Source organism: Acidicapsa ligni (genome assembly GCF_025685655.1).
In the GTDB taxonomy this organism is placed as follows: domain Bacteria; phylum Acidobacteriota; class Terriglobia; order Terriglobales; family Acidobacteriaceae; genus Acidicapsa; species Acidicapsa ligni.
Window position 1 is genome coordinate 749,731 of record NZ_JAGSYG010000001.1, and the last position, 57,671, is coordinate 807,401.

At 57.7% G+C, this 57,671-nt stretch carries 47 protein-coding genes and 1 tRNA gene (3 of these 48 cut by a window edge); 27 read left to right on the forward strand and 21 right to left on the reverse strand.

Annotation, left to right across the window (positions count from 1 at the left end; genetic code table 11):
- Window positions 1-203: the 3' portion of a nuclear transport factor 2 family protein gene (locus OHL19_RS02920; RefSeq protein WP_263356089.1), read on the forward strand. Its footprint begins 181 nt before the window's first position; 203 of the gene's 384 nt are visible here — the last part of the coding sequence; its start codon lies beyond the left edge, outside the window; it ends in the stop codon at window positions 201-203.
- 104 nt (window positions 204-307) lie between these two features.
- On the forward strand, window positions 308-2,932 hold the full coding sequence (locus OHL19_RS02925; protein WP_263356090.1) for a non-lysosomal glucosylceramidase: 2,625 nt from the start codon (window positions 308-310) through the stop codon (window positions 2,930-2,932).
- A 90-nt stretch (window positions 2,933-3,022) separates the two neighbouring features.
- Here OHL19_RS02925 and OHL19_RS02930 read toward each other — a convergent pair.
- Window positions 3,023-3,115 (reverse strand) — tRNA-Ser (locus OHL19_RS02930).
- Window positions 3,116-3,249: 134 nt separating this feature from the next.
- On the opposite strand from OHL19_RS02930, the gene OHL19_RS02935 reads away from it, so the two are divergent.
- The 3 genes from OHL19_RS02935 (at window position 3,250) to OHL19_RS02945 (ending at window position 8,047) form a co-directional block, all read left to right on the forward strand.
- Window positions 3,250-4,599 carry an APC family permease gene (locus OHL19_RS02935; RefSeq protein WP_263356091.1) on the forward strand — a complete coding sequence of 450 codons (1,350 nt, stop codon included), beginning with the start codon at window positions 3,250-3,252 and terminating at the stop codon, window positions 4,597-4,599.
- Window positions 4,600-4,798: 199 nt separating this feature from the next.
- Window positions 4,799-7,051 carry a hypothetical protein gene (locus tag OHL19_RS02940; protein ID WP_263356092.1) on the forward strand — a complete coding sequence of 751 codons (2,253 nt, stop codon included), beginning with the start codon at window positions 4,799-4,801 and terminating at the stop codon, window positions 7,049-7,051.
- Window positions 7,052-7,126: 75 nt separating this feature from the next.
- On the forward strand, window positions 7,127-8,047 hold the full coding sequence (locus tag OHL19_RS02945) for an undecaprenyl-diphosphate phosphatase (protein ID WP_263356093.1): 921 nt from the start codon (window positions 7,127-7,129) through the stop codon (window positions 8,045-8,047).
- A 74-nt stretch (window positions 8,048-8,121) separates the two neighbouring features.
- Here OHL19_RS02945 and OHL19_RS02950 read toward each other — a convergent pair whose 3' ends face one another.
- Complete coding sequence (locus OHL19_RS02950; RefSeq protein ID WP_263356094.1) at window positions 8,122-8,661, reverse strand: inorganic diphosphatase; 540 nt, start codon at window positions 8,659-8,661, stop codon at window positions 8,122-8,124.
- A gap of 134 nt (window positions 8,662-8,795) precedes the next feature.
- Here OHL19_RS02950 and purS point away from each other — a divergent pair, with 134 nt between their 5' ends.
- From purS to glmS, 4 genes are all read left to right on the forward strand, one after another.
- A complete protein-coding gene (gene purS / locus OHL19_RS02955) occupies window positions 8,796-9,041 on the forward strand; it encodes a phosphoribosylformylglycinamidine synthase subunit PurS (protein WP_263356095.1) in 246 nt (81 codons plus the stop codon).
- A gap of 5 nt (window positions 9,042-9,046) precedes the next feature.
- Window positions 9,047-9,439 carry a hypothetical protein gene (locus OHL19_RS02960; protein WP_263356096.1) on the forward strand — a complete coding sequence of 131 codons (393 nt, stop codon included), beginning with the start codon at window positions 9,047-9,049 and terminating at the stop codon, window positions 9,437-9,439.
- Window positions 9,440-9,556: 117 nt separating this feature from the next.
- Complete coding sequence (locus OHL19_RS02965) at window positions 9,557-10,726, forward strand: GGDEF domain-containing protein (RefSeq protein WP_263356097.1); 1,170 nt, start codon at window positions 9,557-9,559, stop codon at window positions 10,724-10,726.
- A gap of 58 nt (window positions 10,727-10,784) precedes the next feature.
- Complete coding sequence (gene glmS / locus OHL19_RS02970) at window positions 10,785-12,683, forward strand: glutamine--fructose-6-phosphate transaminase (isomerizing) (protein WP_263356796.1); 1,899 nt, start codon at window positions 10,785-10,787, stop codon at window positions 12,681-12,683.
- A 255-nt stretch (window positions 12,684-12,938) separates the two neighbouring features.
- Here glmS and OHL19_RS02975 read toward each other — a convergent pair whose 3' ends face one another.
- A complete protein-coding gene (locus tag OHL19_RS02975) occupies window positions 12,939-13,820 on the reverse strand; it encodes a hypothetical protein (protein ID WP_263356098.1) in 882 nt (293 codons plus the stop codon).
- Window positions 13,821-13,994: 174 nt separating this feature from the next.
- Between OHL19_RS02975 and OHL19_RS02980 the strand changes: the two genes are divergently transcribed.
- The 5 genes from OHL19_RS02980 to OHL19_RS03000 all read left to right on the forward strand — a co-directional run bounded on the left by OHL19_RS02980 (window position 13,995) and on the right by OHL19_RS03000 (window position 19,555).
- Window positions 13,995-14,675: a YceH family protein gene (locus tag OHL19_RS02980; RefSeq protein ID WP_263356099.1), complete on the forward strand. Its 681-nt coding sequence runs from the start codon at window positions 13,995-13,997 to the stop codon at window positions 14,673-14,675.
- Window positions 14,676-14,887: 212 nt separating this feature from the next.
- Window positions 14,888-16,738, forward strand: coding sequence for a M28 family peptidase (locus OHL19_RS02985; RefSeq protein WP_263356100.1), 1,851 nt, complete (start codon window positions 14,888-14,890; stop codon window positions 16,736-16,738).
- A gap of 92 nt (window positions 16,739-16,830) precedes the next feature.
- Window positions 16,831-17,352, forward strand: a complete 522-nt coding sequence (locus OHL19_RS02990) for a Dps family protein (protein ID WP_263356101.1) — start codon at window positions 16,831-16,833, stop codon at window positions 17,350-17,352.
- Window positions 17,353-17,505: 153 nt separating this feature from the next.
- Window positions 17,506-18,594, forward strand: a complete 1,089-nt coding sequence (locus OHL19_RS02995) for an acyltransferase family protein (protein ID WP_263356102.1) — start codon at window positions 17,506-17,508, stop codon at window positions 18,592-18,594.
- Between the two features lie 130 nt (window positions 18,595-18,724).
- A complete protein-coding gene (locus OHL19_RS03000) occupies window positions 18,725-19,555 on the forward strand; it encodes a ferredoxin--NADP reductase (protein WP_263356103.1) in 831 nt (276 codons plus the stop codon).
- Between the two features lie 15 nt (window positions 19,556-19,570).
- Here OHL19_RS03000 and OHL19_RS03005 read toward each other — a convergent pair whose 3' ends face one another.
- From OHL19_RS03005 to OHL19_RS03025, 5 genes are all read right to left on the reverse strand, one after another.
- Window positions 19,571-19,741: a hypothetical protein gene (locus OHL19_RS03005; protein ID WP_263356104.1), complete on the reverse strand. Its 171-nt coding sequence runs from the start codon at window positions 19,739-19,741 to the stop codon at window positions 19,571-19,573.
- A 51-nt stretch (window positions 19,742-19,792) separates the two neighbouring features.
- The gene (locus tag OHL19_RS03010; protein ID WP_263356797.1) at window positions 19,793-20,617 is read right to left on the reverse strand and encodes a LytR/AlgR family response regulator transcription factor; all 825 of its coding nucleotides are present in this window, start codon (window positions 20,615-20,617) and stop codon (window positions 19,793-19,795) included.
- A 72-nt stretch (window positions 20,618-20,689) separates the two neighbouring features.
- Complete coding sequence (locus OHL19_RS03015; protein ID WP_263356105.1) at window positions 20,690-21,217, reverse strand: zinc ribbon domain-containing protein; 528 nt, start codon at window positions 21,215-21,217, stop codon at window positions 20,690-20,692.
- Between the two features lie 118 nt (window positions 21,218-21,335).
- Entirely contained in the window at window positions 21,336-21,728 is a 393-nt protein-coding gene (locus tag OHL19_RS03020) for a hypothetical protein (protein WP_263356106.1), read from the reverse strand.
- Between the two features lie 76 nt (window positions 21,729-21,804).
- On the reverse strand, window positions 21,805-22,431 hold the full coding sequence (locus tag OHL19_RS03025) for an RNA polymerase sigma factor (RefSeq protein WP_263356107.1): 627 nt from the start codon (window positions 22,429-22,431) through the stop codon (window positions 21,805-21,807).
- 152 nt (window positions 22,432-22,583) lie between these two features.
- On the opposite strand from OHL19_RS03025, the gene rlmB reads away from it, so the two are divergent.
- Together rlmB and OHL19_RS03035 are read left to right on the forward strand one after the other, a co-directional pair.
- Window positions 22,584-23,390, forward strand: a complete 807-nt coding sequence (gene rlmB / locus OHL19_RS03030) for a 23S rRNA (guanosine(2251)-2'-O)-methyltransferase RlmB (protein WP_263356108.1) — start codon at window positions 22,584-22,586, stop codon at window positions 23,388-23,390.
- 125 nt (window positions 23,391-23,515) lie between these two features.
- Window positions 23,516-25,528: a M1 aminopeptidase family protein gene (locus tag OHL19_RS03035; protein WP_263356109.1), complete on the forward strand. Its 2,013-nt coding sequence runs from the start codon at window positions 23,516-23,518 to the stop codon at window positions 25,526-25,528.
- A 154-nt stretch (window positions 25,529-25,682) separates the two neighbouring features.
- On the opposite strand, the gene OHL19_RS03040 is transcribed toward OHL19_RS03035, so the two are convergent.
- The 3 genes from OHL19_RS03040 to OHL19_RS03050 all read right to left on the reverse strand — a co-directional run bounded on the left by OHL19_RS03040 (window position 25,683) and on the right by OHL19_RS03050 (window position 28,152).
- On the reverse strand, window positions 25,683-26,537 hold the full coding sequence (locus OHL19_RS03040) for an SGNH/GDSL hydrolase family protein (RefSeq protein WP_263356110.1): 855 nt from the start codon (window positions 26,535-26,537) through the stop codon (window positions 25,683-25,685).
- A gap of 2 nt (window positions 26,538-26,539) precedes the next feature.
- Window positions 26,540-27,838: a phosphoribosylamine--glycine ligase gene (gene purD / locus OHL19_RS03045; RefSeq protein WP_263356111.1), complete on the reverse strand. Its 1,299-nt coding sequence runs from the start codon at window positions 27,836-27,838 to the stop codon at window positions 26,540-26,542.
- Between the two features lie 158 nt (window positions 27,839-27,996).
- Entirely contained in the window at window positions 27,997-28,152 is a 156-nt protein-coding gene (locus tag OHL19_RS03050; RefSeq protein ID WP_263356112.1) for a hypothetical protein, read from the reverse strand.
- A gap of 11 nt (window positions 28,153-28,163) precedes the next feature.
- On the opposite strand from OHL19_RS03050, the gene miaA reads away from it, so the two are divergent.
- The 3 genes from miaA (at window position 28,164) to OHL19_RS03065 (ending at window position 32,165) form a co-directional block, all read left to right on the forward strand.
- Window positions 28,164-29,138, forward strand: a complete 975-nt coding sequence (miaA, locus tag OHL19_RS03055) for a tRNA (adenosine(37)-N6)-dimethylallyltransferase MiaA (protein ID WP_263356113.1) — start codon at window positions 28,164-28,166, stop codon at window positions 29,136-29,138.
- 176 nt (window positions 29,139-29,314) lie between these two features.
- Window positions 29,315-30,751 carry a dihydrolipoyl dehydrogenase gene (gene lpdA, locus OHL19_RS03060; protein WP_263356114.1) on the forward strand — a complete coding sequence of 479 codons (1,437 nt, stop codon included), beginning with the start codon at window positions 29,315-29,317 and terminating at the stop codon, window positions 30,749-30,751.
- A gap of 268 nt (window positions 30,752-31,019) precedes the next feature.
- Window positions 31,020-32,165: an MFS transporter gene (locus OHL19_RS03065; protein WP_263356115.1), complete on the forward strand. Its 1,146-nt coding sequence runs from the start codon at window positions 31,020-31,022 to the stop codon at window positions 32,163-32,165.
- Window positions 32,166-32,175: 10 nt separating this feature from the next.
- On the opposite strand, the gene OHL19_RS03070 is transcribed toward OHL19_RS03065, so the two are convergent.
- On the reverse strand, window positions 32,176-33,093 hold the full coding sequence (locus tag OHL19_RS03070) for a hypothetical protein (protein WP_263356116.1): 918 nt from the start codon (window positions 33,091-33,093) through the stop codon (window positions 32,176-32,178).
- Between the two features lie 418 nt (window positions 33,094-33,511).
- Between OHL19_RS03070 and OHL19_RS03075 the strand changes: the two genes are divergently transcribed.
- The 6 genes from OHL19_RS03075 (at window position 33,512) to OHL19_RS03100 (ending at window position 44,665) form a co-directional block, all read left to right on the forward strand.
- Complete coding sequence (locus OHL19_RS03075; RefSeq protein ID WP_263356117.1) at window positions 33,512-35,515, forward strand: sensor histidine kinase; 2,004 nt, start codon at window positions 33,512-33,514, stop codon at window positions 35,513-35,515.
- A gap of 280 nt (window positions 35,516-35,795) precedes the next feature.
- Window positions 35,796-38,000, forward strand: a complete 2,205-nt coding sequence (locus OHL19_RS03080; RefSeq protein WP_263356118.1) for a dipeptidyl-peptidase 5 — start codon at window positions 35,796-35,798, stop codon at window positions 37,998-38,000.
- Between the two features lie 23 nt (window positions 38,001-38,023).
- On the forward strand, window positions 38,024-38,584 hold the full coding sequence (locus OHL19_RS03085) for a regulatory protein RecX (protein WP_263356119.1): 561 nt from the start codon (window positions 38,024-38,026) through the stop codon (window positions 38,582-38,584).
- 31 nt (window positions 38,585-38,615) lie between these two features.
- Complete coding sequence (gene alaS, locus OHL19_RS03090; RefSeq protein ID WP_263356120.1) at window positions 38,616-41,318, forward strand: alanine--tRNA ligase; 2,703 nt, start codon at window positions 38,616-38,618, stop codon at window positions 41,316-41,318.
- Between the two features lie 253 nt (window positions 41,319-41,571).
- Window positions 41,572-42,174 (forward strand): DUF4142 domain-containing protein, encoded by a 603-nt coding sequence (locus OHL19_RS03095; RefSeq protein ID WP_263356121.1) that lies wholly within the window; start codon window positions 41,572-41,574, stop codon window positions 42,172-42,174.
- 175 nt (window positions 42,175-42,349) lie between these two features.
- Entirely contained in the window at window positions 42,350-44,665 is a 2,316-nt protein-coding gene (locus OHL19_RS03100) for an N-acetylmuramoyl-L-alanine amidase (protein WP_263356798.1), read from the forward strand.
- A 344-nt stretch (window positions 44,666-45,009) separates the two neighbouring features.
- On the opposite strand, the gene glgP is transcribed toward OHL19_RS03100, so the two are convergent.
- From glgP to OHL19_RS03120, 4 genes are all read right to left on the reverse strand, one after another.
- On the reverse strand, window positions 45,010-46,779 hold the full coding sequence (glgP, locus tag OHL19_RS03105; RefSeq protein ID WP_263356122.1) for an alpha-glucan family phosphorylase: 1,770 nt from the start codon (window positions 46,777-46,779) through the stop codon (window positions 45,010-45,012).
- 468 nt (window positions 46,780-47,247) lie between these two features.
- Complete coding sequence (gene galK, locus OHL19_RS03110; protein WP_263356123.1) at window positions 47,248-48,402, reverse strand: galactokinase; 1,155 nt, start codon at window positions 48,400-48,402, stop codon at window positions 47,248-47,250.
- 50 nt (window positions 48,403-48,452) lie between these two features.
- Window positions 48,453-49,427 (reverse strand): aldose epimerase family protein, encoded by a 975-nt coding sequence (locus tag OHL19_RS03115; RefSeq protein WP_263356124.1) that lies wholly within the window; start codon window positions 49,425-49,427, stop codon window positions 48,453-48,455.
- 68 nt (window positions 49,428-49,495) lie between these two features.
- Window positions 49,496-50,926 carry a pyridoxal phosphate-dependent decarboxylase family protein gene (locus OHL19_RS03120; RefSeq protein ID WP_263356125.1) on the reverse strand — a complete coding sequence of 477 codons (1,431 nt, stop codon included), beginning with the start codon at window positions 50,924-50,926 and terminating at the stop codon, window positions 49,496-49,498.
- 225 nt (window positions 50,927-51,151) lie between these two features.
- Between OHL19_RS03120 and OHL19_RS03125 the strand changes: the two genes are divergently transcribed.
- Window positions 51,152-51,352 (forward strand): cold-shock protein, encoded by a 201-nt coding sequence (locus OHL19_RS03125; RefSeq protein WP_117300112.1) that lies wholly within the window; start codon window positions 51,152-51,154, stop codon window positions 51,350-51,352.
- Between the two features lie 132 nt (window positions 51,353-51,484).
- Here the strand turns inward: OHL19_RS03125 and OHL19_RS03130 are convergent, their stop codons facing one another.
- The 5 genes from OHL19_RS03130 to OHL19_RS03150 all read right to left on the reverse strand — a co-directional run.
- Window positions 51,485-52,798, reverse strand: a complete 1,314-nt coding sequence (locus OHL19_RS03130) for a glycosyltransferase (protein WP_263356126.1) — start codon at window positions 52,796-52,798, stop codon at window positions 51,485-51,487.
- 52 nt (window positions 52,799-52,850) lie between these two features.
- Window positions 52,851-53,822, reverse strand: a complete 972-nt coding sequence (locus OHL19_RS03135; RefSeq protein WP_263356127.1) for a hypothetical protein — start codon at window positions 53,820-53,822, stop codon at window positions 52,851-52,853.
- Entirely contained in the window at window positions 53,816-55,378 is a 1,563-nt protein-coding gene (locus tag OHL19_RS03140; protein ID WP_263356128.1) for an adenosine deaminase family protein, read from the reverse strand. Before OHL19_RS03140 ends, OHL19_RS03135 begins: the two co-directional genes overlap by 7 nt.
- Window positions 55,379-55,526: 148 nt before the next feature.
- A complete protein-coding gene (locus OHL19_RS03145) occupies window positions 55,527-56,516 on the reverse strand; it encodes a DMT family transporter (RefSeq protein ID WP_263356129.1) in 990 nt (329 codons plus the stop codon).
- Between the two features lie 105 nt (window positions 56,517-56,621).
- Window positions 56,622-57,671 carry the 3' portion of a hypothetical protein gene (locus OHL19_RS03150; RefSeq protein WP_263356130.1) on the reverse strand. 9 nt of this gene lie beyond the right edge of the window, so the window shows 1,050 of its 1,059 coding nt (coding positions 10-1,059); the start codon falls outside the window, past its right edge; it ends in the stop codon at window positions 56,622-56,624.
- On the forward strand, window positions 57,647-57,671 hold the beginning of the coding sequence (locus tag OHL19_RS03155; RefSeq protein ID WP_263356131.1) for a hypothetical protein. Its footprint extends 896 nt past the window's final position; 25 of the gene's 921 nt are visible here — the first part of the coding sequence; it begins with the start codon at window positions 57,647-57,649; its stop codon lies beyond the right edge, outside the window. The two genes, OHL19_RS03150 and OHL19_RS03155, sit on opposite strands and share 34 nt — an antisense overlap.

Consider the following 57,671-nt stretch of genomic DNA (forward strand, 5'->3'; position numbering starts at 1 on the left):
CGTCAGGCTTCAGCGTCCGGCGAATTGTCGGAAAAGGGGATCTCTGGATCACGGAATACACGATCCTCTATCTGGAGCGGCCAGCATACACAGTAAGCATTATGGAGTTCCGTAACGGCAAGGTCGTGCACGAGACGCAGTATTTTGCAGACCCATTCGAAGCGCCGACATGGCGAAGTCAATGGGTTCAGCAGATACCGTGATGCCGCCTTCAATCGGCATCGATGAAGCGGCATGGATGAAGCTCTGCGGCAAGGTTGTCCGTCGCAATCGTTGAGAGTGTTAAAGCATTTCAGGAGTCTTGGCAATGAAGCAGACAGGTTGGAATCGCAGAGATTTCCTGAGGGCCGGTATCCAGGCCGCTAGTGTAGCCGGGGTTGTAACCAACGCGAATCTTCTGACGGCAACCGAAGCCATCGAACCCACTACCACTGCCACTGCCACTGCCACAGCATCAGCACCAGCATCGAAGAGTCCAGTTTCATTGGCTGGTGGGTTGACCAAATACGAAAACGAAGACCTGTCTCGCGTCACGTATCCGCTAGGCGGCATCGGCGCGGGCATGGTCTGTCTCGATGGCACCGGCGCACTCTCGAACGTCTCTATTCGCAACCATCCAGACCTGTTCAATGAGCCTTGCATCTTCGCCGCTGTCGCCATACGCGGAGCAAATGGACATGGAGAAGCCGCTCGCGTGCTTGAAGGGCCCGTACCCGGCTGGAAGATATTCGGCATGCCGAACAGCGGCCTGGGTGAGGGAGATCACGCCTACGGATTTCCTCGTTTCCAAAATGCAAGTTTTACCGCACGCTTTCCTTTCGGAACAGTATCGCTGAGCGATCCGGATATGCCTGTAACAGTGGAACTGACGGGCTGGAGTCCCTTCACACCGGGCGATGCAAACAATTCGAGCCTTCCAGTAATCGCCTTGGAGTATCGATTCACGAATCCAACCGACGAAGCCATCGATGCGGTTTTTTCCTTCAACGCCAAAAACTTTCTTCCGCCTGACTACGCTGCGCCTGAGGATCCTCATGCAGTTCGCAAGCTCGACGAAGGCTTTATTTTTTGGAGCGGAGGAACGCAGGAGAAGCCGTGGGATGAAGCTGCATTTGCCGTGACGGCAAGCGAACCCGACCTGAAGATTAACTACTCCTGGTTTCGCGGCGGCTGGTACGACGCTCTCACCATGGCCTGGAAGGATGTAGCGAGCGGCGCCGCTTTCGACCGCCCTCCGGTTTCGGCGAACGAACAGCCTTCACCCGGCGCAACCTTGTTTGTTCCCTTTAAACTCGCGCCGCGAGAGCATCGCACAATCGCTTTGCGCCTCTGTTGGTATTCGCCGCAAACCCATCTGCGCAGCGGAGCAGCGGGCGCACCCGATGAAAATGAGATCAAGCCGGGAGATGCCACATATCGGCCCTGGTACGCCGATCAGTTCCCCAATATCGAGGCAGTCGCAAAATACTGGAAGGATCATTACGCAGACCTGCGCACTCGCACAAAGACGTTTACTGAAACCTTCTACGACTCCACATTACCGCCAGAAGTGGTCAATGCTGTCGCATGCAATTTGTCCATCCTCAAATCTCCAACGGTGCTGCGACAAGCCGATGGAAAGTTCTGGGCATGGGAAGGCACAGCGGATGACGTAGGCAGTTGCCCTGGATCGTGTACGCACGTGTGGAACTACGCGCAAGCCGTGCCGCATTTGTTTCCCGAGCTTGAACGGACTCTGCGCGAAACCGAGTTTGGTCCTAATCAGGACGAGCAGGGACATCAACAATTTCGAGCTGCGCTTCCCATCCGGCCCATCGGCAACTACTTCCACGCCGCCGCCGATGGACAACCCGGCGGCATCATGAAGATCTACCGGGAGTGGCGCATCAGCGGTGACACAGAATGGCTGCGCGGTCTCTGGCCAAAAGTGAGAAAGAGTCTCGACTACTGCGTCGAGACCTGGGATCCCAAACACAAGGGATGGATCGAAGAGCCGCACCACAATACCTACGACATAGAGTTTTGGGGCCCGACCGGCATGTGCACCAGCATTTACCTGGGTGCGCTTCATGCCGCCGTCCTTATGGGAACAGCACTCGGCGATAACGTAACTCTCTACAACACTCTTTATGAGAGTGGCCGCAGGCGCATGGAGACTGAGCTTTTTAATGGCGAATACTTCATTCAGAAGATCGAATGGAAAAACCTGCGAGCGAAGAACCCCGTTGAGTTCCGGAGTTATGGCGGCAATTACTCTCCCGAAGCGCGCGAGTTACTCGAAAAAGAAGGCCCCAAATATCAGTATGGAACCGGCTGCCTTTCTGACGGTGCGATCGGCGCCTGGTTTGCAATGGCCTGCGGTTTAGAGCCGGTTCTGGACCAGGAGAAAGTCGCCAGCCATCTTCGCGCCGTGCATCGCTACAACCTGAAGAAAGATCTCTCGCACCATGCCGATCCGCAGCGGCCAGGTTACGCACTGGGAGCCGAAGGCGGACTCCTGCTATGCACCTGGCCCAAAGGCGGAGCTCTCTCTCTGCCTTTTGTCTACTCGAACGAAGTCTGGACGGGCATTGAATATCAGGCAGCTTCGCACATGATCGCAAGCGGACTGGTGGAAGAGGGCCTCGACGTTGTACGCACCTGCGCCGCCCGCTACGATGGCCGAATGCGCAACCCATTCGATCAATATGAGTGCGGACACTGGTACGCCCGTGCCATGTCTTCCTACGCCCTTCTGCAGGCATTCAGCGGAGCACGCTACGACGCAGTTTCAAAGACACTCTACTTGAAACCAGTCATCCCCGGGGATTTCCGCTCTTTCTTATCGACAGCAACAGGATTCGGAACAGTGGGCGTGAAAAATGGCAAACCCTTCCTCGAAGTCACGTCAGGCACCATCCCATTCAAGAAGATAGAGTACGCAACCGCCTAAGCGTTAAGCCACCCGCAACCAAATCTTGTTTTCAAAAAGTGGACAATCCAGAAGCTCACAACTTTTGTAAGTTAAAGATTCTAAGATAAATGGCGGAGAGAGGGGGATTCGAACCCCCGATAGAGCTTTTGACCCTATAACGGTTTAGCAAACCGCCGCCTTCAGCCACTCGGCCATCTCTCCGGCTTTTCGGATTATACCCGAAACCATGCACATCCCATCGCCGTCTTCGCGAATGCTACCGCATTCCGCATTCCCGGCCCTCGAAGCTCATTTTTCCCTTGGGGTGATGGAGCATCGTTGTTACATTCACATTTATGCGTCTCGCTGCCAAACCCGCCCGGCGAAAGCTCCGAATCATCCCGCTGATCGCTGCTACCTACTTCATGGTCTCGGGCGGCCCTTATGGCATTGAAGACATCCTCGGCGGTGCAGGGTTTGCCAAAGCCATCCTCATCCTCGTCCTGCTCCCTTTTCTATGGAGTCTCCCAACCACCCTCATGATCGGCGAACTGGCCAGCTCCATCCCTGCCGAAGGAGGCTTCTACGTCTGGGTCCGCCGCGCTCTCGGCCCGTTCTGGGGCTATCAGGAGGGCTGGCTATCCCTGGCCGCCAGCGTCTTCGACATGGCGATTTATCCCACCATCTTCGTCAGCTATCTAAGCCGATTTAATCCCGACCTGACCGCCGGTCCTCGCGCCTATCTCTGGTCGCTGCTCGTGGTCGTCGTCTGCTGCGCCTGGAACCTCCGTGGCGCGCCCGCAGTCGGTGAAGGAACCGTGGGCCTCTTCGTGCTCCTGCTCGCGCCATTTGCTGTGTTCATTGCCCTTGGCTTCTGGCATGGATTTACCGCCCACCCCACCATCCAGTGGCACGCAGCCTCCACCGAGACATCCCTGTCGACCGCCATACTTGTCGCCATGTGGAACTACATGGGCTGGGATAATGCCTCCACTGTCGCGCAGGAAGTCGAAAACCCACAGCGCAATTACCCCCGCGCCATGATCGCCGCCGCTATGCTTGTCGCGGTAACGTATATCCTGCCGCTGGCTGCGGTAGCCCTGATGGGCATCTCGGTTTCGAACTTCTCCACCGGCTCCTGGGCCGACGCAGCACGCATGATCGGCGGCCCCATGCTCGCCACCGCCGTCATCGCAGGCGGAGCCATCAACGGCTTTGGCATGTTCAACGTCCTCATGATGAGCTACACCCGCCTGCCCGTCGCCATGGCCGAGGACAGGATGCTGCCGCAGTTCGTCACCCGCCGCAACAGCCGCGGCGTTCCCTATGTTTCGGTTCTTCTGTGCGCCATCGCCTGGGCGCTCGCCCTCAAGCTGCCCTTTGAGCGCCTCATCTCCATCGACCTCAGTCTCTACGGAGCCAGCCTCATTCTCGAATTCGTAGCCCTCGTCGTGCTGCGCCTGCGCGAGCCAAATCTTGAGCGCCCCTTTAAAGTCGGCAACTTCGCCGCAGCCTGCGCGCTGGGTGTCGGCCCCACCGTGCTCATCTGTTACGCCCTCTACGCTTCTCGCGAGGAGCACGTCGGTCCACTCTCAGCCGTACTGTTCGCCTTCCTCGTCGCACTCGTCGGCCCCATTCTCTACTGGCTCACCTTCTGGACACGAAAGCAGCAGCGTCGCCGATTGGCCGCCACCGCAGCCGACTGATTGTTGAGCCGAACAATAGTTAGCCGTAATTGATAAATAGTCCTATCGAAATTTACTCGATAATCTGTCACGATTCCCCGAATCGCAACACTACTGATTGGCCATGCCCTCGCTGGCCCCTACCGCCCGGTCAATATGTATCCGGAGTGTGTATTGAAGTATGTGCCCGGCCAGATTCGACTTAGGAGAAGACCCCATCATGTCAGTGAATATCTTTGATAGCAACCACTCTCTGCGCAACAATCGCCATCGCCGCATCTCCTCCATAACGACTCATTCTGCCATGTCTCTTTGCCTGATATTTGCTGCGATTGGTGCAGTCCAGCCGGGCCTCTCACAGGATTTGACTCCAGCCTCCAGCCAGCAAGTTATCCCCTCCGATGCCTCCGCAGTTCTGCACAGCGTTGTTCGTTGGAATGGCTCCCTCGCACAAGCATCTGGACATGCTGTAGCTCTGCATTTTGCTATCTACGCCAATCAATCCGGAGGGCAGGCGCTATGGAGTGAAGTCCAAACGGTGCCAATCGGCAGCGATGGACATTACTCTGTTCTGCTCGGAGCAGCCACAGAGCAAGGTCTGCCCCAAAATCTCTTTCCCTCCGACCAGTTGCGCTGGATCGAGGTCAACATTGGAACCCCAGCCAACACCACCGGCCAGCCCTCTACCGAATCGCCGAGAAGCCTGCTCGCTGCCGTTCCATACGCCTTCCGCTCAGTAGACAGCGAAAGCCTCGCCGGGCGCGCAGCCACGGAATACGTCACTCGCGAAGATCTCCAGTCACTCGTCGCCAGTGCCATTCCCTCCACGATGCAGACAGCCGCAGATGGGCATTCAAACGCTCTCGGCATCACTCCCAACATCGCAGGAACAGGAACAACCGGCACCCTCGCACTCTGGACAGCCTCCGCCACTCTCGGAAGTTCAAACATTACTTACCTGGCCAACAAGATCGGCATCGGCACGACGGCTCCAATCGCAACACTCGATGTCAACGGAACGATAAATCTGCGCGGAACCGCAAGTCTCCCCGCCACATCTACCGCAACCACTGCGACAGGTACGAACTCATCCCTGTTCAAACTGGGTGCCAGCACTTACTCCAGCGCAGCGCATGCAGCCATCGCGCAGACATTCGCGTTTCAAGCTGTCTCCGTAGGCAATAACACCACCGCGCCCGCAGGCAAGTTACAGTTTTTATACGCATCCGGAACCAGCTCACCCGTAGCTACCGGCCTCTCGATCGCAAACAATGGCCGCATCACTTTCGCTCCGGGACAGACTTTCCCCGGAGTCGCCGGAGCCGGTACTTTGACCGCCGTGACCGCGAGCAGTCCTCTCTCTGGTGGAGGCACCGGTACAAACGGCGTTGTCACTCTGGGACTGAATCTCACCGCGCTTGAAACCAGCCTCAACACTGCCTATGCTCGGCTCACAGCCGCCAACAGCTTCACCTCCAGCGCAGCTTTCGCCGGACCAGTCACCGGCAACTCCGGCAGCACAATGTACGCCATTCAGGGCAATACAAGCTCTGGTTCAGGAGTGCAGGGCTATGCGACCGGCTCTGGCGGCTGGGGCGTGAACGGCTACTCCACCGGCAACGGAGGCATTGGCGTCTACGGCAACGCAACCGGCAATGCCAGCGGCGCCAACTATCCCATTGGCGTGCTTGGACACGCGTTCCAGGGCACGGCGATCAAAGGCGTGCTGGATGAACCCGCTGGAGGGCAATCCGCCATCCTCGGCCACACCAACGGAACCAGTGCCATCTACACCAACTTCCAGAGCGACAGCCTCGCCGCAGGCGTTTGGGGAGATGTCGCTTCAATCGCCGGACTAACCCCTATGGCCATCGCCGGCACCACCGATGACGGTTATGCAGGAGTATTCGAAAACAACAGCACAATATGGCCGACACTTTTCATCTACAACGGCGGCTCAGCAGGCAAAGGCTCCTTCAGCGCCATGATGGTTGGCAGCCCCGGCGGAACCTGCGGAATCGGTGGCTCCGGCGACTTCAGTTGCACCGGCCAGATCAAGTCGCTGGTAAGCACTCAGAATGGGGAGCGCACCGTCGAAACCTACTCCGTGCAGTCTGCCGAAAACTGGATGGAGGACTTCGGCTCCGGCTCACTGCATAGCGGATCGACCACCGTCACCATCGATCCCGCCTTCGCTGAAACGGTCAGCAGCACCGCCGACTACCGCATCTTCATTACTCCAAACGGCGACAGCAAAGGCCTCTTCGTCACCAACAAAACCGCAACCAGCTTCGAAGTTCGCGAGTCCAGCGGAGGCACCGCCTCCATCGCCTTCGACTATCGCATCGTTGCCAAACGCCGCGGCTTCGAAGCCCAGCGCCTGACCGATGTCACAGAGCGTTTCAAAGCTGAAACCAGCGCAGCCAAAGGCCCGCTCAAGTCCGCAAAGCTGCTCCCCGAACCAAAACCCTAAGCCGTTTTCAATGCATGCACAAAAATCTACGCGTGTTCATCATGCCTGTTCACAAACTCACTTTAGAATCACGCTATGTCGATTCTTAACGTCATACTTCTGGCCATTGTTCAGGGTCTCGCCGAACTATTGCCTGTCTCCAGCTCTGCCCATGTAGTCGTCGCAGAAAAACTCCTCCACCTCGACCCATCTGCTCCGGCCATGACGCTCCTGCTGGTCATGCTCCATACCGGAACCATGTTCGCCGTCATCGTCTATTTCTGGAAGTCCTGGCGCCGGACCTACTTCTCCTCCGTCGCTGCATTCAAGCGCTTCGCCTTCCTGCTCATCTGGGCCACACTGCTCACCGGCATCCTCGGTGAAGTCATCAAGAAGATCATCGAAAAGACCCTCTTCAAAGGGCAGCCCAAGGCCGAGCTTGAAAGCCTCTTCAGCCGCCTGGACCTCATCGCTCCCGCCCTCGCCGCCGCCGGAGTCATCATCCTGATCGCCGGTCTCTATGAGCGACGCCACCGCCTGCGCTCCGCCGTCTCCGGGGCAGTCTCCGGCGCAGCCGCCACGCTTTCCGGAGCAGACAGCAACCTCACCCTTCGCCAGTCCACCATCATGGGCCTCGTGCAGGGGCTCGCGCTGCCCTTCCGAGGCTTCTCCCGCTCCGGCACCACCATCTCCGCCGCCATGCTCGCGGACGCCCCCAGAGAGCGCGCCGAGCGTTTCAGCTTCGCGCTGGCCGTAGTTCTCACACCCGCAGTCGTAGGCGTGGAAGCCCTCCGCCTGCTCAAAGCAGCCCACGAAGCAAGTCTTGCCGGTTCGCCCATCGATCTTCACAGCTCCATCAGCGCCAGCCTCCTGGGCATGGTCTTTTCATTTCTCGCCGGACTAGCCGCCCTCAAGTGGCTCAGCGCATGGCTTGAGAGCGGCCGCTGGTACCTCTTCGGCATCTACTGCCTGCTGGCCTCCGCCGGAGTCTTCTACCTCTATAAAATCGGCTACTAGAGCGCGGATGAAACAAAAAAGGCAACGGCCAGCATCTGCTGGCCGTTGCCTTTTCACTTCCTATAGAGCCTTCGTTACGACTGCTTCTTCGCCTTGTTCTCTTCAAACTGCTTCATCGAGTGAATCACATGATCGCGCGCATACGACGCATCATGCCATCCCTTGATCTCTACGCGTTTGCCTTCCAGATCCTTGTAGATGGCAAAGAAATGCGTGATCTCCTTGATCATGTGCGGATAGACATCCGAGTAGTTCCACACATTGGAGTAGCGTGGATTGTTCTTGCCCACCGCCAGCACCTTCTCATCCAGCACGCCCTGATCCAGCATCTCCAGCAAGCCGATCGGCCGCACTTCATGCACGCAGCCCGAGAAGCTTCCTCCCGGCACCAGCACCAGCACGTCCAGCGGATCGCCATCATCGCTCAGCGTAGATGGAATAAATCCATAATCGCCGGGGTAATGAACCGGGGAGTGCAGGTTGCGATCCAGCTTGAAGACATGTAGCTCTTTGTCATACTCATACTTGTTCGTGCCGTCTTTTGGAATTTCGATAACAGCGCGAAAAACCTCTGGCGCTTTATCGCCAATCGGTAGTTCCAGGTAGTTGACCATCTCGTCTGTTTCTCCTGTCGTTCTAGGGGTTAGGGGGAATTTCTATAGCTTGGAGCAGGCCTGGTTCAACTCTGGACCAGTTCATAATCTGGGATCCCGACATTTTCTACTCCGGGACTACTATAATCACGGAAATGAAGGCCTATGTCTACGTCACGTTAAAGACCTCCGTCCTGGACCCCCAGGGACAAACCATCCAAAATGCACTGCGCAAGATGCAATTCACCGGCGTCGAGAGCGTCCGCCAGGGCAAATTCTTCACCCTGTCGCTCGCCCCAGGCCTCTCTGCAGAGGCAGCCCGCGCCGAAGTTGAGCGAGTGGCCAAACAAGTACTGACCAATCCCGTAATTGAGGACTACACTTACCGCATCGAGGAGTAATCCCCATGCCGGTAGCCGCCAGCTCCAAGCGCTTCGCATACGGAACGACAGGACGATGTTTAGCCGGTTGGTTTCTCGGCTATCTGATATCACTTGTATCCTCCATCGCGCTCTTTCTGCTGGCTAGAATTCCCCCGGAAGAACCGACCACAACCGGAGTCTTCACCCTCATAGCCCTCTACGGCATAGGTTTTGCCGTGCTGGCTGGCTGGGTAGGCGCCGGATTCTCCCGTGAGAATGCCAGCGGTATCGGTATCGCCATCGCGTTCACGATCCTGATCGTAGCGGTCTGGTCCTGGACGGCCACCCCGCTGCACGTGCATTGGTCGCAGTCGATCGCCATCCTGCTCATGGCTCCGTCAGCCTTCGCTGGCGGCTGGCTTCGCAGCGTCCGCTAAGCGCCAGCCCGCCAGGTGGTATTGGCATTTTTTTAATTCACTTTTGGTTAGCTTGTCATACCATGATCTGCTGAGTGGGTAACTGTATTTAATGTTCCCACGAAGGCTAGCTGGATATTGCTCGATCTACCCACACTCGTTGCCGGGCAAGTGATTCTTGCGGTAATTTTTGCTGGAGTCTTTTATGGCATACACCGCCTTTATCCCGAACTAAAGGGAATTCGCTATGTAGTGGGCGGTTTCATCGTCACCGCTGTAGCGCGCCGCTTTTTTATGGTGCATGTCGGGCATGCCCAGGGCATTGCTATCCTTCTCGCTCTTGCGGCATCTGCAATCATGTACACCGCAACGTTGCGGCATCTCGGCAGCTCCAGATCGTCTAAATTGGCCTGGTTCATCCTCGCCTTATTTGGCCTTGCAATTGTGCAGTATAAGGAGTTGCGGCCAGATCCGACGCTAAGTTTCGTCCTGGAAAGCGCTGCATTTCTATTCATCCGGGCCATATGGGCGAGAGAGCTGTTTCGCCACGCCGCAGGCCGAAGGCTGTTGCGGTCCTTCGCCTTATTCCTGGTCATCTATGCCGTTTATGCCACGAATATTCTTATTGTTCGCCTGCCTTACTTATCCGCTCCAGCCTCACGATACGTCGATCTGCAACCCCTTGAAGCCTTTCTTTTAATCGTGAATGTGGCCTTGTCCGCCATTGAAGATCTCTTTATGTTGCTCATGGTCGGAAGCTCAATAATCGAGCAGTTAAAGCAGCAATCGCTTACCGACCCAATGACAGGTCGACTCAATCGGCGCGGAATCGAACAGAAAATCGCCGAAGAAGTGGCACAATCGGCCCGCGGCAGCCACATTTGTTCGATCGCGATGATCGACCTCGATTACTTCAAATCCATCAACGACCAATTCGGCCATTCTGTTGGCGACGATGCTCTGCGCCATACTGCGGAGGTGATTCTTGCCGCCGTTCGTCCCTATGATTGTCTCGGCCGGGTTGGTGGCGATGAGTTCGTCTTGATTCTGCCGTCCACCGACGGAGCATGTGCCTTGAAGATTGCGGAGCGCGTCTGCGCCGCGATTCGCAACACGGATTCAGATGGCCGTTTCCATCTTTCCGTGAGCATTGGCGTAGCGCAATACGAGTTCACGGATACTGCCACATCGATTTTTGAAAGAGCGGATACAGCCCTCTATCAGGCCAAGGAAGCCGGGCGTGGATGCGCACGGTATCTACCCCTGTCTCTGGGCAATCCGCATCCCAATCCAATTCCAATCGCCTAGCCGTCCGTCTTTGAGCCCTGCAGCTCCCCAACTCGCATCCGGGCTCTACAATCCACCTATGTGTGGAATCGTCGGTTACGTTGGCCCGAAAGAAGTCGTCCCCGTCATCCTCGAAGGTCTGCGCCGCCTAGAATACCGCGGCTATGACTCTGCCGGCATCGCCGTCGGTACGCCCGGTCAGGAGAAGCTCGAAATCCGCCGCGCGCCCGGCAAGCTTCGTAATATCGAAGAAGTCCTGCGCCAGCACCCGCTCCACGGCACCTACGGCATCGGTCACACCCGCTGGGCCACCCACGGACGCCCCACCGAAGAGAACGCCCATCCCCACCGCGACTGCACCGGTCGAATTGTGGTTGTTCACAACGGCATCGTCGAAAACTACATCGAGCTCAAACGTGAACTCACCGCCCAGGGCCACCTCTTCGTCACCCAGACCGACACCGAAATCATCGCCCACCTCATCGAAGAGGTCCAAAAGCAGGCCGAAGCCGCCGGAACACCCATCCCCCTCGAAGTCGCCGTTCGTCAGGCCGTCAAACGCCTCACCGGAGCCTTCGCCCTCGGCGTTCTCTCATCCCTTGAACCCGACAAGATCGTCGCCGCCCGTTTCGGCCCACCCGTCGTCATCGGCCTCGGCAAAGACGAGCACGGCCAGGGCGAATACTTCGTAGCCTCCGACGTCCCCGGCATCCTGCACCACACCCGCAACATCATCTTCCTCAACGACGGCGACATGGCCATCCTCACCTTGAACGGCATCGCCTTCACCGACTTCGAAGGCAACCCGCTTGAACGCAAGACGCAGCGCGTCACCTGGGACCCCATCCAGGCGGAAAAAGGTGGCTACAAACACTTCATGCTCAAAGAAATCTGGGAGCAGCCACGCGCCATCCGCGACACCACTTTGGGCCGCATCTCGCTGGAAACCGGCCAGGTCTTCCTCAATGAAATGGCCATCGCGCCTGAGGAGTTAGCCAAAGTTACCAGCATCAACATCGCTGCCTGCGGCACAAGCTGGCACGCCGCCACCGCGGGCAAATACATGATCGAGCGCCTCGCCCGTATCCCCGTCGAAGTCGATTACGCCAGCGAATACCGCTACCGCGACCCCATCGCCGACCCCAACGCACTCGGGATGCTCATCACCCAGTCCGGCGAAACCGCCGACACCCTCGCCGCTCAGCGAGAGATGATCGCCCTCGGCTCTAAAACCGTCGCCATCTGCAACGTCGTCGGAGCCATGATCACCCGCGACGCCAACGGCACCATCTACACCCACGCCGGTCCAGAGATTGGAGTAGCCTCCACCAAAGCCTTCAGCAGCCAGATCACCGCGCTCTTTCTCTTCGCCCTGCACCTCGCGCAAGTACGCGGCACTCTCACCCCCGCCGAATCCCTCAGCCTGGTGGACGAGCTAAGCCGCATTCCCGCCAAAATTCAGGACATGCTCCAGAACGTCTCGCTCCAGTGCGAAGAGCTGGCCAAAAGCTTCTCCACCGTCCGCGACTTCCTCTATCTGGGCCGCGGAATCCATTTCCCTATCGCCCTCGAAGGCGCTCTCAAGCTCAAGGAAATCAGCTACATCCACGCCGAAGGCTACCCCGCCGGAGAGATGAAGCACGGCCCCAACGCCCTGATCGACGAAACCCTCCCCGTAGTCGTCCTCGCCACCCAGGACCCCAATGACCCCGGCTCCAGACTCCGCTACGAAAAAACCTTGTCCAACGTTCAGGAAGTCACAGCCCGCTCCGGCCGTGTAATCGCCATCGCCGTGGACGGCCAGCAGGATCTGGTCCAACTGGTTGAGCACGTAATCTCCATCCCCCCAGCCCCGGAACTACTGCTCCCCCTGCTTGAAATCATCCCTCTTCAATTACTCGCCTACTACATCGCCGTAAGAAGAGGCTGCGACGTAGACCAGCCAAGAAACCTGGCCAAATCCGTCACCGTAGAGTAGCCACCTCAAACAAATTCTGCCGCAAACGAGGGCAGCAGGTCAGCCTGCATCCAGTACCGAAGTTCGAAACCTTGCTCCAGCCCTGAGCCTTTGCCTTTGCTTCTGCCCTTGCCTTTCTGCCTATCATTCCCGAAGAGAATCTCCTTCTCCACTCCAAACAAAAAAACAACGACCCCAAACGAGAGCGAGGCAGGACGATTACTCGCCCTACCCCGCCTTTCCCTTCAGTTTTAGTAAAGCTCAGCCAGCGTAAAGTTAGCGGCGACCACCACCGCCGCCACCGCGAACTCCACCACCCATACCGCCGCCATAACCACCACGGCCAACGTAACCGCCACGGCCGCCATAAAATCCTCGACCGTAGATCCCGCCACCATAGAATCCCCATCCAAAAGGACTCCAGAAAGGATTCAGGCCGACAAAAGTGTATCCGTAGCCGTATGGATCCCAATACCACCCAGGAGCAAAGCCGGCATACGAATACTGCCCCGCAATCTGTGTGTTGGCTTCAGCCAGATATTGCGACCGCAGGCTGCTCCATTTGTAGAGATCGTCCTCGGCGCTGTGACTGTCAAAGCCGTGGGGCTTCAGGTTAACTCCATCCCCAATCGCGAGTTCGCGATTGCCCTTCACGGTAATCCACTTGTTTTCGTGATCGAGAACCGCCGCTTTGCCCTGAAAAACCCGCACACTGCCATGCATGGCATCGAACGCGTAAAAACCCGGCTTCAGCACCTGTGTCGGATTTCCGTTTTGAACAATCTGCACGTTATTTTGTGGAAATATCTCATCGACCTCGACCGTAGCGTGGCCGCTTTCCAGGTCAACAACAGTCTTGGTCAAGTCCGGCGAAACCAGCCTTGCCGAACTGTTATCTCCAAGGCGGAAAACGATCCCCGGGGTGAGAAGCATTTCAACCTTCCCCTGACCGGTAGAGAGAACCTGCCCGGCATCGAGCCCCGCAGAGCCAATAGATCGTGGTGAAATATGCCGCCCGTCAATTGATGCCGATCCTTCTACATAATTGATAGTTCCCGGAAGAACCGGCTCCTCGTTTTGAGCCAGCACCGTGGAAGCGCATATACCTGACAGTAAAGTAATGGAAAGGAAACTAGTAAGCACCGTTGATTTCAACATAATCCCAAACCCTCAGTTGATATAGATGTCAATAGAGGAAAAATGTTGCGGTCAGCCCGCGAAATGGTTCAGGACGTGCAATTTTGCACGAGATATTCATCTCCATTCGCCTCCAACTGCCACCAAAACCCCCTCGGAAATCTGCGAAGATGTTTCGAGGAGAAGTCCACCAACATGCATCTCACTCCCACGGAAGCCCGCGTCCTCGGCGCGCTGGTCGAAAAGGAAATCACCACCCCCGAGTACTATCCCCTCTCGCTCAACGCGCTCGTCAACGCCTGCAACCAGAAGAACAATCGCGAACCCGTAACCTCACTCGACGACGTTGAAGTTCGTCAGGCCCTCCACGGCCTTGAAGACGACCGCCTCGCCGCTCCCGTCCGTGGCGACGGACGCGTTCCCAAATTCGAGCATCACATGCAGGAAGTCTTCAACTTCACCCGTGGCGAAATCGCTGTAATCTGCGTCCTCCTCCTGCGCGGTCCGCAAACCCCCGGCGAACTCCGCGGCCGCACCGAGCGGATGCATCGATTCGACGAGCTCAGCGACGTTCAGTCCGTCCTCCAGCGCCTGATCTCCCGCGAACCCGCCCTGGTCAAGGTGCTGCCCCGCCAACCCGGCACCAAAGAGGCCCGCTACGCCCACCTGCTCTCCGGCGATGTCGAAAGCTTCGAACCACCCTCATCCAGCGCCACGTCCTACGCATCGGCATCATCCCAGGCAAGCTCCTATCAGGAACCAGATCCGGAACTATCCGAACGCATGGCCCAACTCGAAGCCGAAGTAGCCATCCTCACCCGCGAACTAAACGAAGTCCGCGAACAAGTAGAACGCCTGACCAAACTGATCGAGTAACCCAGCCTCATCCGCTGCCTTGCCGTTGCCCTTGCAGTTGTAGTTGCCCTTGCTTTTCTGTCTGTCATTCCCGAAGGGAATCTGCTGTTAGCTTTTGCTGTTGCCATCCCGTCTGTCATGCCATCACCAAAGAATCCTCCCCATACCTGCCCCAGCGCCTTATCCTCAAACCAGACAGACATGACAGCAACAAAGAGTCGAGGAGCATCAGCATGAAAGCCAAAGCATCAAGTCGATTCCTTTCTCTTGCCCTGGCCGCAGCCCTCGCCAGCATCGTATCGCCAGCCCTCGCGCAGGATCCCGGCATCGCCGCAGCCAACGCCGCGATGCAAGCCAACATGATGGCAACCCAGGCCGCCATGCAGGCGCAATCCGACGCCCAGGCCGCCGCAGCTACCTTTCAAATGCAAATGAATATGGCCAATACTTCCAGTGCATCCTACGCCCGCGCCGCCACCAAATCGGTCAAGAGCTACGAAGCCGGCATCGATCCCGAAAAGATCCGCGCCCACGTCCAGTTTCTCTCCGACGATCTCCTCGAAGGCCGCTATCCCGGCCTCCGCGGTGGCGAACTCGCCGCCAAATACATCGCCACCCAGTTCGCCATCTACGGCCTCAAACCCGCTGGCGACAACGGCACCTATTTCCAGAACATCAACTTCGTCGGCATGAAAGTACGTCCGTCCGAAACCACCGCCAGCCTCATCCCAAAATCAGGCGCACCCATCGTCCTCAAATTCGCCGACGACTACACGGTGATGAACGAGACCCTCACCCCCACATCCGATATCGACGCCCCCATCGTCTTCGTCGGCTACGGTGCAGACGCCCCTGAATTCAACTGGAACGACTACGCGGGCATCGATGTCAAAGGCAAAATAATCCTCTGCATCGTCGGCGATCCACCCTCCAGCGATCCCAAATTCTTCGGCGGCGACGCCATGACCTACTACGGCCGCTGGACCTACAAATTCGAGCAGGCCGCCCGCATGGGTGCCGTCGGAGCACTCATCATCCACCGCACAGACCTCGCCAGCTACGGTTGGGACGTGGTCAAAAACTCCAACACCAGCGAAAAAACCTTCCTTCGCGACGACAAAAATCCCCAGCTCAAAGCCGCCAGTTGGATTCAGCTCGACGTAGCCCAGAAGATCTTCGCCGCCTCCGGTCTTGACTTCGATCAGGAGTTTGCCGCCGCCGGTAAACCCGGCTTCAAAGCCGTCGAACTCCCCATCCGCCTGCAGGCGCACGTCTCCAGCGACGTCCGCTCATTCCAGTCGCCCAACGTAGTCGGCATTTTCCCCGCATATCAAGAGCCTCTGAAAAAAGGGAAAACTCCGCCATCCTTTACCGACCAGGCCGTCCTCTACACCGCCCACTACGACCATCTCGGATTTAAGGCCGGTATGCCCGGCGACAACATCTACAACGGTGCCGCCGATAACGCAACCGGCGTCGGCATGATCCTCGAACTGGCCCGTTCCTGGAGCCACATGCGCTCCGTTCTTCCTCACTCCGTCCTCTTCGCCGCCGTCACCGCAGAAGAGCAGGGTCTGCTCGGATCGCAGTATCTCGGCCAGAACCCGCCCATCCCCGCCAGCCAGATCGCGCTCGACATCAACTACGACATGGTCCTGCCCATCGGCACACCCATGGAAATCAACGTCAACGGAGCCCAGCGCACCAGCTTCTACCCCGCCGTCGAAAAGACCGCGAAAGCCTTCCGCCTGGACATCGTTCCCGACCCGCGCCCATCCGCCGGCAGCTATTACCGCTCCGATCACTTCTCGCTCTCGCGCGTAGGCATCCCCGCCTTTTCCATCGAGCCTGGAACCCTCTTCGAAGGCTACGACCGCGCCTGGGGAGTCGCCCAATTCAAAAACTTCGAGGATCACGACTACCACAACTTCTCAGACAACTACCACTCCGACTGGGACTTCTCAGGCAACGCCAAACTCATCCGCTTCGGCATGGACCTGGGCTGGCAGGTCATCAGCAGCAAGAAGCCCATTACCTGGAATAAAGGCGATGAATTCGAGGCAGCCCGCCTCGCCAGCCGCTAACCTCAAGCTATTTTCACAGCGGATATTCACACATTCGTTGCGTCCGCAAACCCACTCGGGCATCCAAGAATTGAGCTAAGGAGAAGAACGAAATGACAACGACAGCAACCCATTCCGATAAGAAAGAAAGCAACGATCTGCTCACGCCAACCGATCTTGACCGCAAAGGTACCGCCCAGGTTGGAGAAGAGCTTCGTTATCTGCTGGCCGACGTATTCGCGCTATATCTCAAGACCAAGAACTTCCACTGGCACATGAGCGGGCCGCATTTCCGCGACTATCATCTTCTTCTCGATGAGCAGGCGGACCAGATCTTCGCCATCTCCGACGACATCGCAGAGCGCGCCCGCAAAATCGGCGAAACCACCTTGCACTCCATCTCTGAGATCGCAAAATTCCAGCGCCTCAAGGACAACTCAGCACCCTTCGTCGCTCCCAAACTCATGCTCGCCGAGCTGCATCACGACAATCTCCAGCTCGTCGAATACATGCGCAACACCCATGAAATCACCTCCAGGGTGAACGACGTAGCCACCACCAGCCTGCTTGAGAACTGGATCGACGAGGCCGAGCGCCGCGCCTGGTTCCTCTTCGAAACCATCCGCACCCTGTAACAGAAACAACCTGTCATATAAATAAGGGACCTGTAGCGCATTGCGTCACGCTACAGGTCCCTTATTGTCAGGCACTTTATATAAGAACTTTGCCGGTCTTAAACTCTTCAGCTTTAGCTGGTACAAAGCTAACAAGAGGAATTTACGCTGACAATGACAATTGCAGGCAACGTAGAGCCTAGTCTCACGGCTACGAGGCGACATTTCAAGGCTCTCGATGGCTTGAGAGGCGTGGCGGCTCTGGCAGTAGTCACCTTCCACTTCATGGAAATGGCGATTTACAACTACAGCAAGCTCTTCATCGGACATGGCTTTCTAGCTGTAGATTTCTTCTTCTGTCTGTCCGGATTTGTGATCGGCTACGCCTACGATGATCGCGTCGGCACGATGGGTCTCTGGGCATTCTTTAAAGCCAGGCTGATACGCCTGCACCCAATGGTAATTCTGGGGTCAATGCTTGGCTTGATCGCCTTGCTCTTCGACCCATTTGCGAAAGACCCTCTGGCCTATAGCGCAAGCCGCATCGCGCTCATGTTTCTGGCTTCGATTTTTCTCATTCCCTACCCCGCGATGCAGGAGCGCGCGTTCAATCTGTTTAGCCTGAACGCTCCGTCCTGGTCGCTGTTCTGGGAGTACGTAGCGAATATCTTCTACGCCGTCATCGTGTTCCGGTTCAGCCAGCGCTGGTTAGTCTTTCTTACCGTATGCGCCGCGATTGCACTTTGTGTCGTGGGCTACCAGGCCGGTGCGCTCTCCGGCGGCTGGAGCGGACATACCTTCTGGCATGGCGGCGTACGGGTAGCGTATTCATTCCTGGCTGGCCTGCTTGTGTACCGCTCCAAATGGATCATCCGCTCAAAGCTCGGCTTCAGCGTTCTATCCGTATTGCTGTTGCTGGCGTTCGTCATGCCGTATGCCAACGGAGGCTGGGTACGGGAAGCGGTCGTGGTTCTCTTTTACTTTCCACTCCTGATCGTGCTGGGTGCCGGGGCCACACTGACGCCATTTTCAGAAAAGCTCTGCACCTTCGCAGGCAACCTGTCCTACCCGCTCTACATGACGCACTACGCAGTGATCTGGATCTTTGGAAACTACTACAGCACCTACAAGCCCGACTCGGCACACCTGGCATTAGTCGTTACCAGCGGAGTCCTTGGAATGGTCGGCTTTGCTTACCTGGTAATGGTGCTTTACGACATTCCAGTGCGAAAATACCTCAGCTTGAAAAATCGGGGTGCTTGAGGCGGTTCATCCACAAACTGTCCCACTTTTATAGCTAATTGCTCGATCTGAAACGTTTTATAATGGAATCGATCGTGGCACCGCTCAGGCTCGCAACTGGCCTTACTTCTTCTTTAAGCGAGAACCTCAATTGGCCCGTCCCACATACACCGCCCGTCTTCTGAGTAAAGTCTGCATCTCCGAATCAGCCCAGTGCTTTCACCTGGAATTCGTGATCGACGAACTGCCTGACTTCGATCTGGCGCCTGGCCAGTTTCTGTCTGCGGTAGCGCCCGATCCAAACGGCAAGGTTCAGACTCGCGCCTACTCGATCGCCTCTGCAGCCAACGGAAATCAATTCGACCTCTGCGTCAATCGCGTCGAGGGCGGCTTCTTTTCCAATTACCTTATCGATCTGAACATAGGCGACACCGTTCAGGTGCATGGACCGCACGGCCACTTCGTGCTCAAGTCCCCGGTCACCGACTCCATCTTCGTCGCCACCGGCACCGGCATCGCGCCCATGCGCGGCTTTACGCAATGGCTCTTTCCCGACCAAGGCCCCGATGCAGGATTGGACCGAAGCGAAGGCAAGCAGATCTGGCTCGTCTACGGCACCCGCTACGAAAGCGAAATCTACTACCGCGAGTATTTCGAAAGCATCGCCGCGCGCCACTCGAACTTTCACTACATCGCCACCCTGAGCCGCGCTCATGAAGAGTGGTCAGGACCACGCGGTTACGTGCAGGAGCATCTCGACGCGATCATAGAAAAGCGCAGCCCGTCCGGTGGAGAATCGCCCATCGCACTCGCTTCTGTAGTGCAGGACGTAGTCGCAGCCGAAGCCTCCATCCCGCAGGCTCAGGTCTTCGATATTCACACCTATATCTGCGGTCTGAATAACATGGTCGCCGGGGTTCGTGAGCGCCTCACCAGCTTCGGCTGGCACAAAAAACAAATCATCTTCGAGCGCTACGACTAAGCCTTCGATCGGGCTCTATCGTCCAACCACCATCACGATCAGACCAAACACCAGCGCTGCGACCACGATAATCAAAACCAGCAGTCCACAGATAAACCACGCCGCCTGTCGCTCTTGTTTTGGTGTCGGATGGGTAATCCCAAAGAAGTCGATAAATCCGCGCGTAATAAAATTTACAAGTCCCACAAGGTCAACCTCGGTCTCTTATCTTAGAGAAACGCCAAGGCTTTCAGGATCCTAAAGATTAAATAGTTCGCGTAATCTCTTCGTTTGCGCCCGGCTCACCGGAATCTCCGTCTGCTTGCGATCATCCATGCGCAACTGGTAGCTCGACTTGAACCACGGCACCACTTCGCGAATGTGATTGATATTCACCACAAATCCCCGGTGCGCTCTCCAGAACAAATTCGGGTCAAGCAGCTCCAGCAGATCTTCCAGCGTCCTGCACTTGGAGTGGCCCTCCACCGAAGGCGTCACCACGCGAATCGTTCCATCCTCAATTGCTGCAAAACAAATCTCCGCCTGGTCCACCAGCAGCAATCGGCTCTGCACCTGCACAATCAGCTTGCTCGGCGCACTGGCACGCGTTGAATTTTGCTGTCGGTTCAGCAACTGCAGCAGCGCATCCATCTCCGTCTCGCGGCGATCCGTCTCGGCCTTTGAGGGTGGTTCATCCTGGCTGTTCTCCAGGATGCGCGCCCGCGCCCGATCCACTGTCTGCAAGATTCTGTTGCGATCGAACGGTTTCAGTAGGTAATCCACCGCGTTCACATCAAAGGCGCGAACCGCGTACTGATCGTAAGCAGTGGCAAAGACGATCTGCGGCAACCGCTCCATCGCCCGTTGATCGACCAGTTGCTTCAGGACGGCAAAACCGTCCAGCCCCGGCATCTGCACATCCAGAAAAACCAGGTCCGGCTGGTGCTCCTCAATCAAGTCCACAGCCTCGATCCCGTTCGTGCCTTCAGCCAGAATCTCAACGCTGCCAATGGAATCCAGCAGGTACTTCAGCTCTTCCCGAGCCAGTTGCTCGTCATCCACTATGACCGCAGTAATGGGCATGGGGATTTGAGCATCGTACTCCGTACTTGGTTGCAAGGAATCGTCTTTGGGAATGTCATTGGGCACTGGGGCCTAATCTACCATGACACGCAAACGCGAAGGCATCTGATCTTCCGCCAGCTCATGTCCGCACCCGGTGCAGTACAAATCAGTGATGCGCACCGATCGGAAGCAGTTTCCACAACTCGCCGTAAGCTGATAATTGCACTGCGGGCAAAAGTGAAAATCATTCAGCACATGCGTTCCGCAAGCCGCGCATTTCGAAATGATCGGCAGCCGCAGTAGAAAGTAGAGCACCGCGCCGATACCACCCGGCAACACAAAGCAGATCAGCATCCAGAACCGCATGCTCATCGACCTTCGTGGCGCATCCTTACTTACATATCCCACCATCAGAAAGTAAAGCGAAGCCAGAATCCCCCAGGACAAATTGATATAAGTTCTAAGTCCCAGTGGGGCCGGCGGATGATGGCGCTGCAACGGCAGAACATACCAGAAATAGTACTCCACCACGATAAACGCGATTCCAGCCACAATCATTGACCAGAGCGGAATCAACTGGGCGTCTTCGTTAATCGGTATGGATTGTGGATCGCGCATAAGTGATCTGGACAGCATAACTCAGATTTAAGATACAAATCTACTGTTTGAGACGACACAGATCGAAAAGAAGTTGCGACTAATTTCAACTAAGAGACATCGTTGAATTTTTAATGACTCAGGATCGCTTTTTCCACCATCCGGCAACCAGTACCGCGCCAAGAATCGTAGGGCAAACGATGCACGCCCACAGGCTCAGCTGGCTTCCAGGATCGGCCAGATGCTCACCCGCAATCAGGCTGTCCGTAACTTCCCATATCAGTGGCGCAATGAGAACAAGGACCAGCAGCGCAAACCCCAGGGCGACAGCCCGGTTGCGGCTTCCTCCCTGCTGTTGTTCTCGTCGAACACCCAGAGAACTCCTCACCACTCGTCGCGTACGATTGGCTACGGTTCGCTCCCGGTTTGCATCCAGCCCATGCAGCGCATTCAGCAAATCCGCAGACGGACTGGTGTCCACCACGTGGGAAGTGTCCTGCCCCGTGCTTCGAATTTGCTTGGCTGCGCTCAACCTGCCGTCTCCGCTATTGATTGTGGCCTTTATCTGGATAGGACGGGCTGACCCAGTGCGGCCTTGGAATTCGGATCTAATCTGCCAGCTTAGGCTTCATAAAAGCCAATCCACGATACAGTCGCGATTTTACCGTGGAAAGCGGGGCGTGGGTAACTTTTGCAATTTCTTCTAAAGAAAGATCTTCATGGAACCGTAGCACCAGCACTTCCCGGTACAAAGGCTCCATTTGCAAAAGCGCCGTCGTGAGTCTGTCACGATCCTCGCCACTCGAACACTGATCGAAAGGCGTCGGTCCATCCGCCGCAATTTCGATGCCCATCGGCCTGTCTTCATCACCGGCCGTCTCGAACATTTCATCCAGGCTCGACATCGTGCGCTTGCGCCGCAGGTCGATCACCAGGTTGCGTGCAACCGTAAACAGCCACGTGTCAAACCGCGCCTTGCCATTGAACTGACCACCGCGCAGCAGAACCCGCATCCAGACTTCCTGGAATAAATCCTCAGCCTGCTCGCGATTGCTCGTCAGGTACAGCAGGTAGCGCAACAATCGGTGCTGATAGCGAACAATCAGCTCGTCAAGCAGTCCCACATCCTGCCGTTTCAGACCCTCGGCAATCGCCAGGCTCTCCTGGCGAACCAGTTCTTGAGCGGCCCGGGCGCTGACGGAATCGACGATAGCTGCTGAGGCGAACGATGTCATCACATCAAGTAGACGCGGAATCCGGCTCCCAGGACGAAGTTTTTTCTCAAAAAGTGGATATTTTTTTAAAGATAATTTCAGGAACAGTATTTTGTTCGACTCTATCCACTATCACCAGCCCATAGAAATCGCACACGATCTACACTAAAGATATGCAAATTCTCTACGGACTGCACCCTGTCGAAGAGGCGCTCAAAGCGGGCAAACGCCGCTTCGATCACGTGCTGGTAGCCCGCGAACGCCGCGATGACCGCCTCGAAGCCATCGTCTCCCTCTGCCGCGACCTCAAAATCCGCCTCCGCACCGAGCCCCGCGAAACCCTCACCGACATGGCCCACACCCCGGCTCACCAGGGAGTCGTCGCCATCGTTCGCGCCCAGCAGTTCCTCACCATCGAGGACATTCTGGAACCCATCGCCACCCCGCGCCTCGTCCTCGCCCTCGACGGCGTTGAAGATCCCCAGAACCTCGGCGCACTCCTTCGCTCCGCCGACGGAGCCGGAGTCGACGCAGTGGTCATGACCGAGCGCCGCGCCGCGCCCCTGAGCGCCGTAGCCGCCAAGGCCGCCGCCGGAGCCCAGGAGCATCTCCGCATCGCCCGCGTCGTCAACCTCGTCCGCTCCCTCGAAGAGCTCAAGCGTAAGAACATCTGGATCATCGGTCTCGACGAGCGCGGCACTATGGACTACGACCAGTTCGACTTCACCGGCGACTGCGCCCTGGTCATGGGCCGCGAAGGCGACGGTCTCCACGAACTCGTCCGCCGCACCTGCGATCATCTCCTGCGCATCCCCATGGCTGGCGGCGTCAGTTCCCTCAACGTCTCCGCCGCCGGAGCCGTGGTGCTCTTTGAAGCCTTCCGCCAGCGCCGCAGTAAACAAAAGGCAGCCACCGGCGTTCCAGACAAATCTCCCACTGCCGCGTCCAAGCCTAAGAAACAGAAAGGCCTGGGTTCGTAAGTATCGAATCGGATCTGCCAGGCACCCGAGGTCATGGAACATGACCTCGGGTGGGATCTAACAAACATCCAAACTCCATTGATGGCCAGATTCACAGCTCAGGGGATAGGCCGGAGAACAGAATCATGAAAGCAAGCATTTTCCCGGCAGCAGTCTCCACCATGCTTCTCGCCGTAGCAGTGGCCATAATCAGTTCAGCCCATCCATCCCAGGCACAAACCTCCACCGGAACACCTCCCGTTTCCTCGCAGACCATCCAGCAGACCGATCAGGACGCGGCGAAAAAAGGCAAAGTCCTCTTTTCCCGTTCCATCGACTCCAACGGCCAGACCGTTGACAACGTCAATGACCCTGCGAACCCGCAAACCACCCCTGCCCCGCAGAATTCCGACGCTCTGAAAGCCTCCGGCAATCTCTCAGCAGGGCAGGCAGCAGTAAAGATCGCTCCTCAGCCCACCGCCGAGGACGCCGAGCGAGCAGCCCTCACCTACACCGATTTCGACCTCGACGCCCGCCTCCGCCCCGCTGAAGGCCACCTCGCCGTGCGCGCCCTGGTCACCGTGCGCAACGACGGCAAAACGCCGCTCCTCCACATCCCTCTGCAGCTTTCTTCCACGCTCGATTGGGAGATCATCCGCCTCAACGGACGTCAGATGCCCTTCACCCAGGCCGTTCTGAACTCCGACGCGGACCACACCGGCCAGCTTCACGAGGCAGCCATCACCCCGTCCGCCCCGCTCGCCCCCGGTGCCAGCCTGCAATTGGACGTAACCTACTCCGGCATCATTGCCCAGTCCGCCAAGCGTCTTCTCGCCATCGGAACCCCCGACGATGTCGCTGCTCACTCCGACTGGGATCGCATCGGCATCGACTTCACCGGCCTCCGCGGCTTCGGCAACGTCGTTTGGTATCCCGTCTCATCCGTCCCCGTCATCCTCGGCGATGGCGCGCGCCTCTTCGATGAAATCGGCACTCACAAACTCCGCAGCGCCGGAGCCCATTTCCGCCTGGCGCTCACCGTCGAAACACCCCCGGGCCAGGCTCCCAACGTCGCCCTGATCAATGGCCGTCCAGCCGCTTTGTCCCAGACCCTTGGAGCCGACGCCTCAGTTGCCACCGTTTCAACCGCCCATGTCGACGACGCAATTCTCGGCTTCGAAGCTCCCAGCCTATTCCTCGCCAGCCGCAGCAGTAGCGAAGGCCCAAACATCACCCTCTGGACGCGCCCGGAATCCACACCCAACATCGCCGCCTGGAATGAAGCAGCCACCGAAGTCATCCCGTTTCTCCAGGGCTGGCTCGGTCAGCGCCCGCGCTCGCAGCTCACCATCCTCGACCTTCCCGATCCAGCCGACGTCCCCTTTGAAACCGGAGCCATGCTCGCCACCCCGATCCGAGCCGCCACTCCTGAAGTTCTCGACGGTCTCATGGCCCATGCCCTCACCCACGCCTGGGTGCTCTCGCCGCGAGCCTGGCTCAGCGAAGGCGTAGCCCACTTCATGGGCACTCTCTGGATTGAAAAACAGCAGGGCCGGGAACGCGCCCTCGCCACACTCGACGGCTCCCGCGCCGCTCTCACCCTCGCCGAACCCGCCAGTCCCGGCGAAGGCGACGGTCAGCCGCTCACCGCCTGCATCTCGCCCGTCTACTACCGCACCAAGGCCGCTTACGTCTTCTGGATGCTTCGCGATCTGGTCAGCGACGCAACCCTGTCGGCAGCCCTGCGCGCCTACGACCCCGCAGCCGACACCAAACCGGAGTATTTCGAAACACTCATCGAACAAGCCGGCCAACGCCGCAACCTCGGATGGTTCTTCGCCGACTGGGTCTACGCCGACAAAGGTCTGCCTGACCTCTCCATCGAGAGTGTCTTCTCCAGTGCCGCCTCTGTTCCCGGTTCGTATCTGGTCGCAGTCAACGTTGCCAACAACGGTTACGTCGCCGTCGAAGCCCCCATTCAGGTCATCAGCGACACCGCCAGCGTCACCCAGCGCGTAGTCCTCCAGGCCCGCTCTAAAACAGTGCAGCGCATCCTGCTCCAGGGCATCCCCTCGGAAGTCCGCCTCAACGACGGCGCCATCCCCGAAACCCAGGCCACCATCCACAGCAAACTAATCGAAGCCGCCACGCCGAACTAACACGCCCAACTAAAGCATTTCTCCTGGCGGGGTATTCTGCTATCGCAATATTTGCGCAACGACTGACGGCGTAGCTTTTCATGATGAAAAGCTACGCCGTCGCCAGTCCAGTCTGATTCATAGCAATAGTAGAAACACTCGAATCGATGCGGACTTATTCCCTGCCCAGCGCCTTGGCGATCCCCGCCTCCACCAGCGGATTCATAATGTCGTACCCAGCCTTATTCGGATGCACCCCATCACGGCTCAACGTGGCCGGAAGACCGCCCCGCGAATCCACCATTGCCGAATAAAAATCGACATACGTATAACCGTGACTGGCCGCATACGCCTTGATCCAGGCATTCAATGCAATCACCTTCGGAGCAGGCTCGCGCCCCGGCTTCCAGGGAAAATCAAAGGCCGGCAGAATCGAGCAAAGCACCACCTTGATGTCGTTGGCATGAGCCAGGTCGGCCATCGACGCAAAGTTGTCCTCCGTCTGCTCCGGAGTCATATCACCCGTATTCCCCGCAACATCGTTAATCCCCGCCAGAATCACCACCACGCGCGGCTTCAGTTCCACCACATCCTGGCGAAAACGCACCAGCATCTGCGGCGTAGTCTGCCCGCTGATGCCGCGATTCACGTACGGCTTTCCAGGAAAAAATCCAGGGTCCGTAGCCGCCGTCCGCTGTGCCTCTGGAATGCCACTGTGCAGCCACGACTCCGTGATGGAGTCGCCCATGAACACAACCCGCTCTTCACCCGCAGCTGCAGCAGGTAATGCTACATCCGCATCATGAAATCGCTTCATATTCGGCCAGTCCGTCGGCGGTTCAACCAGGTGAGGACGCTGTGGCGCAGCCGCCGCCGGTGCCTGCGAAACAGGCGGTGGAGTTTGCTGCGCAAGCCCTGACGTAGCAGTCAGCATCCCGGTAAAAACCGCAGCCGCCACAAACGCACCAAAACGAAATGGATGAACATACCGCCCGGATTCGTTCCCGCCCTCATTCAAAAACCAACGCATGGCTATCTCTCATTCTTGGATTTGTTCAAAGCCCTGTGCCCGATATCGTGCCGATAGTAGATTCCGTCAAAATGAATCTTACCCATCGCCTCATACGCCAGATCCAGCGCCTCGCGCAGCGATGGCGCAGCCGCAGTCACCCCCAGCACGCGGCCTCCGTTGGTGTATAACTTGCCTCCAGCCAGCGTCGTCCCAGAGTGAAACACCTGCACGCCCTTAACCTTCGCCGCCTGCTCCAGGCCCGTAATCTCCAGCCCCGTTTCATAGCTCCCCGGATACCCGCCCGAACTGGCAATCACGCAGGCGCTGGCACCCGGCTTCCACCGAAACTCCGTCTCCGAAAGCCGCCCATCGATGCAAGCCTCCATCGCGTCCACCAGGTGGCAACCCGTCTCGCAATCCAGCCGCATCAGAATCGCCTGTGTCTCCGGATCGCCAAACCGTGCATTGAACTCCAGCACCTGCGGTCCGCGAGCCGTCATCATCAGCCCGATATACAACACCCCCACAAAAGGAGTGTCCTCCGAAGCCATCCCCGCAATCGCAGGCCGGGCAATATGATGCATCACCCACTCCTGCATCTCCGGCTCCAGCAGCGTGTCCATCGAATACACACCCATACCGCCCGTATTCGGGCCCGTATCGCCTTCGCCCACGCGCTTGTGATCCTGAGCCGCCACCAGCGGAGCCACATGCTTGCCATCGGAGAGGCAAAGGAAACTCACTTCCTCACCCAGCAGAAACTCCTCGATCACCAGTTGCTGTTCCTTCGAGCCCAACAGCTTTCCGCTGAACAAACCCTGCGCCGCCTCAAGTGCCGCTCGCCGGGATTGGCAGATAATCACGCCCTTGCCCGCAGCCAGGCCATCCGCCTTCACCACAATCGGAGCATGAAAAAACTCGATCGCCTTCTCGACATCTTCCGCCGAAGTACAAACCGCATAGTTCGCCGTAGGAATCTGGTGTCTCTGCAAAAACCGCTTCGCAAACGACTTGCTCGACTCCAGCATCGCCGCAGCCTTTGTGGGGCCAAACACCCTCATCCCAAGCGCCTGCAAAGCATCCACCAGCCCCAGCGAAAGCGGCAACTCCGGCCCCACAACGATCAGATCCGGCCGCTCGGCAATCGCAACCTGCACCATGCCATCCAGATCGGAGAGCGATACCGGCACCAGCCGCGCAATCCCCGCAATCCCGCCATTCCCCGGCGCGCAAACAACCTCGGTCACGCGACCACTCTTCGCTATCGTCCACGCCAGAGCATGCTCCCGGCCGCCCGAACCAAAAATCAGAACCTTCATCGTTTCCTCTGCCTGGCGCCGCATTCGAGCGCCGCCAAGCCTAATCTTCCATCCCTAACAGGGTACCCGACCCGCCGCAGCCACGCGAGAATTCCACCCGTCACCTCCGCAAATTCTCTTCGGCTATACTGCCGATTGGCAACCTTGGCCAGGGAAGATCAGGCAACACCACCGTGGACTCCAGATACGACAGCATTCAGGTAGAGCAGCAGCGTAAAGCGCGGCGCGCAAATCAGCGCCAGAGCTTTCGCCGCAACCAGGCCCTCGGTCTCCTGTTCGCCGCCGGCGCCGTCCTCATCTACAGGCTGTTTCACACTCCATCGGGATGGCTCTTTCCCGCAGGCTGGTGGCGTTTGTGGTAGCACCGCGCGATCCACTGGCAGTCCTGATCCTCGGCCCCACCGGCAGCGGCAAAACCGCCCTCGCACTCTCCCTCGGCAAACACTTCAACGGCGAAATCATCAGTTGCGACTCCGTAGCCGTCTACCACGGCATGGACATAGGCTCCGCCAAGCCCACTCTCGATGAGCGGCGCCAACTCCCCCATCACCTGATCGATGTCGCCAACCCCGACCAGCCCTTCACCGCCGGAGACTACAGCCGCCAAGCCCGCGCCGCGCTCCATGAAATCGCCGCTCGCGGCCACCTGCCCATCGTCACCGGAGGCACCGGCCTCTACCTGCGCGCCATGACCCTGGGACTCTTCAACGGCCCCGCCCGCCGCGACGATCTGCGCGCCCGCCTGACCAGCTCTCACCAACGCCACGGAGCAAACTGGCTGCACCGCATCCTCACTCGCGTCGATCCCATCTCCGCCAGTCGCATCCACGCCAACGACATTCCAAAACTCATCCGCGCCATCGAGGTCTGTCTGGCCGCCAAACAGCCAATCTCCGCAGCCTTCACCGCAGGCGAACATCCCGGCAGAGATCCCCTCACCGGCTTCCGCCTCCTGCGAATAGGCCTCAACCCTCCGCGCCAGTCTTTATACGAGCGCCTCAACCGCCGCGCCGCGCAGATGTTTCAGGACGGCCTGGTCGAAGAAACCCGGCAGTTACTCCATCAATACGGCTCCGTCAAAGCCCTCGACTCCCTCGGCTACCGGCAGGCACTGAGCGTCATCAACAAGACAGCCACATTCAGCGAAGCCACCGCCGCCGCCCAGCAGGGCCATCGCAACTACGCCAAGCGCCAGCTAACTTGGTTCCGCCGCGAACCCGAAGTCCACTGGACAGAGGATTTCGGCAATACCGAGGCTGGCATTCAGTCCGCCATCGCCCTCATCGCCTCAAATCGCTGATCCGATCCGCACCTGCATCCCGCACTACGGCAAACCCGTCGCCTGGAATCAGATCCCCCATTGCCGCATCCATTAGACTAGAGCGTGGTAAGGAACGCGACACGGCACTCTACGGCAGCCCTGGAAACGGCCAGCCCAGAGTTTGAGGCAGTCCCGTACATCTGAAAGGAAGCATCTTGGCAGAGACAATTTACGACGTAGCAATCATCGGCAGCGGCCCCGCCGGTTACACCGCAGCCATCCGCGCCGGAGAGTTCGGCCTCAAAGTAGCCCTCATCGAGAGTTCCGATCAACTCGGCGGCACCTGCCTCCACGTGGGTTGTATTCCCACCAAGGCCCTGCTCTTCCACGCCGAGATATGGGACCACCTCAAGCACGGTGCTGAGTACGGCATCGACAACGTCACCGAGCCCAAACTCAACTGGGCACAGGGTCTCAAGCGCAAGAACGCCATCATCGCCAAGCACGTCAAAGGCCTTGAATTCCTCATGCGCAAGAACAAGGTCAACACCATCGAGGGCTATGGACGCCTCACCGGTCCCGCCAAAGACGGCATCCACACCGTCAGCATCTACACCGAGGGCGGCGGCGGAGCAGCAGGCGAGCAGTCCTTCCTCAAGGCCAAAAACGTCATCGTCTCCACCGGTTCGCAGGCCAAGATGCTGCCCGGCCTCGAAGCCGACACCCGCATCCTCACCAACATCGAAATTCTCTCCATCCCAGCTCTGCCCAAGTCGCTGATCGTCATTGGAGCGGGAGCGGTTGGCGTCGAATTCGCCTCCATCTTCCGCAGCTTCGGCAGCGAAGTCACCATCGTCGAATATCTCCCGCGCCTCGTTCCCGTTGAAGACGAAGAAATCTCCAAGGAACTCAACCGTCAGTTCAAAAAGCGCGGCATCGACGTCAACACCGGAGCCAAGGTAGAAAAGGTCGAGAAGACCACCGATGGCGTCAAAGTCACCTTCACCGACTCCAACGGCAAAACTGTAGTTAAAGAAGCCGACAAAGTCCTGATCGCCGTGGGTCGTTCCCCACGCACTGACAACATCGATATCAACAAGACCAAAATCGAGCTGGACCGTGGCTTCGTCAAAACCAATGAAGCTATGGAAACCGCCGAGCCCGGCATCTTTGCCATTGGAGATATCGTCTCCGGCATGCCCCAGCTTGCCCACTCCGGCAGCATGGCCGGCATGATCGCCGTTGCCAAAATCGCAGGCAAACCCTTCCGTCCCATCAACCGCCTGCGCATCCCCGGCTGCACCTACACCGAGCCGCAGATTGGCTCCGTCGGACTCACCGAAGCTCAAGCCAAAGAAAAAGGCCACGAGATCAAAGTCGGCAAGTTCCCATTCGCCGGCAACTCCAAAGCCACCATCGTCGACTCACACGACGGCTTCGTGAAAATTGTCTCCGACGCAAAGTATGGCGAAATCCTGGGCGTCCACATCATCGGCCCCTCGGCTACAGAAATCATCGCCGAAGCCGTAGTAGCCATGGACCTCGAAGGCACCGTGGAAGAACTGATGTACACCATCCACGCGCACCCCACACTCAGCGAATCCATGCTCGATGCCTACGGCGCAGTAGAAGGCCTGGCCATCAACGCCTAACCAGACCTGACCAGAAAGCAGCAGCAACAAATCCACCGTTGCCGCTGCTTTCCTGTCTGAGCTGTTGCTTTTGTATTTGCCTTTGCAGTTGCACTTGTTTTTCTGTCTGTCATTCCCGCAGGGAATCTGCTTCTCCATGCACAACCCTGGCCCCGCCGTTGTTTTGTGGCCAGGGCGGCACCCAATAGCACCCTCGAAAAACACAGCACTACCCATCCCAGGGCGAAGCTCGCTCCAGGAGAGCGCAGGACAGGAGAGCGCAAGACAAATGAGCCAAATGACGCGACCGCAAAAGGCACGCTGGGCAACTGCCCTCATGTTCGCAGTCGATGGCATCGGTTTCGGCGTCTGGGCCGCTCACATCCCCGTCTTCAAAGACCATCTCCATCTGTCCTCCACCGCTCTCAGCGAAGTACTCCTGGCACTCGTAGTCGGCTCCATCGTCACCATGCCGATCGCCGGGCAAGCCATCTCGCGCTTCGGCAGCCGCCGTGTCGTCTGGGCCGCAGCCTCCGCCTACATCCTCGCCATTACCGGCCTGAGCTTCGTAAACAGCCTTTGGCCGCTGATCATCGCCGCCGCCATCTTCGGAGCATCCAAAGGAGGCTTCGACGTCTCAGTAAACGCCCAGGGAGTCTGGGTCGAGCGACAGGTTGGCAAGCGCATCATGAGTTCCTTCCAGGGTTTCTGGAGCCTCGGTGGTCTCCTCGGAGCCTGCCTCACCAGCTATGCTCTTCGCCGCGGCGGCAGCACGCATCAGGATTTCTTTCGCACCTGTGTTGCTCTGGCCATCTGTGCCATCGCAGCCTGCCCATTTCTGCTCGAAGAAGAAATACAGCCCGCCACCAAAAACCGTCTGCGCCTGCCCGATCCAGCACTCCTGCGCCTCGCTGGAATCGCCTTCCTCGGTCTCTTCGCCGAAGGAGCGATGGCCGACTGGGACGGCGTTTATCTCAACACCAGCGTCGGAGTCAGCCTCTCCCTGGCCGCCATCGGCTACGCGGCATTTTCCCTCTCGATGGCTGCGGGCCGTTTCTGCGGAGACTGGCTTCTCGCCCGCTTAACGCCCGTCATCATCCTGCGCATCTGTGGCCTGTTTCTCTTTAGCGGACTCGCCATCGCACTCATCTTCAACGGCTGGTGGTCAAGCCTGATCGGCTTCATCTTCGCCGGACTCGGCGTCGCCAACATCGTGCCCGTAATCTGGGGAGCAGCCGGCCGCAACCGCGTCATCGGAGCAGGCCCGGCGCTCGCCACCGTAACCACTATCGGCTACTTCGGCTTCCTCGCCGGACCACCCATCATCGGCGCAGTCACCACCGTCCTCAACGTTCGACTGGCCCTGATCATCGTCGCTCTCTTCGGCGTGGCCATTGCAGCCTCAGCCCAGATCGCAGCTCAAACCGACGAGTAACACCCCACGGCTACTTCGGCTTCTGAGCATCCGGTTTCGTACTATCCGTCTTGTCTGAACCCGTCTTATCCGGAGTACTCGAAACCTCCTGCCCCTCGAAGATCATCTTCGTCGTCGAACCATACTGCTTGTAATCCGTATACTTCACCGTCATCCGCACATGCACGTCGTTCGACAGATATCCGTGGCCCGCCGGAAAATGCAGCACGCCATCCCCCTTGGTATACGTCGGAAACCAGTTCGTCCCATCCACCTGCTGCCGGTACGTCATAAACGGAGTCGAAAGATCCTCATGCCCCTTGCGCAAATCGTCCGGAACATTCTTGCCGCTGGTAATCACCACCTGCAGCTCCTCTGAGTCCACCCAGATCTTGCCCTGAAAATAACGCTTGCCCTTTACTATCGTCTTCGGCGAAACATCAAACACGTAGCAGGTCACCTCATCCACCGTCTGCCTGCCCACATACTTGATGTCATATTGCCCCGCATCCTCCGTCGTCAGCACAAACGGCAGCCGCTCCTGAATATCCTGAAAGTCCGCCGGCGACATCGAGATTCGCTGCAGAGAATTCTGCGGCGCGTACACCACCTTCTCCGCCCGCTTACCCGTCGGATCAAAGGTCACATCATCCACTTCGTAATACTCGCCATCCACTTTGTTGTCGTCGTTGACAGTCTGTACCCGCACCGCGCGCCGATAGGTGTAGTGGTTCAGCGCCTCGCGAAAGACCGTTTCCTTCGCCTTGAATTTTTCGATAATCTCTTCCGGCGGCGTCGGCGGCGCAGTCACATCCATCGGCCCAAATCCCGAGTCGAGCGGCATCGACGTAAAACTCACCGTAGCCTGGTCGTCGAACTTCTTTTTGTCGCGCCCCCACGCAGAAGCGCTGCACACCGCGATCACCAGCAGCGCCGTTCCGAGCTGCAAGACCTCTCTGGAATACCGAAACCTCTTCGCTGCCACTCGTCTCAATTCAACCCCCAATGTAAAACTCAACACCTGCGCCAAAAATAACCACCGCTTGCATACAACTTTAGACGGATTTAGCTCCGTCCAGATACGAAGGATGATAGTCCTAGCATTCACGGGGAGTATAGCGATCACCATAGGCGCATCCCTGCGTTTGCGCCATGTGGACGCAAGGCCGCTTCTCATGATCTCCTTTCCTAAGGGCTCATACAATCGAGTCCCCGGACCGCAGATCTCTTCACCGCAGGCGCTGGTCCGTATTCACTATGGCAATCCGCAAGTCCGGCAATCGGTACAATCTTGTTCAGATTGAAACCTGACCATCTGACTGCGATCCAGTTGCCCCAACCGTTGGAAGGAGCCTGCTCTCCGTCGCATGCCTGATGACTACCAGATCCCCGCGATAGCCCTGATCGCAGCTCTCATGCTCGCCTTCGCATATCTGCATATGCGTTTTCGCAGCGTGCGTACTCTTCTCTGGCTGCTCGCCCTCGGCTGCGCTGAAATTCAGGCCGTGCTGGTATGGCTCTGCTTCCACTACGTCTCATCACGCCATGCGGCCATAGCAATGAACGTGACTAGCGAATCCGCGCGCCTGCTCAGCACTGCGCTGTTTCTGAGTTCGCTTTCGCCTCGCACCTTTCGAATCGGCCGCTTCCAGATTCTCTACGTCATTCCCTACATCATCCCCATCCTGATCTACTCCGCCCTGTATTACGGAGTCGCCCAGCACCCTTCGACCCCCTTGTTCACGATCTATTGCCTGCTCGCCTTTTGGGCGGCCGCCATAGGATTCGTATGGGGCCTGCAAAAGGGACCGATCCCCATCTGGTTGAACGTCGTAGTCGTCGTTTGCGCCGCACTGCTTTGCGTCCCCCTGTTTATCCGGGGAAATATCTATCTGCCTCTGCTCCTGGTCGAGTCCAGCAACATGCTGGTTACCGCGCTGCTCGTGCTCTACAGCTTCAAGCGCTTTTCCCCGGGAGTCGTTCTCGCCATCACCGGCTTTATCGCCTGGGCCATACCTCCCATTCTCCTCACGCAGACAGCCTCGTCGCATGCTCTCGTCATGATCGTTCTGACGCGCGCCTTTGTCCTCGGAAAAGTCCTCGTCGCTATGGGACTCATCCTGCTCGTGTTGGAAGATGAAGTAGAAAAAAATCAGACCGCCCAGCGCCGCGAACGACGCGTCCGTCTCGAACTGGAAGCCTACGCGCGCCAGGCCCTCACCGCGCGCAGCCTCGAAGAGTTCGATCGCAACAGCAACCATCTCTGCGCCATGATTGCCACGCACAGCCGTTTTGCCCGCGTAGCCATGCTGGTTCGCGGCATCGGCTCCTGTCACCTGGTCGGTTATGCCGGAATGGACGGAGCCATGGCCGGTGCCGTCGACAGCGTCGCAGAGCGCCTGCCCGTGGATATCTTTGCACCCGGCGGCAAACTTCTCGCCCCCGATAGCAACTCTCTCGATCTCGACCTCATCCCCTGGCTCAGCCCCGGCGACGACCTCGAACGCATGCAGATGACCCGTCTTTGCGCCATCGCCATGCTCGGTCCCGACAACACCGTTGAAGGCGCATTGCTCCTCGCCGGATTGCGCAATCCACAGGAAACACTCCGCGCCGACGACCTTTTGCCTCTCGAAATTCTCGCCGGACGCCTGCAGGCCTCACGCGCCCAGGCCATGATGCTCGGCAAACTCATCGAGTCCGAGCGCTTCGCCGGAGTAGGCCAACTCGCCGCCAACGTTGCCCAGCAACTGAACAACCCGCTCACTGTCATCCTTGGCTACGCCGCTCTCCTTGAAGACGCCTCTGAACCCGGCCCCGAGCGCCACGGGGCAGAAGCCATCGTCGTCGAAGCCCGCCGCATGAAGAGTATTCTCGAACGGCTCTCCAGCTTTTCCCGCTTCACCACCGACCGGTTTGTCTCCTTCTCCGTCGCCGATCTCATCACGGATATCGAACAACTCCACCGCACCGATTTTCTTCGTCACTCCATCGAGTTCCGCCTGTCCTCCGAACCCGATCTCCCTGAGATATTCGGCAACGTTCACCAGATTCGCCAGGCGCTCATGCACGCCATGCGTTTTGCCATCGAGTCCGCATTACGCCTCGGGCCCAATGAACACAAAGCCGTCCGCGTAGAAGCCACCAGCCACGACGGCCGCGTACAAATACTCATCGGCCACTCCGGTCACAGCTTCTCAAATCCAGAACGCGCATTCGATTCACTCTCTTCCGGCTTCACCGGCATCGAAGCCACAGGAATAGGCCTGGGCCTCTGCGCCGCCATCATCCGCGAACACCGCGGCACCATCACAGCAGTCAACTTCGAACCCACCGGCGCCGCAGTAATCCTAGACCTCCCCATCAGCTAAAACCCCAGCCGCCACCCCAGCTTCAGCAGTTGCCGTTGCCCTTGCTTTTCTGTCTGTCATTCCCGCAGGGAATCTGCTTCTTCTGTTGCCGTTGCCATTGCCGTTGCCGTTGCCGTTGCCGTTCTGTCCGTCATTCCCACAGGAAATCTTCTTCTGCCTTCGCCCAGCCCAACCCTTCCATCCGCATCCCCCAAAGGCACCCCGAAAAAAAACCACCCCTAACGCTGTAAACTTCTGTTTCGCACCTACTGAACACCTCTCGATCTCCAAAGGCCCAAGCATGCGGAACCGCCCCACAACTCTCGTCCTCCTCTCGATCCTGAGCATCCTCCCGCTCGCGCCCCTCATCACCAGCGCGCAGGCGAAGCGCCCCATGACCTTCGCCGACATGATGCAGATGCACCGCCTCGGAGACACCGACGTCTCCCCCAACGGCAAATGGCTCGTCTATTCCGTCACCGATGTAGACCTGGCCAAAAACGCCAGCACTTCCAGGCTGTGGATTCAACCTATTGCCGACGGACCATCAGGGAGCCACCCAAAACTTATCGCTGAAACCGAACCCGGCGACGGCGGCGCGCATTTTTCACACGACGGAAAGTCCCTGCTTTTCCTTTCCAGCCGCTCAGGAAGTCAGCAAATCTACATCGCCGACTTCGACTCCGCGACCGGAGCGACAAGCAACGTAAGAAATCCTGCCAATGGCGCCAAAAATCCAACAGGCAATGCAGCAGGCCCCGCAAGTGGCGTTCCGGAGGCAGACAATGCCCTCTGGTCACCCGATGGCAAAAGCATAGTTTTCACCGCCGCCGTCTACCCCGACTGCCCCGCCATCACCCCCGAAAATCCCGACGCCTACAAATGCACCGCCGACCGCGACTCCGCCCAGGCCGCCAGCAAAGTCAAAGCCCGCGTCTTCACCCATCTGCTCTATAAGCACTGGAACGCCTTCACCGGCGACAAGCGCAGCCACCTGTTCCAACTCACTGTGGACTCAGGCTCTATCCGCGACCTCACCCCCAACGACCCGCACGACGTCCCGCCATTCTCTTTGGGCGGCGGTGGCGGATTCGCCATCTCTCCTGATTCCAAAGAACTTGCCTTCACCGAAAACCTCGACGAAGAACCAGCCATCAGCACCAACGCCGACATCTTCACCCTCGACCTGACCAACCCGGCAGCCAAACCAGCAAAAGTATCAACATCCCCCGGCGGCGACTTCAGCCCCGCTTATTCCCCCAACGGCAAATATTTAGCATGGCGCAGCCAGGCCCGAGCCAACTACGAAAGCGACAAATTCCGCCTCGTCCTCTACGACCGCACCACCAAGCAAATAAAAGACTTACTCCCCAACTTCGACCGCTGGGTAGATGAGTTTATCTGGTCGCAGGATTCCCTATACATTCATTTCGTTTCCGGCACCAAAGGCGAATCTTCGCTCTACTCAGTTGGTATTTCTGACGTCGATTTGCATGACTTCAGCAAGGCCCACGGAGAATGGAGCGACATTCATACCAGTCCGATTCTGGACCATGGCCGTGAGCTAATTGTAGGTAATCTTATGAGGGTAGATCATCCTGCAGAGGTGGTAGTCGTAAACCTTGACCAAGTAGTAGCCTTAACAAAAATGATCTACGTTCCCCGGCCAGTCACACATCTCAACGATGATCTGCTAAATCAACTAGACCAATCCCCACTGGAGCCCTTCTGGTTCGAGGCAGCCGACAAAACTAAAGTCCAGGGCTTCATAATCAAACCCCCAGCCTTTAATCCAGCCAAAAAATACCCAGTAAAGTTCCTAATCCACGGCGGCCCGCAAGGTGCATGGGGCGATGCCTGGAGCTACCGCTGGAACGCCGAATTGCTGGCCGCCAACGGCTACGTCGTAGTCATGATTAATCCCCGCGGCAGCACCGGCTACGGCCAGGCTTTCGTCGATGGAGTCAACGGCGACTGGGGCGGCAAGCCATTCTCAGATTTGATGTTAGGCCTCGACTACGCCGAGAAAACCTACCCCTTCATCGATAAGAACCGCGAGTGCGCCCTCGGCGCCAGCTATGGCGGATATATGGCTAACTGGGTGCTCGGCCACACCAACCGCTTCAAATGCATCGTCACCCACGACGGCATGTTCAACCCCGAATCCGCCTACGGATCGACCGAAGAACTCTGGTTCAACGAGTGGGAATTCACAGGCAAGCCTTGGGACTACTACGGCAAACCCGACTCCGAAAACCCCTTCCGCAAATGGTCCCCGGCCATGTCGGCAAAGAACTTCAAAACGCCCACACTGGTCATCCACAGCCAGCTTGATTACCGGCTCGATGTTTCGGAAGGCTACCAGCTTTTCACCACCCTGCAGCGCCTCAAAGTCCCCAGCAAAATGCTCTACTTTCCCGACGAAGGCCACTGGGTACAGAAACCGCAAAACTCCGAACTCTGGTACAAAACCGTCAACGACTGGGTCGACCAATGGACAAAATGAAACCAGGGGATAGGAAATAGACAATGCCGTTTCCGCGCAAATCCTCTAAGCCGCAGGTCTGGCTGAGCGAACCTGCATTGCATGAGTACGCCCTCCAGTCGCTCGGCCGCCGCATGCGAAGCGAGGCAGATCTGCGCCGCCTGATGCGCGCCAAAGTCGAGCCCGACGAAGCAGGAGCAGCCAAGGTCTCCGTCGTCGTAGCGCGCCTCAAAGAATACGGCTATCTGGACGACACCGCCTATGCCGATAACTACGTGCGGCTCCGTCAGCAGAATGAAAAACAAGGCCAACGCCGCGTCCGTCAGGATCTAGGCCAGAAAGGTGTTTCGAAGGAAATCATCAGCCAGACCATCGAAGCCCGCTATGCAGACATCAGCGAAGAAACACTCGCCCGCCAGCACCTCGAACGCAAGCGCATCCGCAAGCCAGAAAACGAGAAGGAAACCGCCCGCGTAATGCGCCGTTTAGTCACCGCAGGCTTCTCGCCCACCGTCATCTACAAAATCCTGCGCCAATGGGATGTTTCCGATGAAGCTCTAGCCACGCTGGACAACCTGGAAGACGATGCGCCTGCGGACGAGTAAGACCACCTCGCTCCGATACACTAAATAAGCCATGCAATACAGTTCTGGAAACAACATTCGCGAAACATTTCTGCGCTTTTTCGAGAGCAAGGGGCACCGTCGTGTCCACTCCTCGTCACTGGTACCGGCCAACGATCCGACGCTGCTGTTCACCAACGCTGGTATGAACCAGTTCAAGGATCTCTTTCTCGGTGCGGAGAAGCGCGATTACACCCGCGCTACCACCTCGCAGAAGTGTGTCCGCGCAGGCGGCAAGCACAATGATCTGGAGAATGTGGGCTTCACGCGCCGTCATCACACATTCTTCGAGATGCTGGGTAACTTCAGCTTCGGGGATTACTTTAAGCAGCAAGCCATTGCCTTCGCCTGGGAACTGATCACCGACGAGCAGTGGTTCGGCATTCCCAAAGACCGCCTGTATGTGACGATTTTTGAGGGCGACACCAACGTAGCCCGCGACGACGAAGCTGAAGATTTCTGGATCAATGTCGGCGTGCCCAAAGAACGCATCAAGGCTTTCGGCGCCAAGGATAACTTCTGGCAGATGGGCGAAACCGGCCCCTGTGGTCCTTGTTCGGAGATCTTCTACGACCTCGGCATCGAAGCTTCAGAGACGGGTAAAGATCTTCCCTTCGGCGAAGATGACGCGCGCTACGTCGAGATCTGGAACCTGGTCTTCATGCAGTTCGATCGGGCCGCAGTCGTGGATGAAAAGGGCAAGACCACCGGCTATCAACTCAGTCCGCTGCCCAAGCCAAGCATCGACACCGGCATGGGTCTGGAGCGTGTTGCGGCAGTGCTGCAAGGCAAGCTCTCCAACTTTGAAACAGACCTCTTCACGCCGCTGATCGCACGCGCTGCCGAACTGGTCGGCGTTGCGAACGATGTAAGCAACGCCAGCCTGCGCATCATTGCTGATCATGCTCGCGCGGCGACCTTCCTCATCGGCGACGGGGTCTTGCCGGCAAATGAAGGTCGCGGTTACGTGCTGCGCAAGATTCTTCGTCGCGGTATTCGTCATGGCCGTTTGCTCGGGCAGGAGCAACCATTTCTGTATCAGATGGTCTTTGCCGTTCGCGACCTGATGATCGACGCCTATCCGGAGTTGGCTGATCTCGCGTCTCGCGTCTCAAAGGTCATCGAGGCAGAAGAGAAGCAGTTCGATCGCGTGCTCAAACTCGGCATGACCAAGCTCGATGAAGAATTGAAGGGCGACTTCACCGGGACTGCGGCTTTCCATCTTTATGAAACCTTCGGCCTGCCACTCGACTTCATGGTGGACGCGGCACACGATGCTGGAGTTGCCTTTGATACAGCGGGCTTTGAGCGCGCTAAAGAAGAAGAGCAAGCCCGCGCCCGTGCCAGTTGGAAGGGTGGTTCGCAGAAGACCGCCAGCCCTGCTTATCGCGAGCTTGCGAAGACGGTATTTGAAGGCTACACGCAGCTTGTCTCCACGAATTGCGAAGTACTCGCCATCGTCAAAGATGGCGTCGGAGTACCCGTTGCTACTGCTGGCGAGCAGGTCGATATCGTTCTCGACCACACCAGTTTCTACGCGGATTCCGGCGGCCAGACTGGCGACACCGGCTGGTTCATGTCCACCGATAGCAACACGACGGTTGCAGAGATTACGGGCTGTGTTGCGCCGGTTCAGGGAGTGCGCGCACACAAGGCTGTGCTCAAGCAGGCGTTGGCTATCGGCGACCGTGTAAACACTGTCGTAGATGGCATTCGCCGCGATGCGATCAAGCGCAATCACACCGGCACGCATCTTCTTCATGCCGCGCTGCGCCAGGTTCTGGGCACGCATGTGAAGCAGGCTGGGTCGTCCGTCGAGCCTGGCCGTTTGCGTTTTGACTTTTCGCATTTCGCGCAGGTTGCTCCTGAAGAACTCGAAGAGATCGAGTCTATCGTGAATCGCGAAGTGCTGGGCAATGCGACGGTCGAAACTTTCGTGGACGTGCCTATCGACGTTGCGGTCAACGAGTATCATGCGATGGCTCTCTTCGGTGAAAAGTACGGCGATAAAGTTCGCGTTGTTCGCCTGACAGACGGCTTCTCAACGGAGCTTTGCGGCGGCATTCATACCGGAGCAACGGGCGAAATCGGTCTGATCAAGATCGTTGGTGAAGGCTCAGTATCGTCCGGCGTCCGGCGGCTCGAAGCGATCACAGGAACCGGTTCGCTGGATGAGTTCAGGCGTGATTTTGCAGTAGCCCAGTTTGCGTCGCAGCTTGCACCTTCTGCTGAAACGACTCCAGCAGAGGCACTCCGTCTGAAGATCGCTTCGAATGAGGACGAGCTCAAGAAGCTGCGTCGCGAGCTGGAAGAGTTGCGCATGAAGTCCGCAGCCGGAGGCCTCGACGAAGCCCTCGCTGGTGCTGTCGATGTGCAGGGCATACGGATCGCTACGCTGCGCGCGGATTCGCTCGATCGCGGGCAGCTTCGCACGTTGGTCGACAATCTCAAGCAGGGTCTCACGCAAAAGTGGGGCGAAGGAGTTGTCGTTCTCGGCTCCGCGCAGCCTGAGGGCAAGGTGGCGATTATTGCCGGTGTTACGCCGGGGCTTACCAAGCGCATCCAGGCTGGCAAACTTGTCGGCGCAGTGGCAAAACTTGTAGGCGGCTCCGGCGGTGGCAAGCCGGAGATTGCTGAGGCTGGCGGTAAAGATCAGGCAGAGCTTGGAGCAGCGCTCAAAGCAGTACCGGGTATCGTTGCTGAGCTTCTGAGCTAGTGAGTTGAGCTAATAAGTTGAGCTAAAGAGCACAGCTTCATGAGGCCAACAAGCACTGCTGCCTGCTCAGGCAACTTATGGTCTGTCGGTGCCTTCTGATTGAGTGGTGTGTCCTAAGCCGCAAGCGTGTTTTAGCGCAAGCGCTTTGTATCACACCATTCTTTGAAGAAGTTGAATCGCGCTCTGTCTTGCTCATTTGGGTCGCGCGATTCTCGGGGCAGTTCGACTAACCGGCATGCAAGGAGCCTCTCCCATGAAACTCAATATGAAATCCAGGACGATGCAGCGTGTTCTGCTCGCTTCCTGCTCGATTCTGATGGTTGCCGCTACAACAACCGGGCTTACTCAGACTGGGCTTGCCCAGGCTGGCGGCCAGGCAAGTGCGGCAGATAAGCAATTTGTGAAAGAAGCCTTGATGGGTGGAATGGCTGAAGTTCAACTTGGCCAGCTTGCAACCCAAAAAGGAAGCAGCGACGACGTGAAGCAGTTTGGGCAAAAGATGATCGAAGATCACACCAAGCTGGGCGACCAGATGAAAGAGGTAGCCAGCCAGATCGGAGTGACTGCGCCGACCACGGTATCGCCAAAAGATCAGGCGACCATGACGCGGCTGCAGGGCCTGTCGGGCGATGAGTTTGACAAGGCATATATTCGCGTTATGGTTCGTGGCCACGAGAAGGATTTGCAGGCGTTCAAGACGGAGGCTTCGAGTGGTACTTCGCCAGTCGTCAAGAATGCGGCAAGTCAGGGTTCGCAGGTTGTTTCCGCCCATCTGGACATGATCAAACAGATGGCGCAGACGCATAACGTGACCATGCGCGCGAAGAGTGAAATGACGGAGAAGAGCAGCCAGTAATCGATCCGTTTGTTTGCTTCTCCTGTGCTTCCCCTGTACTTCTCCTGTGCTTCTCGGGCGCGTTTCGAGTGTTCTCTTTCGGGCAGGCGGGTTGAACCAGCAGGTTCCCCGCATGCCGGGGAAATTCTGCAGCGGGGCTGTCAGGGCCTAGAATCATAGCGAGACCACTTTGCGTATGGTTCCCCCATTCCCGCTGCTGCAAACCGTTCAAAAGCACTCTTCGCCGCGCCTTGCTTCAGTGCCTTTTTGTACCGCAGCGGTTCTGGTGCTGACGGCTCTTACTCCTTTGACCGCGTCATTCGCGGCGCGGAAACTGGATCCCTGGGATCGGGCTGTGGCGTTGCGTCAGAAGCTGGATTCCACGCCAGCGGAGCAGCGGACTCGAGAGCAGTACGAAAACGCGATGGATGCGTTTCGCCTTATCTATCACGAAGATCCTGGTGCATCGAAGTCGCCTGCCGCTGTTGCCCAGGTTGCCGATCTGCTGGCGGAAAAAGGCCGCGTGCTGAAAGACGATCGCGCTCTGCGAGCCGCGATTGGACAGTATGAATTCCTCCGCCAGAATTATCCGAAAAGTCCACAGGTCGACAATGTGCTGCTGCTTGAAGGGGAAATTTGCCGCCAGGATCTGAAAGATATCGCCTGCGCCAAAGAGAAGCTTCAGGCGGTCATTGATGCTGCGCCGAATAGTTCCTTTGCGGAGCAGGCGGCTCTGGATCTCAGGGAGATGCAACCTCACAACTCAAAAGACAGCAGGAATGCACGGAATCTACCCACTGTTTCGGCTACGCCAACAGGCAGGCAGCGCTCCACGTCGAAGATGCCCGTTACGTCTGCTTCGTCTGCGCTTCCTTCGCCAGACGTGCAGGACCAGCGAGAAGCGACGCAGAAGCAAGACGTAAGTTCGATGCAGCGGACAGACTCGCCTGGCTTATTGCCAACACCGGAGCCTGCGCAATCCGGATCGCACCGCTCGGTCATGATCACTGGAATGCGGCATTGGTCGAATCCGACGTCTACGCGCATTGCAATTGATCTGGGCGGCAAGGTGGAGTACGAAGCTGCGCGCGTTCCAAATCCGGATCGCATTTTCTTTGATCTGCATGGGGCGCGGCTGGCGCCGAGCCTCAATGGGCGCCAGGTTGAGGTGATCGACGATGGGTATCTCAAGCGCATTCGGGCGGCGCAGTTTTTGCCGGATGTGACGCGTGTGGTGCTCGATGTGACGGATGTGAGCCAGTACTCGGCCTTTCTGCTGCCGAATCCGTGGCGGCTGATCATTGACATACACAGCGATGTTCACAGCGACAGGCAGGACGGAAGATCGACTGTGCCGGAGACGCGCTATTCGCTGCGTGCGACGCCTGCTCCGCCGAACACGGAAAACACGGTGGCCGATGTAGCGAAGCTGAGCACGGAGCCTGCGAAGATTCAGGCTACGGCTGGTCCGACCAGTGCGCCGGTTTCGGCAAAAGTTAAAACGGCGTTCCCGACAACGAGTTCGACAACGAGCCCGGCAACGAAGCCGGATGAGTCGCAGGGAGCGAGTGCGGATACGGCCGGTTCTACGCAATCTGCCAGCCAGACCTCTGCTGACCAGGCAAAAGTTCAGCCGAATAACAAAACGAAAAGGAAGGGCCGGGCCAGTTCTTCGCCGCCGCCGGTTGCGGCCGATGAGGCTCCGCCGCTGCCTCATGCTGCCGATCCTACATCGGATGGGCAGCGCTCGCTGGTGCGGGCTCTTGGGCTCAAGGTGGGGCGCATTGTTATTGACGCCGGGCATGGTGGGCATGACTCCGGCACGCTTGGTCCGGGCGGCATCCAGGAGAAGGATGTTGTGCTGGATGTTGCCCTGCGCACCGGAAAGCTGCTGCATCAGCAACTCGGCGCGGAGATTGTTTACACCCGCTCCGACGATACGTTCATTCCGCTGGAAACGCGGACGGCCATCGCCAACAAGGCGCAGGCGGATTTGTTTCTCTCGATTCACGCCAATTCAAGCTCGGAGCCAGCGGCGCGTGGCGTTGAGACTTACTATCTCAACTTCACCAGCGACCCCAGTGCGCTGGATGTAGCGGCGCGTGAGAATGCGGTCTCCAGCAGTTCGGTGCATCAGCTCTCCGACCTGGTGCGGCAGATTGCGCTCAAGGACAAGATCGACGAATCGCGTGAGTTTGCCGCGGATGTGGATCAGGGGCTCTTTGCGGGGCTTAAATCCGGTAATCCCGGGCTGAAGGATCGTGGTGTCAAAAAGGCTCCATTCGTTGTGTTGATCGGCGCGCAGATGCCGTCGATTCTGGCGGAGATCAGTTTTCTTACCAATCCGGATGATGCTCAACAATTGCGCGAGGGGGCGTATCGCCAGCGCATTGCGGAGTCGCTGGCGGCTGGGGTTGAGCGTTATCTGCGAGGGCTTAGTGGGATTCGGCCTGTGTCGGGGAAAAGTTCGGCGAGGGGCCTGGGTGGTGGTGAGGAGCCTGCTGGGCGGTAGTTCGTTTTTGTTTTTGGGTTTTTAGGCGAATAGATGGGGAATTACCCCCCTGGGGGGCTATGTAGGTGTTTTTGGCTGGGGTAGCAGGGGATTTTCTTTGGGAATTATGGATGGAAGGGTAAGGGCAACAGAAGAAGCAGATTCCCTTCGGGAATGACAGACAGAAAGGCAAGGGCAACAGCAAGGGCGACTGCAATGGCGAGGGATACGGCTGCTGTTGTTTCTTTTGATTGTGGGCTTTTGGGGGGTAATTTTCGGCAAGTTGCAGGTTGTTGTTTGTTTGGAATTCGCTCCGTAACTTGCTTTATGTGGGTTACGGAGCGAATTGTTTTTAGAGGTAAGGGTTAGTGGGCTACTGCGGCGGGTTCTTCTACTGGGGCTGATTCGGTCAGGTCTACTGGGTAGTAGGCGTTGCGGATGTACTGCTTGACCATGCGATTGGTGTTGAAGAAGGAGCCGTTATAGGCAATCGTCGTGCGCATCAGGTTGCCCCATGCTTCGGGCGATTTCAGATAGAGAGGGACTACGGATTTTTCCAGTTTTTCGTAGAGGGAGGTGGCCTCGGTTGTATCGTCCACTCCATCTTCAATGGCCCAGCCGGTGTAGTTTTCCAGGCAGCCCTCGATCCACCAGCCATCGAGAATCGACAGGCTTGGCACTCCGTTCAGAGCAGCCTTCATGCCGCTGGTGCCGGAGGCTTCGTAGGGGCGCCGCGGGGTGTTGACCCAGACGTCTGCGCCTGCGGTCAGCAGTGCTCCCAACTCCCAGTCGTAGTTTTCGAGATAGACGACGCGCAGATCGATGCCGGAGTATTTCTTCGCTTTCTCGATTACGCTGTGGATCAATGCTTTGCCGGGCTCGTCCTGCGGATGCGCTTTGCCCGCGTATAGAATCTGCAGGCCGCCTGCGGCATGGGCGATTTCGAGTAGCCGTTCGGGATCGGTGAAGAGCAGGTCGGCGCGTTTGTAGGTCGCTGCCCGGCGTGCAAATCCCAGCGTCAAAACTTTGGGGTTCATCACCAGCCCGGTTCGCGTGGCGACCTCGGCCAGCAATGATTCCTTGGCCTGGGCATGGGCTGCGATGATCTCGGGCAGGGGGATTTCGATGGCATTGCGGAGATAGAGGTTATCTCGACGCCAGTGCGGGATGTTCTTGTCCAGCAGGTTCTGGAATGGCTCGGAGACCCAGGTCGGCGCGTGTACTCCGTTGGTGATGGCGTCGATCTGATACTCGGGGAACATGGCCCGGGAGACATTGCCATGCTGGAGGGCTACGCCGTTGACGTAACGCGAAAAATGGAGCGCCACGTAGGTCATGTTCAGCATGTTGTCATGGCAACAGCCGAGCGCCTGGAGACGCGCGGTGCGTTCGGCGCCGAGGATGCGTGTCGACTGCTCGATGCTGAAGCGGTCATGCCCGGCGGGAACCGGGGTATGGGTTGTGAAGACGCACTTCTCGCGCACGGCCTTGACGTCTACGTCGGTGACCTTGTTGAGTGGGCCGCCGCCGAGTTGTGCTTCGAGCAGGGCCAGGGTGAGCAGCGCCGCGTGGCCTTCGTTCATGTGGTACACATTGACGCGGTAATTGAGCGCGTTGAGCATGCGTGTACCGCCCATGCCGAGCACGATCTCCTGTTGCAGGCGATAGTTCGAGTCGCCGCCGTAGAGATGATCGGTCAGGCCGCGATCCCAGGTGCTGTTCTCGGGTAGATCGGTGTCGAGCAGGTAAATCGGGATGATGTGTCCGGCGCGGCCTACGAGGTTATAGCGCCAGGCACGAATCGTAACGGTTCGATCTTCAACCGTGACGGTGATGCGCGGGGATTCTTCAGTGCAGAAGTTCGCTGGGGTCCAGGGCTGGCTGTCTTCGGTTTGCGCGCCATCTTTGTCGAGATGCTGGCGGAAGTAGCCCTTGCGGTGGAGCAGGGTAAAGGCGACCAGGGGTGTGCCGAGGTCGGCGGCTGAACGCAGTGTGTCTCCGGCGAGTACGCCGAGGCCCCCGGAGTAGGTTGGCATCGCGGGGTTGATGGCGATCTCCATCGAGAAATAGGCGACGACGCCTGTGGGAGGAAACGATTCGTATGAAACCTGGTTTGGGAAAGAGGAGTTCGACATTAGGTGGTGGTCTCCGTGGGGTGAAGAGAAGCACCGGGTATCCCCGGCGCCAGTTGCAGACGAACCAGCCAGTCTTTGGATGGTGCGACCCTATCGCTTGTTCGCTGCAAAAAAGTCAGTTCGCTCAATTGCGACTTGAAGATGAAAGCCAAGGCGATTTTAACAAGGCATCAAATTGACGAATAGCAAATTCTGGGTCGGTTTGAGGACATGAAAACGCTTTCAATTGCCGGACTTGCTGCAAGGGAAGAATACGCGTTCTTGTAAATAAACGGTATCGCAGAGTTTAGGGGGAATCCAAAATTTCAGTGGGAGCAGTGGAGGCGGTGTATATATCTGGATAAGTTTTTATGCGATCCGGGCTAAGTGCAACAGTTGTGGTGCGATTGCTGTGAAGGGATTGCTGAGATGCGAGGGCGGCGATTGGAGTAATCACAATTGCTGCCCTCGCTTCGCGGGTGTTTGTGGTTAGCTTATGCGGTGAGCACCGGCCGATGCATGGCAGATGAAAATCTGGGGATCGATTCCAGTGGCCTGCTTGTATCGGCTGGCGAGTGAGGCGGCAAATTCTGTGGCGTGAGCTTTTTCAACGACATTGACGGTGCAGCCGCCGAATCCACCGCCGGTCAATCGTGCGCCGATCAGGCCGGGGAGATCCTGGGCGAGTTCGACCATGGTGTCCGCTTCCACGCAGCTTGCTTCGAAGTCTTTGCTATAGCTGATATGGGCCTCGTGCATGAGGCGGCCGAGTGTGGGCAGGTCTCCCTGCATCAGGGCTTTGGCGGCATCGACGGTGCGCTGATTTTCGGTGATGACGTGGCGCGCGCGCTTGAGAGCATCGGGTGGGATTTCGTGGCCCCAGGCTTCGAGGTCGGCCACGGTGGCGTCGCGAAGGAACTTGATTTCGGGGCGATGCGTGGCGAGGATGCGACATGCTTCTTCGACCTCGGCGCGACGGCTGCCGTATTCTCCGCCGGTGATGGCGTGCTTCACCATGGTGTTGGCAATGACCAGCGCCATCTCTTCAGGAATGGGAGCGAGGGTGTAGCTGAGGTCGCGGCAGTCCAGCAGCAGCGCGTGGTCGACGGCGCCGTTGGCGGAGATGAATTGATCCATGATGCCGCAGTTGGCTCCGACGAACTCGTTCTCGGCGCGCTGGCAGAGCAGGGCGAGTTGGGGGCCGGGGATGGTTACTCCGAGCAGGCCGGTCACGGCGATGGCGGTGGCTACTTCGACGGCGGCGGAGCTGCTTAATCCAGCGCCTAGAGGCACGTCGCCCCAGAGGGTGAGGCTGAATGCGGGGATCGCATAGCCTTCGCCGGCGAGAATGGACAGCACTCCGAGCGGGTAGTCGCTCCAGTGGCTGGTGGGGCTGGTGGGAAGCGCGTTGGCTGGGAAGGAACGCTCTTCGCCGAAGTTCTCTGCGTATAGAACGACCTGTCCGTCGTCGCGGGGGGAGATGGCGGTGAGTGTGGCGAAGTCGATCGCCGCGGGCATGACGAAGCCTTCAGCGTAATCCGTATGCTCGCCAATCAGATTTACGCGTCCCGGCGCGGCGAAGATTTGCGGGACGGCGTGGAAGCGGTTTTCGTGTAAGGTGCGTAATGCGGCGGGGTCTTTCATACTGTTAGTTCCTCGATAAAAACACAGATGCAATGGAGCAGAAGTTTTGTTTATTGAGCAGAGAATTCAGAGATTTCAGTAAGTTCGGTAATCCGGTCGATGTGCAACTCCATTGGCCAGGTAAAGGTTTCACCGGGGGCCAGTATGCGCGACCACGGTCCAATCTTTGCCAACGAGTCTACAGGTGCTGTGGTTGGTTCCATTGCGACACACATTTGCTTTGCACCGGCTTCGTCGGGCCAGCCGCCGTAACAGATCCATAGTCCGATGTAGGGCGTCAGAACGGGGTCAAAACGAACGGTGAGGCGCAGGCCGATTGCTGGGCGCTCCAGGGAGCACCAGGCATCGTTGGCGTCGGGTTGGGCGAAGAGCTTGTCGCCGATGCCGGATTCGATATTCCGAGCCACGCTTAGATCGGTTTGTGAGCCATCCGCCAGCTTGGCTATTGGCCATTGCGTGGTATCTCCGTTTTGGCCGAGACGATTTCCTGCGGAGCCTTCGACTTTCAGGGTTTGAATGGATGCGGGCAGTACGATGCGATCCCCGGCCTGTGCGCTGAAGAGAGGGTGCGCTGCCCAGGACCAGGGGACAAATCCGTTGCCTCGGTTGGCCACCGTATACATGGCTCGCAGCAGCCAGCCTGAGCCGGTCGTCGACAGCAGGAGGGTGCGGGTTACTTCGAGGGGCAGAGAGAAGCATGTGGCGCGCATCGTTGCTGAATCGGCAGCGATATCCAGCACTTCCCACTCCAGCCGCCAGAGGTCGCCGTGATCGGGGATGGAGGCGTTTCCGGTTTCGGTTTCAATGATGCATTCGCCGACCGAGGGGAGACATTCATCCCAGCCGCTGGCGTCGCTGGCGGAGAAGGCCATTGTTTGAGTGCGTGGGGCTAATGGCTTCAGTGGGGCCTGGAGCAGTTCATGCGCGCCTGCCCGCAGGGAGCTGATCTTGCCACCGAGAGCAGGCAGCAAGGTCAGAGAGCAGTCTCCACTCGAAATGACAACGTTTTCCTTTGCTCCGGCCAACCTGACCTCCAAATTTCCTGTTTCTCTTTAATCTTGCTGACGATATTGAGTTAGATCGCAAACATCTTTTATAGATGCACGCATTTGTTTGTAGCTAAACTGAGTCGCTCCCAGATAGAACCTAGCCATTGGGCGTGTTCGGGCTTCATGAGGACGGATCGTAAACAGGTAACCATCGAACTGGTATCCATTGCGTCTATTTCAACGTTTTCATTTGCACCGTGGTCACGGAACATTGCTTCGGGCAATTGTACTAGTGCGAGATGTAAATTTTGAACTGCGCATTCGTCGAAAACCTGTTGCGCCAGTGAGGAACTCTGCGCGGCGCTCCCGGCACGCATCTGCCACACAACAATATCCAATTGTGGTGCTTCTGAAAATGGGTCAAATCTACTATCGTTGCGCAATCGATGGTGCAGCTCCAGTGCGGCACTGCGTCCGGCGGAGAGCCCGCGGGCAAACTCGCCATCCGGGGTGAGTGGAAGCAGCCGTTGCGTTGCCCATAAGGCCACGGCGGATGCGCCGGCGCGGGAACACTCCAGACTGATCTCGCCGAGGTGCAGTTCGCTGGAGGTGAAGTAGGTGTAGGGCGAATCGTGCTTGTAGAAGCGGCCGACGGAGGGGTCGCGGAAGAGCACGCAGCCGCATCCATAGGGTTGCAGACCGTGCTTGTGAGGATCGACTACGATCGAATCGGCCTGATCCATTGCGAGATAGGCGGATCGCGCCGGGGCGTCGAGTTCTTCGGCAATGAGCCGGAAGTAGCCGCCGTATGCTGCGTCCAGGTGGATGCGAAATTCATAGCGAGATCGCAGAGCAAGTATCCCGGGCAGCGGGTCAACTGAGCCCAGCGCGGTTGAGCCCATTGTCACAACGACTGTGCCGACATCGCCGCGCTTCAATTCCTCTTCGAGGGTGTTCAGGTCCATGCATCCGCGGAGGTCGCAGGCTATGGAGGTGAAGGGCAATTGCAGGACGGCAGTGATTCGTTTGTGGGTGTAATGCGCCTGTTCCGAAGCGAGGATACGCTTGCCGGGGGCGAGTTGCCCGGCGATCCAGAGAGCCTCAAGGTTGGCGAAGGTGCCGCCCGAGGTCAGATGCCCCAGGTATCCCGCGCCGGACCAGCCGAACATCTGCGCGATCTGCGCAACGGCCTCGATCTCCATCTGCGAGCTGGCGCGTCCGCCATCGCGGGCATGGTTATTGGGATTGATGGCCATTGCCAGCGCGTAGGCTGCCCTTGCCACGGGATGCGGCGGCTTGAGCATCTGGCCCGCGTACAAAGGATGAAAATACGGATAGTTGTTCACCATTCGCCCGGCTACTTCGTCCAACACGAGGGCCATTGCATCGCGGTCGGTGGCCTGATCAAGCGGGGAGACGAATGGTGGCAGATCGCGAAAGCCCTCTGCAAGGCGGGCCAGCGGAGCCTCAAGCAAATTGAGGAAGGGATCCTGTTGCGGGGGATAGGTATTGGCGGAGGTACGGGGAGAGGTCATGGCGAAGACCACCCTAGCACATTGTCCCTCTCCAGCCAATAGGATGAAACGTGTGCAAAAAGAGGCACTTGCAGATTTATGTATCAAGATTTCCAGATCGTGGTACCATGAATGCAGCGTTAGAACAGACGGGCGTGAGCAGTACTCGCCCAACCAAGCAAGATCTGCCAGTGGTCGCTCCGTTTCACTCAAGCGCAATTCAAAGTTTAGGAAATACGACTCAAAATGGAACAAGGTACTGTGAAATGGTTTAACGACGCGAAGGGCTTCGGCTTTATCTCGCGTCAGAACGGCGAAGATGTTTTCGTGCATTACTCCGCCATTAACTCTAATGGCTTCAAGAGCTTGCAAGAAGGTCAGGCCGTTCAGTTCAACGTAGTGAAGGGTCCCAAAGGCTGGCAGGCGGCTGACGTTCAGCCTCTGTAGTTTTTGATTCAGGACTCCGAGGGATTCTGGCAGAATCCGCAATCAATCAATAGGGCGAGGATAAAATCCTCGCCCTATTGCTGCGTGTGGGTTGGGCGAGGACTGGATTCGGCTGTTTATTCTTATTTTGGTTTACTCTGAGCTTTTTACTTTAGAGCTTTTTGCTCTGGACTTTTTACTTTGAACTAACGTTTCCAATAAATTGCATGCGGTGCCTACTCCGTCTTCGCTCCTGAGTCTCAGGGCAATTTGCTGGGCACGACGGGCGTAGATGGGATCTTCCAGCAAAATCTTCAGTTTTCTTGCTACTCGCAGCGGCGTGAAATTGCGCTTTTGCAGGATGCGCGCTACGCGGAGCCGACGCATCCGGCGTGCGTTGTCCGGTTGATCGTGACTGTAGGGCATGATGAGCATTGGCCTGCCTGCTCGCAGGCACTGCGCTGTGGTGCCTACGCCGCCCTGGTGGATGATCACCGATGCTCGCGAAAACAATGCAGAGTAGGGCGCGTATTCGGCGACGCAGATTGAGTCCGGCAGGGGATGGCGCGGGCGGTTGCGCGCATCGGAGCCGATCAGCAGGACTGCCCGCATGCCTAACCGCTCGGCTGCACGTGCGCCGTACTCATAGAATCGGCCTGCGGCGAGGACGGCTGCGGAGCCGAGGGTGAAGACCAGTGGCGGCGGTCCTGAGGCGAGAAACTTTTCGAGATGCGCGGGGAGTGCGGCGTTTCCTGCATCCGCATCGTAAAAACAAAATCCTGTGATCTTTGTATTCGCTGGCCAGTCCGGCTGTTCCTGCCCGAGGACCCGCGAAAACATTGCGAGTACGAGCTCTGGTGAGTGCTTGGCATCGAAGAGTGGATTTTTCCCCCGCTGCAGGCCCAGTTCCTCGCGCAAGTCGTACAGAGGCTGAGGCCATTTGCGGCTTACAAACCGAGCCAGGCGCTGGATGGCGAATCCCATGCCGGGGACTGCGGAGTCGGCTCGCGCGAGGCGAGGATACATTGGCAGAACAGGCGGATCGTATGCGGAGAAGAAAGATAGCGGTGCGAGCACGTAGCTTGCCCAGGGAATGCCGGTGACCTCGGCGACAAGAGGTCCGGCGTAGTTCAGTTCCCCGAGCAGCAGCAGGTCGGCCCTGGCTGGAACGGTCGCAGCGGTAAGCAGGTCGTGATACGTATCGTGCAATGCGGGGAAGAGAAACTCGCGCAGGCCTCGTTCTGTGCCCTTGCGCACGTCGTAAATCATCTCTGCCAGCAGTGTATTTTTGGGGTCGATATCGGGCCGGGTGGCATGGAACTCAATCCCCAGCGGCACGATCTTCGGTGCGTATATGGCGGGGACAGCCATCACTGGCTGATGCCCACGCCGTTTCAATTCCAATGCGACAGCAATCAGTGGGTTGATGTCGCCAAATGTTCCAATGTTTGAGAGAACAACGCGCACAGTGCAGCTACCCTCCGCCTCTGAGCCTATCGTATCGTCTTTGAGGGGCAGCCTATTTGGCAGGGGTCTTCTTATGCGGCTGGGCAAATGTTTCGGCGCAGGCGGGTGGACTATTTTTGATGGTTGGCCGCAGATCTGCCCAGTAAGGGCTCTGAGATAGCTGCCCGCAGAAATCCTTGAGGAAGGCGTCTTTGCCGGGTTTTCGGGCGGGCCATGCTGCGTCCACTGTTTTCCATGCCCATGCATCCTGCCCTGCATAGATGCGGAGCAGCATGGATCGCCACAGGTCCGATCCAACGTAGTAGTTGTCGAAGATGTTTTCGCGGAGGAATGCTTCGCGAGCGCTCTTCAGGTCGTTCGCATTCCATTCGGCCTGGGTGGGATCGGGCTTGCGCATTGCTTTGACGGCCAGGGCGAAACGGATGCCTCCTTTGCCATCGTCTAACGGCTCCAGCAGAATCGGAGTCAACGGCGACGCGGCGAAATAGGTATGCCAGTAGCCGAATGTATTGTCGATCGTTGCCATGAGGTAATGCTTGTTAGTCGAATCGCGCTTGAACTGCGGGCCGTCGTCGTTGCCGAGATTCACTCGCGTCAGCAGTGTCAGCGTGGGATCCAACTCGAATATCAATAGCTGCGTACAGCAGTGTGCTCCGCCACTGTAGTACAAGGCGAGTACGTTTGCATGTCCGCGGCCTATTACATCTGTACCTGGCGCGACACCGCCGGGGGATGACGCGGCATCTTCGTTGCTGCCGAAGGTGAGTGTGCCGCCCTCTTCTTCATTGTGATAGATCAAAACTCGGTTACGAAAAACTTTCAGGCATGCCTTGTCTTCTGTTTTGTAGGAACGAAATTCCAGGCCTTGTACTGTGAGCGTGGCTGTCGGTTGCACATCGGCGCATGAGGACGGCTGCTGGGCCAGCGCGGCGCCGCTGCCTGCCAGGCCGATGAGGCAGATGACAAGCAGCGCCAGAGGACGCAGGTTGGCCGTCCGTCGATGTGTTGAACGCGCTTTTACCACTTTGCCTCAAACTCTCGGAAGCGCCGTTCCTGCTCCCATTGCGCTGTTGCTTTTTCGCTGCTGTCGAGGAAGGTTTTGCATGCGGCTGCTGGCTTTTCTGCACCCAGCACCTGCGTGCGGCAGGCGCTTACAGGGGCGGTGAATTTATCCGCCTGTGCCCACAGGCTTTTGCCGGGCAGGAAGTCGTGTTCCATGCCTGTACGCGCCATCTGCTTCAGGTCCGCGTAGCTCAGGGAGTACTCTTCGGCTGCCCGGGTGTACTCATGTGTCAGATCGATCCGCGAGACTCCTTCGTCATCGGTGGAAAGCGCAACTGGCACTCCAGCCTTGCGGTAGTAGGGCAGTGGGTGGGCGTGTTCGCCGGTCAGGCCCTTGATGCCGAGGATGCCGTCGTTGGATGTCAGGTTGATTTCAACCATGATGTGCTTTGTGGCGAGTTCTTTGAGCAGGGCTTCAGGATTGTCTTCGTACATCACGTCAACGCCGTGGCCGATGCGCTCGGCGTGGCCGAGATCGACGGCCTGGCGGATGTGGAAGCGGAGTCCCTCGGGAGGGACCATTCCCGGCGCAAGCTCACCGGCATGCAGCGTGATGTGCACGGATGGATAGACGGAGTGGAGATAGTCCAACATGTGCATTTGCAGGGTGTAGTCGGTCATGGAGATGTGTCCATCTTCAGGCTGCACAAAGTTGATGCCGACGAACTCGGGTAGTTTGGAGATTGCTTCAAAGCCGAGGAGAGTCTGCGCAAACACCTGCTCGGGTGGGGCTCCGCGCAGAATTTGATAGATGAAGCGTACTTGCACCTTGCAGGCGGGCGCGGCTTCGGGAGTACTGCAATGCTCCAACTTGTCGCGCAGGACGAGCGCACTATCAATGCGTTCTTTGGCCGCAGATACCTCTTCATCCAGACCGCCATCGAGCAGCTTTTTGCGGAGGTCGGCCATGTTTGTATTCCAGCCGAGGGTGTGTCCGAGTTCGGCTGCATGGCCAAACGGAGGCGTGTCCATCAGCTCAACGTATTGCTCATTTTGAGCGGCGGCGCGGCTTACGATTTCGTCGATCCACTCGCCTGTGTGGCGCTTGTCTGTTCCGCCAAAATGATCAAAGGTGGAGAAGAACTGATCGTGCCCGCTCCAGCCTTGATAGGCGACAAAGCTGCGCATGGAAAAGGCATTGATCAGCTTGTCATACAGGCCCTGAGCGGCTGGTGCCTGTGTCTGATTCAGCAAGTCCGCAGCGGCGATTTCGCCTTTTACGCATTTGCCGGAGACGGGCTTGGCAAAGTCCAAGGCTGCGGGGTCGATGCACAGTCCATCTTCGCCTGCGGCACGTATCCAGCTCTCGGCATAGACGGCGCCGCTCAGATGCACATGCAGATCTGCGCCCTTTGGCATACCGACGAGGAAGTTATGCAGCGCCAGCGACCCCTGCTTGCGGGCTGCTTCAAAGGCTCGCCCGGTGCGAAGAGTATGTGGATCGGCGGCGCCGCCGGATTGGGCGGATGCAGCCGTGGAAACCAGGACCACAAGAAGCAGAGATGGGAGCAGACGCATAAGGCCTCACAGCAGGTTGGGGAAGTCAAATACAGATTCGAAGATCAGTCTAATGCAGGCGTCGATCGCAATGAAGGCTTGTGTGGCAATCAACCTCAATCTCTCGTCAATCTCAACGACTCTCAATGAAGAGAATCAATAAAGAGAATCAATGAAGAGAAAGCGTGCTTGTCTCTACTTCGTTTTCTGGCTGGCCTTCCGGGGTTAGCAACAGGTAGGCTGCTCCCGCTGCTACCAACAGTAATCCCAGCCATGTTCGAGGCTGCACGATGGGGTGCAGCAGCAGCACTCCCAGCAGGATTGATATAAGCGGGGCAATGAGATATCGCGTAGACATGCGCACTGCGGACATGCGATGCATCAGCCAGAAGAGGAGAAAAAGGCCGGGCAGCTCCACGGCTGCGGACCATAGCAGATGCGGTCCGAGCAGGCTCCATTGCCACACGGCGTGCTCCGTTACTGCGCCGGCTCCGGCGAACCCGGCGGACACGGTTGCCGCTGCAATCGCGATTATCGGCATTCGCGATTGTTTTGCTGTTTCAGTTATCAACACGACTGCTTTGCAATTTGCGGCAGCCGCGAAGGCTGTTCCTAAGATCACGGTACAAAAGCCCAACGCTGTTGGAATGGAAGCGGGAATTTGAACGGGAAAGGCGAAGAGCATCCCAGTGAGAGCTATGAGCGCCGCAAGCAGGCCACCTCGTCTCGGCCCGGTAGGATCAGCACCGATGTAGGGTTCAAAGATCAGAGCAAATACAGGCACGAGCGAAAACAAGGCTGCCTGCGACAGCTTTGAAACGCGGCCATCCGATAGATAGATAAGCACGGCGGGAATGACGAACATCCCGGCGCCAATCCAGATCGCATCCAGCAGCACTCGCCCACGCGGCCACTTCGCCTTGCTCACCATACCCAGAAGGGCCGCTGCTGCTGCGAACAGGACGAAGGAGATGCTCGCTCCCTCAAAGCGAGGCAGGGGATCGGGAAACAGATCGGGCAGGACGTCCGCTCGCAACGTGTCGATGGCCCAAAACGAGCAAAGCAGAGCCAGCGCTCCGATTGGCAGCCAATCGGAGCGCTGCGCCCGCTTTTTGCTGGATTCTGGCTCTGTTTCGGGTGCTGATGGCTTATTTCCCATGTTCTTGATCAAAGCACATGTTGCTGGGGGCGGGGGTTGGGCAATTGTTCTTCTGGGGGAGAACAGGGTAGTGTCCTAATTTGGTTTCTGGCGCTATGGCTATGTTTATTTGGCATCCTTAGAGGAGAACCCGCTCGGCGTCAACATGATGGAACCAATTGGCATTTCAATGTAGGGTGGGAAAATGAGCGTCTCCCCAGTCGGGGAAAATTTGTACAGTCCGTAAGAAGACCCTACCGAATAGGGCTGCTGACTGAAGTTAGCTCTGTAGCCAACGCAATCTACGATCTGCGCTACAAAAAACTCATTTCCGAAATAGGCCGCAGAGTTGTCAATATCTATTTGAGCCGCGCTGAAGCTCCAATTCTGTTCAAAAACTTGCCCAGGATAAATCGTCTCTCCGAGGGCACTGTGCGTCTCCAATTCCTTACAGAGTCTTCGTCTTTCAAGAATCGCATCTCGTTTTTTCCCATTAGCAACGTAGAACTCTGGCGAAATCTGCACCTCTACTGCGGGGCTGTGACCTATGTTGGCGATGGAGTAGTGGAGCGTGATGTGCGCCCCCTCCTTGTCGTACGTCAGGGCGCTAGCGATAGTCGCAGAGACAATCAGCCATGGGCGCTCAGAAAGCTCCATGGCCTTTTGACTAGTATCAGCCGCGTTTTTGGCTGCCTCTGCCGAAACCCGCGCAGCACGGGCTTGAATAACGGCTTGCTCTGCAATAGTTTTTGTTCGGTCGGCTTGATCCTTCATTCGGTCGGCCAAGTCCTTCATATGGCCGGACTGGGTGTCAGTGGAATCTTTGAGGCGTTGTGTCCAAGTAGCCTGATCTACCGCTGCCGTGACGAGTTTGTGAGTGTCTACGCCACCGTCGTGCATCTCCTTGAGTTGGCCTTTCATAGTACGCCACTGAAGAAATCCCGCACCGAACTGGAGCAGTCCCACCAAGACAAGGGCTCCGGTGAGTCCAATTACCCATCTTTCGCCCGTCTTTACCCTATCTTCGAGTGCTTTTACGTCTGCATCCACTTGCTTGTCGGATACGTCTTGAGCACCGCCAGCATCTGGTTTATTTGGCGAGACTTGCGTATTGGATTTTTGCGACGGATGTCCGTCGCTTTGAGTCTTGGGTGCTTCGTCTTGTCCGGGCTGGTT

What these genes read in the sequence shown, in the direction of transcription:
- OHL19_RS02925 (WP_263356090.1), top strand. Translation starts at nt 308, where the DNA reads ATGAAGCAGACAGGTTGGAATCGCAGAGATTTCCTGAGGGCCGGTATC.
- OHL19_RS02935 (WP_263356091.1), top strand. Translation starts at nt 3,250, where the DNA reads ATGCGTCTCGCTGCCAAACCCGCCCGGCGAAAGCTCCGAATCATCCCG.
- OHL19_RS02940 (WP_263356092.1), top strand. Translation starts at nt 4,799, where the DNA reads ATGTCAGTGAATATCTTTGATAGCAACCACTCTCTGCGCAACAATCGC.
- OHL19_RS02945 (WP_263356093.1), top strand. Translation starts at nt 7,127, where the DNA reads ATGTCGATTCTTAACGTCATACTTCTGGCCATTGTTCAGGGTCTCGCC.
- OHL19_RS02950 (WP_263356094.1), bottom strand. Translation starts at nt 8,661, where the DNA reads ATGGTCAACTACCTGGAACTACCGATTGGCGATAAAGCGCCAGAGGTT.
- purS (WP_263356095.1), top strand. Translation starts at nt 8,796, where the DNA reads ATGAAGGCCTATGTCTACGTCACGTTAAAGACCTCCGTCCTGGACCCC.
- OHL19_RS02960 (WP_263356096.1), top strand. Translation starts at nt 9,047, where the DNA reads ATGCCGGTAGCCGCCAGCTCCAAGCGCTTCGCATACGGAACGACAGGA.
- glmS (WP_263356796.1), top strand. Translation starts at nt 10,785, where the DNA reads ATGTGTGGAATCGTCGGTTACGTTGGCCCGAAAGAAGTCGTCCCCGTC.
- OHL19_RS02975 (WP_263356098.1), bottom strand. Translation starts at nt 13,820, where the DNA reads ATGTTGAAATCAACGGTGCTTACTAGTTTCCTTTCCATTACTTTACTG.
- OHL19_RS02980 (WP_263356099.1), top strand. Translation starts at nt 13,995, where the DNA reads ATGCATCTCACTCCCACGGAAGCCCGCGTCCTCGGCGCGCTGGTCGAA.
- OHL19_RS02985 (WP_263356100.1), top strand. Translation starts at nt 14,888, where the DNA reads ATGAAAGCCAAAGCATCAAGTCGATTCCTTTCTCTTGCCCTGGCCGCA.
- OHL19_RS02990 (WP_263356101.1), top strand. Translation starts at nt 16,831, where the DNA reads ATGACAACGACAGCAACCCATTCCGATAAGAAAGAAAGCAACGATCTG.
- OHL19_RS02995 (WP_263356102.1), top strand. Translation starts at nt 17,506, where the DNA reads ATGACAATTGCAGGCAACGTAGAGCCTAGTCTCACGGCTACGAGGCGA.
- OHL19_RS03010 (WP_263356797.1), bottom strand. Translation starts at nt 20,617, where the DNA reads ATGCCCATTACTGCGGTCATAGTGGATGACGAGCAACTGGCTCGGGAA.
- OHL19_RS03015 (WP_263356105.1), bottom strand. Translation starts at nt 21,217, where the DNA reads ATGCGCGATCCACAATCCATACCGATTAACGAAGACGCCCAGTTGATT.
- OHL19_RS03025 (WP_263356107.1), bottom strand. Translation starts at nt 22,431, where the DNA reads ATGACATCGTTCGCCTCAGCAGCTATCGTCGATTCCGTCAGCGCCCGG.
- rlmB (WP_263356108.1), top strand. Translation starts at nt 22,584, where the DNA reads ATGCAAATTCTCTACGGACTGCACCCTGTCGAAGAGGCGCTCAAAGCG.
- OHL19_RS03035 (WP_263356109.1), top strand. Translation starts at nt 23,516, where the DNA reads ATGAAAGCAAGCATTTTCCCGGCAGCAGTCTCCACCATGCTTCTCGCC.
- OHL19_RS03040 (WP_263356110.1), bottom strand. Translation starts at nt 26,537, where the DNA reads ATGCGTTGGTTTTTGAATGAGGGCGGGAACGAATCCGGGCGGTATGTT.
- purD (WP_263356111.1), bottom strand. Translation starts at nt 27,838, where the DNA reads ATGAAGGTTCTGATTTTTGGTTCGGGCGGCCGGGAGCATGCTCTGGCG.
- miaA (WP_263356113.1), top strand. Translation starts at nt 28,164, where the DNA reads ATGGCTCTTTCCCGCAGGCTGGTGGCGTTTGTGGTAGCACCGCGCGAT.
- OHL19_RS03065 (WP_263356115.1), top strand. Translation starts at nt 31,020, where the DNA reads ATGAGCCAAATGACGCGACCGCAAAAGGCACGCTGGGCAACTGCCCTC.
- OHL19_RS03075 (WP_263356117.1), top strand. Translation starts at nt 33,512, where the DNA reads ATGCCTGATGACTACCAGATCCCCGCGATAGCCCTGATCGCAGCTCTC.
- OHL19_RS03080 (WP_263356118.1), top strand. Translation starts at nt 35,796, where the DNA reads ATGCGGAACCGCCCCACAACTCTCGTCCTCCTCTCGATCCTGAGCATC.
- OHL19_RS03085 (WP_263356119.1), top strand. Translation starts at nt 38,024, where the DNA reads ATGCCGTTTCCGCGCAAATCCTCTAAGCCGCAGGTCTGGCTGAGCGAA.
- alaS (WP_263356120.1), top strand. Translation starts at nt 38,616, where the DNA reads ATGCAATACAGTTCTGGAAACAACATTCGCGAAACATTTCTGCGCTTT.
- OHL19_RS03095 (WP_263356121.1), top strand. Translation starts at nt 41,572, where the DNA reads ATGAAACTCAATATGAAATCCAGGACGATGCAGCGTGTTCTGCTCGCT.
- OHL19_RS03100 (WP_263356798.1), top strand. Translation starts at nt 42,350, where the DNA reads ATGGTTCCCCCATTCCCGCTGCTGCAAACCGTTCAAAAGCACTCTTCG.
- glgP (WP_263356122.1), bottom strand. Translation starts at nt 46,779, where the DNA reads ATGTCGAACTCCTCTTTCCCAAACCAGGTTTCATACGAATCGTTTCCT.
- galK (WP_263356123.1), bottom strand. Translation starts at nt 48,402, where the DNA reads ATGAAAGACCCCGCCGCATTACGCACCTTACACGAAAACCGCTTCCAC.
- OHL19_RS03120 (WP_263356125.1), bottom strand. Translation starts at nt 50,926, where the DNA reads ATGACCTCTCCCCGTACCTCCGCCAATACCTATCCCCCGCAACAGGAT.
- OHL19_RS03125 (WP_117300112.1), top strand. Translation starts at nt 51,152, where the DNA reads ATGGAACAAGGTACTGTGAAATGGTTTAACGACGCGAAGGGCTTCGGC.
- OHL19_RS03140 (WP_263356128.1), bottom strand. Translation starts at nt 55,378, where the DNA reads ATGCGTCTGCTCCCATCTCTGCTTCTTGTGGTCCTGGTTTCCACGGCT.
- OHL19_RS03145 (WP_263356129.1), bottom strand. Translation starts at nt 56,516, where the DNA reads ATGGGAAATAAGCCATCAGCACCCGAAACAGAGCCAGAATCCAGCAAA.